Genomic DNA, 54419 nt, shown 5'->3' with positions numbered 1-54419 from the left:
ATGGTCAAAACCTACTGATCCGAAAGCCGAAATTTGGTTCTACTCCAACTCTGATTCAGAGGTTGTAGTACAAATAGAAAACCCAAACAAGGAAGTGTTGCTTTCGCAAAAAGTTGCTGCCAAAAAAGGTTTGAATAAGTACATTTATGACTTAGCAGTACCCAAAGCAATTGCCGAAAAAGCGTTGGCTAAAGACAAAAAACTAAAATGGGAACCTGCCAAAACAGGAAAATACTATTTACAACCTTCAGTTAATAAAGTGAGCATCCAAAAAGGAAAAGACAAAGAAGTTGTAAATCTTGAGGTTTATGAGTCCAAATAAATCACTTTAGCACTAATACAAAAAGCACGATTCTATTAGAAATCGTGCTTTTTTTTGCTTGTTATTTTTAAGGATTTCAGTTTTAATTTAACTTGAATTTTGTCAACTTTTCTTTTATTCAAAGTCACGAAAAGTAAACACTGAAGCCGTCGTTTTGAAAAGCATGATGAACTGTAGTTCACCTTTTTCTTGCTCTATTATTATTTTATTGTTAATTTATTTCGAAAGGTAATTCTGAACATTAATTTGTATATCTTCGTAAGAATTAACCTTGTAAACCAAAACTAAATGAATAAAACAATTCAGTTCAATTTTATTGCGCTAGTACTTAGTTCCTTTTTTATCGTTAGTTGTTCTGACAATATCAAGAACAGATATGATAACCCAACTGAAATTTACTTAGATGAATTATTTAACAACTGGCAAGACTAAGATTATGAAAAAACTACTCATGTTAATTTTTGCAATTATAATTATTTCAAGTTGCGAACCAGGAAGTGTAATAGATTATGATTATACGATTGTAAATGATTCAGGAAAAACAGTAATTTTAATTCCTTTTTTAAATGGAGAGAAAGATTTGAAAAATGCTATTACACTTAATCAAGGTGCTAAAATAAATAAAAAATACAGATATACTCCCCCTGGCGGTGCGGGTTATTCAATGGGTAATCTACTTAAATCTGATTATATAGCTTTCGTGTACGATAGTGCAAAAATCAATATTTTTAGTATCTATTCTGAGCAATGTACAACTTGTCCGTCTATTTCAAATATTGGTATTAATATTAAATATGCAGAAAATAATCGAAATCCATTTAATTCAAAGTTTAATGACGAGGAAACCGAAGTGTATACCATAACTCCTGAGGATTATCAAAATGCACAAGATTGCGGTGGGAATTGTAATTAATAATACTCAAACCCTTTCAGAGTAATTAATTCTGAAAGGGTTGTTTTAATTTAAGAAAAGAATAAGTTGCTTTAGTTGGTGCAAAATCTTGTTTGCGATGGCGTGACAATATTAAAAACAGATACGACAACCCAACTGAAATTTCATTAGATGAATTGTTTAACAACTGGCAAGACTAAAGATTATGAAAAAAATTGTATCAATAATCATTGTTGTTTTATTGGCAACAAGTTGTACGGATCAAGGAGGAGATAGAAATTATAATTATCGTATCAGTAATAATTCTGGAGTTGTTGTAGAAATGATACCTTTTTACAATGGAGTAAAGGATATAAGTAACAAAGTAATTGTAAAGAATCTGGCTGATATTAAATATCAATTCACGGATACACCGCCTTATGGCGGTGGGCCTAGAATGGAATATATAGCTTTTACAAGCTCTAAAATTCAAAATAATTTAACGCATATTGAGGTTGTTTTTGATAACAAAAAGAAGGTGGTTTATCAAGAATGTACAGCAACAAATCAATGTTTTAATCAAGCTAGAAACATTTTTAATCCAGTTTTTAGTGCAGAGCAAAACGAAGTTTACACCATAACCCCCGAGGATTTTCAAAATGCACAAGATTGCGGTGGGAATTGTAATTAATAACACTCAAACCCTTTCAGAGTAACTAATTCTGAAAGGGTTGTTTTAATTTAAGAAAAGAATAAGTTACTTTAGTTGGTGCAAAATCTTGTTTGCGATGGCGTGACAATATCAAGAACAGATATAACAATCCAACAGAAATTTACTTAGACGAATTATTTAATAACTGGCAAGACTAAAGATTATGAAAAAAATTGTAGCAATAATCATTGTTGTTTTATTGGCGACAAGTTGTACGGATCAAGGAGATTTTAAAGACTATGACTACACGATTATTAATAATTCTGGTGTAGTAGTTGAGATTGTTCCGTACAACGAAAATGGTGTCATTGAAGTAAATAAAAGAGTTACTATCGGTATTGGTGAGAAAATTAATAAGATAAAAAGAGTGCATCCAATTGGCGGCGATGGTCCATTAAACTTTAAAGAGTTACTTTTTACAAAGGCAGGTTTTTCTTTTAGGAAAATAGATTTAATTTTTAACAATATAAAGAAATCTTCTTATTCAGATAATTGTTTATATGTAAATGGAGTCTCATCAAATTGCAGTATCAGAAATATTTTTTTACTAGATTACAACAACGATTTTACAGAAGTTTACACCATAACCCCCGAGGATTTTCAAAATGCACAAGATTGCAGTGGGAATTGTAATTAAAAATATAAAATACAAGATTTAGGTTGTAAAAAAAGGCTGTCTTCAAAAATTGGAGACAGCCTTTTTTATAATAAACTGGTATTGAAAATTCAATATCTTATAACCCGTTGGGTGTAATTATTAAAAAAGTCAGTTCGAGTTTTTTTTTGTGTAATGAAATGGAGCAAAAAAAGTATCTAGAATGGTTTTTAATGAAATTTTACTTGTTCTCGATACGATTTTCTTTCGAAAATCACTCGAACTGACGTAAAATTATCATCAAAAATTAATTACACCCAACGGGTTATCTTATAGCTTTTATTAATCCACCCATTTGTAATAACGAGCTCCCAATAAGTTGGGATTTTCGTTCTCAATACGATCTAAAACCCATTCGTTTTTTGGTGTTTGTACGCTTTGGTGTTGTTCTTTTTTATGTAGTTTTTCGTAGGTTTCAAAATCAATTTCAAAACTCTTTTCGAGTGTTTCAAACAAGGCAACAGCTTGTAATGCTTCTTTCCATTGATCTTCAATTGTTCCTTCAAAAACTTTTGATTTTGAGCCGCTTCCATAGGCCAAAAAGCCCATTTTTTCATTAGCAATTTCTTCATTCGTGTCTAAAAAATGAGCTAAGGTTGATAGTAGTCCCATGAATATAGAGCCAGTATACAGGTTTCCAATTAATGAGGAAGCAATTTCAGCAGGCTGTAATTTCTCGATCACAAAGGTTTTGTAGGTTTCTGATTTACTAACTTCCTTGAGTTTGTTCTGGTATTCTGTTGCATCTTCGGAACCAGAAAGATAAGTAGTTCCCGCATCTAGAGCGTAAATTTCAGATAACATTCTTCGGCCTTGAAAAGCATACGGTAAATGCATCACAATACTTTTCCAAGAGTTGTAAATAGTTTCGGAGCTGTTTTTTAATTTTTTGAAAGCAAAATAAGCACTGCGAGTGCGATCCATGTAGCATTGATTGGAATATTGCCCGTCAAATACGGGTTGATCTTTGTGAATTTCAATTTCGCTTTCTAAGTTATCAAACCAAACCTCATTATTGGTATTGTTCGTTATGGCTTCTTTAGTTATTGTTCTGTAGGGTTTAAAAAAATCAAAAACACCTTTGGTGCTCACGCCCCAATTATTTTCGATAGTCATAATTCTTGGGTTGGCAGTAATCAAAATAGCTACTGCTCCTGCGCCTTGAGTGTATTCGCCAGTCGAGTTGAGGTCGTATTTTGCAAAATCTGTTGTCACGACAATGGCTTTTTTAGTAGGGTTTAATGTTACAAAATCAATACAATTTTGCATAGCATCTACGCCGCCAATACAAGCAAAAGTAAAGTCCACTGCATCACAATACTCAAGAATGTTTGCTCTAAATTTTTGCTCCATCAAGGCAACTAAAAACGAAGCAATAGGTTTTGAACTGTCAATACTGCTTTCTGTGCCTACGTAAATGCGGGCAATTTCGCTTAAGTCGAGTTGTTGTTCCTCGATTAATTTTGTCAAAGCGTTGGCGCCAAAAACCACGGGATCTTGATGGGTGTCAGGCAAGGTCATTTTAAGAAGTCCCAAACCTTTTTCTAGTTTTTCAGGTTCAATATTTCTGGCTTTTGCAAGTACCGCAATGGGTAAATGAATTTTTGCTACGTCAAAAGCGAGTGCGTCTATTCCTATTTTCATTGTGTTTTTTTTGGATATAAAATTAAAAATTAGCTTGGTAGCAACTTCTTTTTACAAAAACAAAAACGTTAATATGCCAAATTTTTACGGATTTAAATTCGATTCTAAAGTAAAATTATAGATATCATAATTAATGTGATTTTTAATGAGGATAGCGTTAATTTGAAAAAAGTCAGCCTTTAGTATTTTTTGACTTTTGTTCAACTAATAAACATGATATTAGGGTCTTAAGTATTGGTTTATAGGAAATTAAATGAGAATCTGGCTTAACACTTTAAAATCATTATAAATTATAGCGAAAAGGTTGTAGTTCTTTTTCAATTGCCCTATTTTTGTATGATTTTTTAAATTAATTCACACTAAATCTTATGGCAAAATCTGCATTATTAAAGTCATCGATAGCAAAAAAAGTCGCTATGGCGCTTTCTGGACTTTTCTTAATTTTATTTTTAGCACAACATTTTTTTATAAACAGTACCTCGGTTTTTAGTCCTGATACTTTTAACTCTATTTCTCATTTTATGGGAAATAATCCATTGGTACAGTTTGTAATTCAGCCAATTCTTATTGTTGGTGTTATTTTTCACTTTGCAATGGGTATTGCTTTGGATTTTCAAAACAAAAGCGCAAGACCTATTAAGTATGTACAAAACAATGGTGCTGCAAACTCTTCATGGGCATCAAGAAACATGATCGTTTCAGGATTGGTAGTTTTAGCGTTCATTTTATTGCATTTTTACGATTTTTGGATTCCAGAAATGGTATACAAGTATGTTGATGTTCAGCCGCTTGACGAAACTCGTTATTTTGGTGAATTGCAACATAAATTTGTAGATCCTATTCGTACAGCTATTTACTGTGTTTCTTTTGTGTTGTTGTCGTTGCACTTATGGCACGGTTTCAATTCTTCGTTCCAATCAGTTGGATTTAACAACAAATACTCAAGAGCATTACACAAATTGGGATATGCGTTTGCAATTGTAGTTCCTTTCGGCTTTATTTTCATTGCATTATTTCATCATTTTAATCATTAATATTAAATTATAAATGGCTTTAGATTCAAAAATACCAAATGGTCCAATAGCGGACAAATGGACAAATTATAAAAATCACATTAATTTAGTAAACCCAGCAAACAAACGTAATATTGATATTATTGTTGTTGGAACGGGACTTGCAGGAGGATCTGCTGCTGCAACTTTAGCTGAATTAGGATATAACGTAAAAACTTTTTGCTTTCAAGATTCACCACGTCGTGCGCACTCTATTGCTGCACAAGGAGGTATCAACGCAGCAAAAAACTATCAAGGTGATGGTGACTCAACTTTCCGTTTGTTTTACGACACGGTAAAAGGAGGAGATTACCGCTCTAGAGAGGCAAACGTTCACAGACTTGCAGAAGTTTCTGTAAACATCATTGACCAATGTGTAATGCAAGGTGTGCCTTTGGCTCGTGAGTACGGTGGTTTGCTAGACAACCGTTCTTTTGGAGGAACATTGGTGGCTAGAACTTTTTACGCAAAAGGACAAACAGGACAGCAGTTATTATTAGGAGCATATTCTGCAATGAACCGTCAAATTGGTCGTGGTAAGATTAAATCATACACACGTCACGAAATGCAAGATTTAGTTCTTGTTGACGGAAAAGCAAGAGGGATTATTGCTCGTAACTTGGTAACTGGTGAATTAGAGCGTCACTCTGCACACGCAGTTGTAATTGCTTCTGGAGGATACGGAAACGTATTTTTCTTGTCAACTTACGCTATGGGAAGTAACGCTACGGCAGCTTGGAAAGTGCACAAAAAAGGAGCTTTCTTCGCTAACCCTTGCTACACGCAAATTCACCCAACTTGTATTCCAGTTTCAGGAGATCACCAGTCTAAATTGACTTTGATGTCTGAGTCATTACGTAATGACGGACGTATTTGGGTACCTGCAAAATTAGAAGACGCACAAGCTATTCGTGAAGGGAAATTGAAACCAACACAAATCGCCGAAGAAGATAGAGATTATTACTTAGAGCGTCGTTACCCTGCATTTGGTAACTTAGTTCCTAGAGATATTGCTTCGCGTGCTGCAAAAGAAAGATGTGATGCTGGTTTTGGTGTGAACAAAACTGGTGAAGCAGTTTACTTAGATTTTGCCGCAGCAATCGAGCGTTACGGAAAAGAACAAGCTTATGTTAAAGGTCTTGATGCTAATGACAAAGCGTTAGTAACAAAATTAGGAGCTGCTATCGTAGCTAATAAATACGGAAACTTATTCCAAATGTATGAGAAAATCGTTGATGAGGATCCATACACAACTCCAATGATGATTTACCCAGCAGTACACTATACTATGGGTGGTATTTGGGTTGATTATAACTTACAAACTACAATTCCGGGATGTTTTAGTATTGGAGAAGCTAACTTCTCTGACCACGGAGCGAACCGTCTTGGAGCTTCTGCTTTAATGCAAGGTTTGGCTGATGGATACTTTGTATTGCCATACACAATTGGTGATTACTTAGCGCCGGACATTAAAACTGGTAAAATCCCAACTGATTTGCCAGAGTTTGAAGAAGCTGAGAAAAATGTAAAAGCGCGTATTGATAAATTTATCAATAATAACGGTACTCATTCTGTAGATTATTTCCATAAGAAATTAGGAAAAATTATGTGGAATAAAGTAGGTATGGCGCGTAATGCAAAAGGTTTGACTGAAGCTATTGAAGAAATTGCAGCGTTAAGAGAAGAGTTTTACAGAGATGTAAAAGTTCCTGGAGATGCATACAGTTTTAACCAAGAGCTTGATAAAGCTGGTCGTGTTGCTGATTTCCTTGAATTAGGAGAGCTTTTCGCAAAGGATGCATTGCACCGTAACGAATCTTGTGGAGGTCACTTCCGTGAAGAATACCAATCTGAGGATGGTGAAGCACAACGTGATGATGAAAACTTCGCTTACGTTGCTGCTTGGGAGTATGTTGGAAAGCCTAGCGAAGCTATCTTACACAAAGAGCCGCTAGTGTACGAAAATGTTAAACTAGTAACGCGTAGTTATAAATAGGAATCTGTCCTAGAGTTTAAAATGGTGTGAAATCCACTTTAGCTCTTTGACTTTCAAACGAAAGAAAATATGAAACTTACATTAAAAATATGGCGTCAAGCCAACGCCAAAGCAGAAGGTAAAATTGTTGAGTATCCGTTAGATGGTATCGAAGAGGACATGTCTTTCCTTGAAATGCTTGACGTTTTAAACGAAGGTTTAATCAACAAAGGAGATTTGCCAGTATCTTTTGACCACGATTGTCGCGAAGGTATTTGCGGTTCTTGCTCGTTGTACATCAACGGTGAGGCACATGGTCCAGACAGACGTGTACCAACTTGTCAATTGCACATGAGAATGTTTAAAGATGGGGATACCATTTTTATCGAGCCTTTTAGAGCGAAAGCTTTCCCAGTAATCAAAGATTTAGTTGTTGACAGAAGTGCTTTTGATAGAATTCAACACGCAGGTGGTTTCGTGTCTGTAAATACTTCAGGAAAACCAACAGATGCTAATGCTACTTTGATTCCTAAACACGATGCTGATAGAGCTTTTGATGCTGCAACTTGTATTGGTTGTGGAGCTTGTGTTGCAAGTTGTAAAAACTCATCTGCAATGTTATTCGTGTCTGCTAAAGTATCTCAATATGCTTTGTTACCACAAGGTAAAGTTGAGGCTGCTGATCGCGTATTGAACATGGTGGCACAAATGGACGCAGAAGGTTTTGGTAACTGTACCAATACTGGTGCGTGTGAAGTAGAGTGTCCAAAAGGAATTTCTCTAGAGAACATCGCTCGTATGAACAGAGAATACTTATCTGCTAGTTTAAAAGGATAATTAGTCAGTCTTAAAAAATCAAATTCTTAAGACGAAACATTCATAATTATAAAAAACGCATTCAATTTCAAAGTTGAATGCGTTTTTTTATGGAGTAAATGTTAGATTCAAAAATGGATTATTCTTTCCATCCCCATGGAGCAGCAGGTGTTGCTACTGTTTTTGTTAAATCAAATTTTACGGTAAACAATCTATCAGAGCCTATGCGTCTTAAATTATAGGTAAACGAGGTCTCATCAATTGTAATCCACCAAACATTTGTAGCGGCGTTCGGAATTAAATTGAATGTTTCTTGGTCTGCTGGAAAAAATTGAATTCCTGCACTCCCTGAGTTTGGACTCGTACCGCCGTATTGTGTGACTTTATCTTCAGTCCCATCTTCGTGTCTGTGATCGTGTTTCAATTTAATTCTGTCTTTATCGAATGATAAAACCCAGGTTCTTGATTTGTCATCACCAACAAAAAATGGAATTTTGATGGTGTTTTTGTCGCAGCTTCTTACATGCATTACTAGTTTTTTATCCCTAAAAGTGTCATTCGCAGCGCCTTCTTTAATTTCTCCTTCAAACGATTGTCCACAATGTTTCTGCAAATTTTCCCAAAATTGTTGAGCGCCAGTTTTTTCTTGTGCCTGAATGGCTAAGTGACCTAAAAGTACTAGAGCAAATAATATTTTTTTCATGTCTTAGTTTTTTGCTAAAGTAAGGAAGTTATTATAGGTTAGAATTATTATTTTTATAGAAAATTTGAAAGAAATGCAAGTAAGCTTTATTCAATCGCCCCTAGTTTGGGAAAATCCACCAGCCAATCGTGATTATTTTACAAGTGCTATAGCGTCTGTACCGGTAGAGACCAACTTAATTGTACTGCCAGAAATGTTTACCTCTGGATTTACTATGAATCCGCAAGCCGTTGCCGAAAGCATGCAGGGAGAAACTATGCAATGGTTGCAACTTTTAGCGCAAAGCCGAAATTGTGCCATCACAGGAAGCTTGGTTATTACAGAGGGTGATCAATATTACAACCGTTTGGTGTTTGTTTATCCATCAGGTGCAATTCAATCGTATGATAAAAAGCATTTATTTACTTTGTCTGGAGAGCACGAGGTTTATACGGCTGGAACCGAAAAAGTAGTTGTAGAGTACATGGGTTGGAGGATATGTCCTTTTATTTGCTACGATCTCAGGTTTCCTGTTTTCTCCCGAAACAATGTCAATTATGATTTGCTGTTGTATGTGGCAAGTTGGCCCAAAACAAGAACCAATGCTTGGGATATTTTACTCCAAGCACGTGCTGTTGAAAACATGTGCTACGCTATTGGAGTAAACCGTATTGGTGCCGATGCAAATGGTTATGAATACATCGGGCACTCACAAGCGATAGATTATCTTGGTAAGGCACTAGTTTCTCCTAAAGAAGATGAGGGTGTTTTTACAACGATTTTGGATAAAGATGCCTTATTGGAAACACGACAAAAACTTAACTTCCTGAATGATCAAGACGCTTTTCATTTGCTGTAAAGCAAATTTATTTCTTTTTCTTTATTTCTTTTTTTGGTTCGGGAACGTAGGGTAAGCTTAAATCAAAGGTTTGGTTAACATCCCAATTTGTTCTGATTTCAATTATTTTTGATAGGTAAATCACCTCTTCCGCTTGTCGTTTTTCTAAAAAGGAACCTGAATCCCATTCTTTATTTGCGTTAGTATCGTATATGGCGCGTAAAGAGTATAGTGCTGGTTCTAGAAGGTTGAAGTTAATAGTATTGGCCTCAGTAGTGTATTCTGTGGCTAGCACTTCTCCTTTTTCGTTTGTAAGTTCGATTAGTACCGGATATGATTTTACATTTTGTAATTGCACAAAAAGATTTCCGTAATCAGCTGCAGAACGGGTTGTTATTTTAAAACTTAAAGAGTCATTTTTTTGGTCAAAATAATCAGTTACCGCATCCGGAAGTACGGATATGGTATAGTTTTCTTGTTCTTCCTTTTTGAAATCTAGAAATAATTTTTGCTCAAATTCATCGTAATAACTTGTAAAGGGAACTGTTGTACGGGATTTGTTAATGATGCTAATTTTACTGTCGTTCACTTTGGTTAAAGGCGTGTTGCTTTCAAATCCAAAGCGTTCTCTAAACTTTAAATCGTTTGTTTGTAATGGGGATAGTCGCAGTGTGTCCTTCTTTTGATCTTTTATTTTAAAACTGAAATTGGCTTTATACGTGTCTTTGGTCACAGCTAGTTGCAAGGAATCTGCTTTTAATGGTTTGTACCAAATTTGTAGCGAATCTTTTTTAGGGAATTTAGTCACCGTGCTTTCAAGAGCTACGCTGTTGTTCCCTAAAGTAAGCATCGGTAAATCTTTTTTCGATTTAATCTTCCCTTCATGTCCTAACAATAAACGATTTCCAGAGGCTTGAACAGGTTTAAAACTTTTAAACGGAAGTGCTTCTTTGAATATTTCTAATTCATACAAGGTGTCGTTAGGCACAGTTACAAATTCCTTTATGAAACCAATTTTGTCTGTTTTTGGATTGTATTTATTATTGCTATTTACGTCTTTAACAGCAACCAAAAGGTATTTTCCTGCTTTTAAGTTTTCGAATTTAAAACTTTTTAAACTGTCAAGAGTATTGGTTACGTAGCGTGGGGTTTCCTTATACACGATGGAGTCTGTATATTTTTCATTTGCATCATAAAGCATTACGGATACAAATGATTCCACCTCTTTGTCAATGGCGCTTTTGACCACTCCACTTAGTTGCAAGGAATCTATATATGAGCCAGTAGAAAAAACGTATTTGAATTGATTCAACGGATTTCCTTCGTTATTATCGGCTATGCTTTGCCCGAAATTAAAGCTATAAGTTGTATTGGGTTGTAACGTATCTTTGATTTTAATTGTAATGGTTTTACTAGCGGTTGTGGGTAAAATTAGCGGTTCGTTTTTCATTGGAGGCGAAACGATTAACTGCTTTGAAAGGTTTTTCAATTTGATATTTTCGTCAAACACCAATTTTATTTCATTTCCTTTGAAATTAGTTTTGAAATTTTCAGGAAAACTTACTTTCAGTACGGGAGCGATAGTGTCTTTTAGGCCACCAGTTATGGAGCCGCGTTTGGCACATCCAATGATTATAAATAGTGATAAAAGACTAATATACCTCCAATTGATTTTAAACATGTTTGATCGAATTTTTAAAATACAAAATAACAATTATAATTCTTGCAACCGAAATTTTTATACAATTATTGTGAGCTTATAGTTTACAATTGAGATTTAGAAAAATCAATAAAAAAATGGGTACACTTTCCTTAAATTTGTAACCAGTAGCACAAGTCGTATAGGTAAGTGTTTCTTTCATTCTAATTTATAAAAAATCATCATGAGAAAAATTGAACATATAGGTATTGCAGTTAAGGATTTAGAAGTTTCCAATTTGGTTTTTGAAAAATTATTTGGGGCCGCAGCCTACAAATTTGAAGAGGTCTTAAGTGAAGGCGTTACAACTTCATTTTTTCAAAGCGGACCAAACAAAATAGAATTATTAGCAGCTACGCATGCGGATAGTCCCATTGCAAAATTTATTGAGAAAAAAGGTGAAGGTATTCATCACATTGCCTTTGATGTGGAAGATATTGTTGCCGAGATTGCCCGATTGAAAAATGAAGGTTTTATGGTGTTGAATGAAACTCCTAAAAAGGGAGCTGATAATAAATGGGTAGCTTTTTTACATCCCAAAAGCACCAACGGCGTTCTAATTGAATTGTGTCAAGAAATAAAATAATTCAAATTTAGGAATACTAGCTAGCTAATAGTCAAGTAGTTTTAAATAGTAGTGTTTGTGTTGTTGTTTATTATTAAAAACAAGCACAAAAATATTTGGAGCAAATGAAAAATAATGGTAATATTGCAAACTCTAAACCGGTCCTATAGCTCAGCTGGTTAGAGCACCTGACTCATAATCAGGTGGTCCCTGGTTCGAGCCCAGGTGGGACCACTGTAAAAACCTCCAAATTTAATTTGGAGGTTTTTTTTTAAACCATAAGGTGTTATTCTTCGTAAATGAGGGGGAACGATTAAAAAAAGAGTATTAAAAACTTAATAGATTTTTTTTTATGGTAAAAATTGTTATTTTTGGGCATTATGGAAGGTAAGGTAAATAAATTTTATTTTTTAATTTTAATAGTTGCTAGTTTTAGTGCTGCTGTTGCGCAGCCTTTGATTCCTCCTCCGCCACCTGGTGAGCCCGAGCCAATTTTATCTGTGAGTCAGTATTTGGATTATGTAGCTTTAATTGCCGTGTTTTTTGGAATGTATATTTTATATCATCATAGAAAAAACAAAACCCTTTAGTCTCCTAAAGGGTTTTGTTTTTTTAATTTGCCTGGTGTAAGCGAGCAACATATTTGCCAATTACATCAAACTCCAGATTTACTTTAGTGCCAATTCCAAAACTTTTAAAATTGGTGTGCTCATAGGTATACGGAATAATGGCAACGCTAAACTGATTTCTTTTCGAGTTTACAACGGTTAAACTCACTCCGTTTACAGTAATTGATCCTTTTTCAATGGTTAGATTATTCAATTCAGGGTCGTATTCAAAGCTGTATTTCCAGCTACCATTCGTTTCTTCTGCCTCGATACAAGTTCCAACTTGATCAACGTGTCCTTGTACAATATGGCCATCAAGACGATCTCCTAATTTCATGGCGCGTTCCAGATTAACCAAGTCGCCTGTGGTCCAAGTGGATAAATTTGTTTTCTGTAATGTTTCATCAATTGCAGTAACCGTGTAACGATTGTCGTTTATCGCAACTACAGTTAAACAAACGCCATTATGAGCAACACTTTGGTCGATTTTTAGTTCGTTCGTTATAGCGGCCTCGATAGTGATATGTACGTTTGAGTTTTCTTTTTCTATTTCTTGGATGGTTCCAAGTGTTTCTATGATTCCTGTAAACATTTCTTATTTTAATTTACTAAATTTGTCCTTCAAAATTAGCAATAAATAACGGTAAGTCATGGTGAAAAAAGCAGAAAATATATTGGTAGGAATTTCTATTGGAGATTTAAACGGTATTGGAAGCGAGGTGGTGTTAAAAACATTCGAAGATGCTCGTATGTTAGAGTTGTGCACGCCAATTATTTTTGCCAATGTCAAACTATTATCATTTGTTAAAAAATCATTTCAATCAACTACTACTTTGCACGGTATTGATAAGTTAGACCAAGCAATTCCTGGAAAAATTAATGTGTTAAACGTTTGGAAGGAAGGGGTAGATGTTCGTTTGGGTCAGTCTGATGAGAAAGCAGGTGAATATGCCATAAAATCCTTCATAGCGGCTACTGAAGCTTTAAAAGAGGGTGCTGTTGATGTTTTGGTAACTGCGCCAATCAATAAATACAACATACAATCTGAAGCTTTTCAATTTCCGGGTCATACCGATTATTTGAATCAAGAGTTAGAAGGTAATGCGTTAATGTTAATGGTGCAAGATAATTTACGAGTGGGTTTGCTAACCGATCATATACCTTTGAGTGAAGTTGCGGCGCATTTGACAGAGGAATTGATTGTTAAAAAAATCGAAACTATCAAACAAACATTGATTCAGGATTTTAGTATCAATAAACCAAAAATAGCAGTTTTAGGTTTGAATCCGCATTGTGGAGATGGAGGAGTAATAGGTAACGAAGACGATGCTATTTTAAAACCTGCGCTACGCAAATTGTTTGACAAAGGAACTTTAGTTTTTGGGCCATTCCCAGCAGATGGTTTTTTTGGGAGTAATCAATATGAAAAGTACGATGCGATCATTGCAACTTATCACGATCAAGGCCTAATTCCATTTAAAACTTTATCGTTTGGTAAAGGAGTTAATTTTACTGCAGGTTTACATAAAATTAGAACTTCACCTGATCACGGAACGGCTTATGATATTGCAGGTAAAGGCATTGCTGACTTTAACTCTTTTAAGGAGGCTGTATATTTGGCTATCGATATTTTTCATTCTAGAAATCAGTATGCAGAAATTAGCGCAAAACCACTTAGAATAAAAGAAAAGTAGTTGTCAACAAAAAAAAGTGAATAACATTATTAGATTTGCAATAAATTTATATCTTTGCACTCCCGTACTGAAAGCTCAGTTAAGGCTCAAATTGCTGTTGAAATGAAGAACACAAAAGAATTTTTAATACCTTTTATAGGATTAAAGCTAGGGAAACATCATTTTGAATATCAAATCAGTAATGCGTTCTTTGAAATCTTTGATTATGATGAATATCAAAATTCAGATATCAAAGTAAATGTGGTTTTAGATAAGAAAAGCACGCTTTTAGAGTTGAATTTTAAACACAAAGGAACCGTTAACGTTCCTTGCGATTTGACAGGAGAAGATTTTGATTTGCCAATTAAAGGTAAAATGAAATTGATTGTTCGTTTTGGAGAAGAATTCAATAACGACAATGAAGAATTATTGATTTTGCCACACGGAGAATTTGAGGTAAATATTGCACAATACATATATGAAATGATTGTATTGTCAGTTCCCTTTAAACGTGTGCACCCAGGAATAAAAGATGGAAGTTTAAATACTGAAGCCTTGACCAAGCTCAATGAGCTAAGCATAAACGAAGAAAAAGAAGAATACAACGAAGAAGAAAATATTGACCCACGTTGGGACAAATTAAAGAAACTATTAACGGATAAATAATATAGTAAAATGGCACATCCAAAGAGAAAAATCTCGAAAACAAGAAGAGATAAGAGAAGAACACATTACAAAGCTACTGCAGCACAAATAGCTACTTGTCCTATTACAGGTGAGGCGCACTTATACCACAGAGCATACTGGCACGAAGGTAAAATGTACTACAGAGGGCAAGTTGTTATAGATAAATCTGTAGCTGTTGCTTAATACATTTTAGCAAATGATATTCGAACTCTCACATCGTGAGAGTTTTTTTGTTGGTTAAAATTTTCATTAATTATCAGGTTCTATATCAAGTAGATGGAAATTTTTTCGTAATTTTCGAGTCTTTTAAAAAAAATCAAATGGCAACATTTGGCCAGTAATAAATGCATAAAATGAATACAATCACAGCCGCAATAACCGCTGTTGGAGCCTATGTTCCTGACTTTGTTTTGAGTAACAAAGTTTTAGAAACCATGGTTGACACCAATGATGAATGGATTACTTCTCGAACTGGAATTAAGGAAAGAAGAATCTTAAAAGATGCTGATAAAGGAACCTCTTTTTTGGCTATTAAAGCAGCTCAAGATTTATTAGCCAAAGCTAATTTGGATCCTTTAGAAATTGACATGGTAATCATGGCAACAGCTACCCCGGATATGCCTGTGGCTTCGACAGGAGTATTTGTAGCAACTCAAATCGGCGCAACAAATGCTTTTGCCTATGATTTGCAAGCCGCATGTTCAAGCTTTTTGTACGGGATGTCAACAGCTGCAGCGTACATACAATCAGGTAGGTATAAAAAAGTACTTTTAATTGGGGCTGATAAAATGTCTTCAATCGTAGATTATACGGATAGAGCAACTTGTATTATTTTTGGTGATGGTGCAGGAGCAGTTTTATTTGAACCTAATCATGATGGACTTGGATTACAAGACGAGTACCTGCGTAGTGATGGAGTAGGAAGAGATTTCTTAAAAATCGATGCAGGTGGATCAATCACTCCAACTTCTCTTGAAACTGTAAGAGATAACAAGCACAGTATTTTTCAAGACGGTAAAACAGTTTTCAAGTATGCAGTGACAAATATGGCTGATGCTAGTGAATTAATTTTACAAAGAAATAATTTGACTAATCAGGATGTATCTTGGTTAGTACCACATCAAGCCAATAAACGTATCATTGATGCAACGGCTAATAGAATGAATCTCGAGGAGTCTAAAGTATTAATGAATATTGAAAAATACGGTAATACAACTTCTGCCACTTTGCCATTGGTGTTGCATGATTTTGAACATTTACTTAAAAAAGGAGATAATATAATATTTGCTGCTTTTGGTGGTGGATTCACTTGGGGATCTATTTATCTAAAATGGGCTTACGACAAAAAATAAATTTAAACTAAAAACAAATAATCATGGATTTAAAAGAAATTCAAAATCTAATCAAATTTGTAGCAAATTCTGGTGTTGCAGAAGTTAAATTAGAAATGGATGATGTAAAAATCACTATTAGAACTACTCTAGAAGGTAATGTAACTGAGACTACTTATGTACAGCAAATGCCAGCTCAAGCTGCACTTCCGCAAGCTGTAGCTCCAGTACAAGTAGCCCCTGCAGCAGTTCCTGCAGAAGCTCCAGCAGCTGAGAATGCAAACTATGTGACAATTAAGTCGCCAATTATTGGGACTTTTTACAGGAAACCATCTCCAGATAAACCAATGTTTGTTGAAGTAGGAAAATCAATTGCCAAAGGTGACGTATTGTGCGTAATCGAAGCAATGAAATTATTTAACGAAATCGAGTCTGAGGTTTCTGGTAAAATTGTAAAAGTATTGGTTGACGATATGTCACCAGTAGAATTTGATCAACCATTATTCTTAGTAGATCCGTCATAATTTTTAAAAATTCCAATATACAAATTATAAAATCCTACGAGATTGAATTTGGAGATTGGAATTTGTAATTTTAAAAAAAAGAAGATGTTTAAAAAAATATTAATCGCAAATAGAGGCGAAATTGCATTACGTGTTATCAGAACATGTAAAGAAATGGGAATTAAAACAGTTGCTGTTTACTCTACTGCTGATGCGGAAAGTCTTCACGTAAAATTTGCTGACGAAGCAGTTTGTATCGGGCCAGCGCCAAGCAACTTGTCCTATTTGAAGATGTCTAATATTATCGCTGCCGCAGAAATTACGAATGCTGATGCGATTCATCCAGGATACGGTTTCTTATCTGAAAATGCTAAATTTTCTAAAATTTGCCAAGAGCACGGTATTAAATTTATTGGAGCTTCTCCTGAAATGATTGATAGAATGGGTGATAAAGCTTCGGCAAAAGCAACCATGATTGAAGCAGGAGTTCCATGCGTACCAGGTTCGGTAGGTATTTTGGAGTCATACGAACAAGCCTTAGGCTTAGCGAGAGAGTTCGGATTTCCAGTAATGCTAAAAGCTACTGCTGGAGGTGGAGGAAAAGGAATGCGTGCCGTATGGAAAGAAGAAGATTTATTGAAAGCATGGGAAAGTGCTCGTCAAGAATCAGCTGCTGCGTTTGGAAATGACGGAATGTATCTTGAAAAATTAATCGAGGAGCCACGTCATATCGAAATTCAAGTAGTAGGTGATGCTTACGGTAAAGCTTGTCACCTTTCTGAAAGAGATTGTTCTGTACAAAGACGTCACCAAAAATTGACCGAAGAAACTCCTTCGCCATTCATGACTGACGAATTGCGTACAAAAATGGGAGAGGCAGCTGTAAAAGCAGCCGAATTTATTAAGTACGAAGGTGCTGGAACGGTTGAATTCTTAGTAGATAAGCACCGTAATTTCTACTTCATGGAAATGAATACACGTATTCAAGTGGAGCACCCAATTACAGAGCAAGTTATCGATTATGATTTAATTAGAGAGCAAATTTTAGTTGCAGCTGGTGTGCCAATTTCTGGTAAAAACTACTTGCCTCAATTACATGCTATCGAGTGTCGTATCAATGCTGAGGATCCGTACAATGATTTCCGTCCTTCTCCAGGAAAAATTACTACATTACACATGCCAGGAGGCCACGGTGTACGTTTAGATACACACGTGTATTCAGGATATACAATTCCGTCAAATTACGATTCGATGATTGCTAAGTTAATTACAACTGCGCAAACTCGTGAAGAGGCTATCAGTAAAATGAGAAGAGCTTTAGATGAATTCGTAATCGAGGGAATTAAAACAACAATTCCGTTCCACAGACAACTGATGGATGAGCCAGCATACATTGCGGGTGATTATACCACAGCGTTTATGGACACATTCAAAATGAATGCTCCAGAATAATTTTGAACATAATTATATTCTAAACCTTGCAGCAATGCAAGGTTTTTTTTTTGCATTCACTTTATAAAAACATTCTATTTTGGGTAATTTTTACTCAGCTCTCTACAGGTTTTACCCATATATTTATTTGGTTAGTAGTTCGGTATTTGTTTTAAATGGCTTAAAATGTGGTATTTATGGATATGGCAGGTTGCTTTTTAGAATTGGTATAATTTTTCCATTATACTAAACATCAAACGTTATTCACTAACTTAAATATAACTATTATGAAAAAGTACATTTTATCAGCAGCAATTGTTTTAGGTAGTTTTGCAACTCAAGCAGCAAACACAGTAGAAGTAAACCCAGTTAGTAAAGAAGTTGTTTTACAAGAAGAATATACTGAGGTGAAATTAGAAGTTGTGCCAACTGCCGTAAAAGAAGCACTTAAAAAGGCATATCCAGAAGCAGTTTTAGACAAAGCATTTGTGAATGCTAATAAAGAGTATAAATTGGAAATCACTTTGGGTGACAAAAGAGGTAATCTTTTTGCAGATGCAAATGGCAAATGGATTCAAAAATAAGATCACAAAGATCGTAATGAAATAGTTAATGTCAGAGACCGGAAAGCTGCTGTTCACACGGATGCTCATGGCGACTAGATAGATACATAATTGGGTGGTTTTTTTATTATTAAAAAGGGAGATTGTACATGTATAATCTCTCTTTTTTTATTTAAAAACAGACTGATAACAGCAAAAATAGCTGTATTTTAGCAGTAAAGTAAAAAATGTAATGGCTAAAATATTATTAATCGAGGACGATGTACCTTTTTGCAAACTTCTTGAGAAATTTTTGACAAAAAAATCATTTGAAGTAGTGACGGCTTTCTCAGCAGCCGAGGGCAAAAATTGCCTAAAGTCTGCTGATTTTGATTTAGTTATCTCTGATTTGCGATTACCCGATTACGACGGTCTTTTGCTTTTGTCTGAAATAAAATCAGACTTTCCTAATCTGCCCGTTTTGCTCATGACCGGTTATGCCGATGTAAATACTGCTGTGAAAGCAATTAAAAATGGCGCTACAGATTATATTTCAAAACCTTTTAATCCTGAAGAGGTTTTAATAGTAATTGCTAATGCGTTAGCTCAAGAGCCTTCTGAAGAAACAGCGTTGTCCAGCGTTCCGACTAAACCTAAAAAACAAGTTCAAAGTACGCCTTCAACAACTTTCGTAAAAGGAATTTCAAAAGCTTCTCAAAAATTAGCAGAGTATATTCAGCTCGTTAGTCCAACTAATATGTCAGTGCTTATCATTGGCGAAAGCGGAACGGGTAAAGAAGTTATCGCTAAAAGTATCCATCAAAATAGTACGCGAAAAGATACTCCGTTTATTGCTGTCGACTGCGGTTCAATACCAAAAGAATTGGCTGCGAGTGAATTTTTTGGACATGTAAAAGGTTCTTTTACCGGCGCCATTCAAGATAAGGTTGGTTTTTTTGAAGCTGCTAATAACGGAACTGTTTTTCTAGATGAAATTGGGAATTTATCATACGAAAATCAAATACAATTGTTACGTGCTTTACAAGAACGCAAGATAAAGCCAGTTGGCAGCAACAAAGAAATTGCAGTTGATATTCGCATCATTACCGCTACAAACGAGGATTTAAGAGAGGCCGTAAAAAAAGGGGATTTCCGTGAAGATTTGTACCATAGAATTAATGAATTCTCAATTCATTCGCCTTCTTTGGTAGAACGAAATGAAGATTTGATGCTTTTTGCTGATTTTTTTCTGGAAAAAGCCAATCAAGAATTACAAAAAGACGTTTTAGGATTTTCTCCTGAAGTTATTTCTATTTTTCAAAAATACAATTGGCCAGGAAATTTAAGAGAATTGCAAAACTGTATTAAGCGTGCGACTTTGTTAACGCAGGGCGAGTTGGTACAAAAGGAAGCTTTGCCTGCTGAGTTTTTTCAAGAGGATGCTACGATTAACTCTGATTTTTCTCTATCGGAAAACGAAAAAGAAACTATTCTTGAAGCGCTTGCTAGAACCAATCAAAATAAAACGGAGGCTGCTAAATTGCTTCAAATCAACAGGAAAACATTATACAATAAGTTGAAGTTGTACAATATCAATTAATTTCTTTTTGGAGTAAAACAAACAGAGCGTTCATCTTTATGCTCAATTCATTTGCCAAGGCAACTGCATCTATTGAATGATAGGATTCTCTTTCTAATCGATCTAAAATTGTGCTGATGTGGTTGGCTTTTATCTGCTTGAACATTGGACTCATTTTATGCGCGATGTTTTGCACTTCAGCTGCATTTTTGTTTTCTATCGCGTTATTCAAAAGAGCTACATTTTCTATTGAACTAGTCATGAAATTTTCAAGAATTTCTCGTAATTCATCTTCCTGATCCGGTAAAAAAGCTCTTAACTCTTTTAACGAAAACAGTTTTGTAACCGTTTTTTCTCTCGCTTTTTTAGTCGATGCTGTAGGTATTTCACGCTGATTTAAAATAGCGCTTATGGTTTTAAGCAAAATTTTAGGTGTGTATGGCTTGTAAATTACAGTACTAAAACCAGCATCAAGATAGTAGCTTTTATCAAGGTCATTGCGTCCTGTTACGGCAATAATAGGTTGTTTTTTGGTGATATATTCGGCACTTTTTTGAACACTTTGGAGTAGCTCAAATCCATCTATAACGGGCATTTGTATGTCGGTAATTATAAAGTCGTAGTCGTGCTGCTCCATCCACAGTAGGGCTTCGTTGGCTTCTTGAAAAGGATAGACAATATAGTTGTTGTTTCTTAAAACTTCGGTTGTTAGTTGTAATAAATTGCGGTCATCGTCTATTAAAACACCTACTTTCTTTTCACCTGAAATTTCTATTTTGTCTTCAGGATTTTCAGTTGACACCGGAGCAAATAGTAGCGGCAACGTAATTGTAAATGTACTACCTTGGCCAAGTGTGCTGTTTAGTTGTAAATCGCCGCCGAGAATGGATGCCATTTTTTTAGAAATGGTTAGTCCAAGACCTGTTCCTCCGTATTTTTTTTCGATTTGGTCATTGGCTTGTGTGAATTCTTCAAAAATGATTTCCTGATTTTCTGTCGCAATTCCTATTCCGCTATCGGCAACTGAAATGCGAATGTTTTCATGCGTTGCATCTATTTGTGCCGAAATTTTGATGGTTCCTTTTTCAGTAAACTTGTATGCGTTTCCTATCAGATTGGTTAAAATTTGACGCAAGCGAAATGGATCACTTAAAATAGGTTGTTGCAATTTTGGGTCAATATCGAGTTTCAATTCGATATCTTTTTGTGCGTAAATGGCTTGAACACTTACTGCTACTTCTTGAATATTTTTAGAAAGTGAAAACGGAATTTTTTCGATGGCAATTTTTCCCGCCTCGATTTGAGTAAAATCAAGTAAATCTTGTACCAATTGCGCAATATAATCGGAGGAACCTTTGATGTTTTTGGCAAAATGAATTTGTTTGTTGCTGAGTTCAGAATTACTTAATAATTCAGAATAACCCATGATGGTACTCAAAGGTGTTTTTAAATCATGGCTCACGGTAGCGATCAGTTGTTCTCTGCTTCGAAGTAATTTTTTGGCCTTCAGGTTGGCTGCTTCGAGCTGCTTTTTATACAATTGAGATTTAGAGAAATCATTCAAAATTGCAATTAAAAACGCCATGGTTAAGATCAAACCAATAATAGCGGCGCTGGTTACAATTCGGTTTGTTTTTTGTAAAGAGGCTTCTCTTTTTAAATAATTGCTTGCTGTGCTGCGAATAATTTCTTTTTCAATACTGCCCAAAACTTGACGCAATTGATCTGAGATGGACAATTCATTTTGCAGTAATTTTTTTTCCTCGGCACTTACTAGTTTTTTCTTGGTACTCGTTTTAGTTTGTACTTGATTTAAAAGTTTTTTGGATACACTTACAATCGAATCGGATTCTTTCTTGCTTAATGTATTTGTACTATCGTCGGGAATGTTTTGATTGAGATACGTCACATATTTTTTCAATACATTTCGCTCGTAGTCTCCCATTTTATTGGGATTTTGTACAAAATCTTCTAATTGCAACTTACGCAATGACGATTGCATTTTGGTTAAATCGGTTATCGCAGTACTTACAGCTTGTTCGTCTTCTGATTTGCTTTTAATCGCTTTTAACTTCAGTATATTTTTGGTTTTTTTACCAAGTAGTACCTGAACACTGTCTAGTAATTTTATTTGATTGGGTGTATTTACAGCTTTTTTTAGCGAATCAATTGCGATTGTTAGTGCGTTGGTTTGTTTCAAATAGTTGTTGTAATCGCCATTTTTACCGGATTGTACCGCAGCACGACCCATACTTTCTGTTTTGTATAAATCAGCAAGTACATTACTAACTTGTAAAACGGCACTGTTATTTGACGAAGGATTGTTATTTGTTGTTGAAAAACGCTGGTTTTCTTCGTACAAAAACCAGGCTACGCTGCCAAATAATAGTATTAAAAGGAGATAGCCCAAGAGCACTTTAACAGGGATGTAGTTTAATTTGAAATCCATTCTTCAAAGTTAAAAATTAGTACACACTTTTAAGTTAAGATATTCCAAATAGTGACTCTTATATAAAAAATAACCCCACAAAAAGTGAGGTTATAGTCATCCAATTTATAAAGTTTCTTTCAGCCATTTAAAAAATTCGTACTGCCAAACTTGTGCATTTTGTGGTTTCAGTACCCAGTGGTTTTCTTCGGGAAAGTATAAAAATCTACTCTTAATACCACGTAGTTGTGCAGCCTGAAACGCTTCTTGACCTTGGCCAGTTGGCACTCTAAAATCTTTACCACCTTGAATAATCAAAATAGGGGCATTCCATTTGTCAACAAAATTGATAGGATTAAAAGTCGTGTAGGCTTTTTGCGCCACAGTATTATTTTTATCCCAATACGGTCCTCCAAAATCCCAATTCGTAAAAAACACTTCCTCAGTAGTGCCGTACATACTTTGAGTGTTGAAGATACCGTCGTGAGCAATAAAAGTTTTAAAACGGTTGTTGTGAATTCCCGCCAAATAAAAAGCCGAATAACCACCATAACTAGCACCCACGCAGCCCAAACGCGTTTTGTCTACATAACTTTCTTTGGCCACATCATCGATTGCTGCTAGGTAATCATCCATTACTTGACCACCCCAATCGGTACTAATTTTTTCATTCCACTCCACGCCATGACCTTGCATTCCGCGACGGTTTGGTGCTACAACAATGTAGCCGTTTGCAGCCATTAATTGCAAATTCCATCGGTAGGAATAAAATTGTGTCAAGGCAGATTGTGGCCCACCTTGGCAATACAATAAGGTTGGGTATTTTTTTGAGGCATCAAAATTAGGTGGCAATACAACCCAAACAAGCATTTTTTTGCCATCTGTTGTGGTCACATATCTTTTTTCGACAGTACTTAATTGTAATGATTTGTATGTAGCACTGTTAACTTCTGTAAGTTGCTGCCAAGTTTTTTTCTTGAAATGATACGAGAAGAGTTCTGCTGCATGATTCATATCCGTTCTTGAAACTACAATTGTCTCTCCAACTACTCCTACCAAATCATTTACATCAAAAGCGCCGCTAGTAATTTGACGTACTGTGATGGCAATCCTTGTAACGCCCGGAAAGTTGACTTCGAAAAGTTGTTTGGTTCCGTCAACTGCAGCTGTAAAATATACTTTGCTACCATCCGGACTCCACATAAAACTATCTACGCTACCGTCCCAGTTGGCAGTTAAGTTCATTTTGGCACCATTAAAAAGAACGATAATGTCATTTTTATCCGCCTCATAACCATCGCGTTTCATTTGTAAATAAGTCAAATATCCTTTTGGTGAAAATTGTGGTGCGGTATCATAACCTTTGTTTTCTGCAGTTAAATTGGTGGTTACGCCTGTTTCTAAATTGTATTCAAACAAATTAGTATCGGTTGAAATAGCGTAATTAGTACCTGCTTTTTTCTTGCTTACGTACACAATGCGCTTGCTATCTGGTGACCAAATATAATCTTCGTCGCCACCAAAAGGTTTTTGAGGGCTATCAAAATTTTCGCCTTTCATGATATCAATTCCCGTTGCGCCTTCTTTGTTTTCTTTGTAAAAAACATGGTTGTAGCTGCCTTCGTTCCAACTGTCCCAATGACGGTAGTTCAAACCATCATAAATTTGTACATCAGAATTTTGCAAAGCGGGATAAAAATCTTTTCCATGAACATTTTCAATCTTTACGGCTTCGTCATAAACGATGTATTGGCCGTTTGGTGAAATGTTTTTGTTGGGTAAAATTGCTGTTGTTGACTCTAATTCTTCAGCAACGCCACCACCTACTGGAATTGCGAATCGCTTGCTAACTGATTTGTTAGCAGCAACATCAGGAGTACTCACTTGGTAAATTATGTTTGTACCATCTTTTGATAGGCCTAATGGAGTTACGCGGCCCAATTTCCAGAGCAATTCAGGTGTCATTACATTTTGTGCCATAGTATTTAAACTCAACATTAATAAAGGAAGAAGCAGTATTTTTTTCATTCGAACAATTATTTTTGGATGCTAAAATTAGCCATTTTTTTTCGATTGAAGATGCTTCATCAACTGTTTCTGGTGGGTATTCATACAGTCAAGGCTGAATAAATTGGTGTTCAATGTGTTACTTTTTTGTAAATAAGCTCCAGTTAAAGATTAATTTCTTTCCTGTAATTAGCCTCAAAAAAGTATTATTTTTATAAAAAATTTCGAAAATGGATTTGAGTTATTGGGAGTTGAAAAATTGGTTTACAAAAGTAGATTATACCATCGTAGGCAGCGGAATCGTTGGTTTGCATGCTGCGTTGCGCTTGCGCGAAAGATTTCCAGAGAGTAAAATTCTAGTTTTAGAAAAAGGAATGTTGCCACAAGGTGCGAGTACTAAAAACGCTGGTTTTGCCTGCTTTGGAAGTATTTCGGAGATTATAGATGATTTGAATTCGCATTCCGAAGAAGAAGTGATGCAACTCATCCAAAAACGTTGGCAAGGTTTGCAACTACTTCGTAAAAATTTGGGAGATGCTGCAATCGACTTTAAGCCTTTTGGAGGTTATGAATTGTTTTTACAAGATGATGAAAGTACCTATCAAGAATGTATTTCGAAGCTACCTTTTATAAACGAAATTTTAAGACCGCTCTTTAAGGCAGATGTTTTTGCGAAACAAATAGATCGTTTTGGGTTTCAAGGCGTGCAAGATTATGTGGTGTATAATCCGTTCGAAGCACAAATAGATACGGGTAACATGATGCAAGCACTACTAAAAAAAGCTATTGCAAATGATATTTTGATTCTAAACCAACAAACAGTTACGGCCTATGCAGATTTAGAAAGTGGAGTAGAAGTAGCACTGGGCGATTTTAGTTTTTTCACTCAAAAACTTTTATTTGCTACCAATGGTTTTGCCAATTCGCTAACGCAAGGAGCCGTACAGCCCGCGCGTGCTCAAGTGTTAATTACGCAACCTATTCCTAATTTAGATATTAAAGGAACTTTTCATTTAGATAAAGGCTATTATTATTTCCGAAACATTGGTGACAGAATATTGTTAGGCGGCGGTAGAAACTTAGATTTTGAAACCGAAAACACTACGCAATTGGGGCAAACAGAAATTGTACAAAAAAAATTGGAACAATTGCTAAAAGAAGTAATTTTGCCGCGATATGACTTTGAAATTGCTCATCGTTGGAGCGGCATTATGGGAATGGGAAATAGCAAAAAACCAATTGTGTCGCAACTATCAAATCATGTGTATTGTGGCGTGCGTTTGGGCGGAATGGGAGTAGCAATAGGCAGTTTAATAGGAACAGAATTAGCAGATTTAGTATAATGGGAACCAAAATAGCACCAAAAAAATCAAGACAAACTAGCAAGAAGCAAACGATAACTTGGCAATCAAAACTCAGAAATTTTTTGGTGAAGGCTTTGCTTTGGTTTTTTGGGATATCTATTTTCTTTGTTGTGTTGTACAAATTTGTTCCGGTTTATTTTACGCCGTTAATGGTCATTCGTGCTATCGAAAATAAGTTCTCAGACAAAGAAGTGTATTTCAGTCACGACTGGGAGCCTATTGAAAATTTGTCAATGAATTTGCAAAAAGCAGTGATTGCCAGCGAGGATGGTACTTTTTTAAAACACAACGGTTTTGATTTTGTAGCCATGCAAAAAGCCTATAAAAGCAATGAACGGGGCCGAAGAATAAAAGGTGGTAGTACCATTTCACAACAAACGGCCAAAAACGTTTTTTTATGGCAGGGCCGTAGCTATTTGCGCAAAGGTCTCGAAGCTTATTTTACTGTTTTAATTGAACTAATTTGGGGCAAAGAACGCATCATGGAAGTGTACTTAAACAGTATCGAAATGGGGAATGGAGTATATGGTGCTCAAGCCGCCGCCGAACATTGGTACCGCAAAAGCGCTTCAAGCTTGACCCCGAAACAAGCCGCAGGAATAGCTGCAATTTTACCTAATCCTCGAAAGTATTCCGCAATAAGTTCGTCGTCGTACATTAACAATCGCAAAACTAAAATCGTAAGAATCATGCGCTCTGTTGGCAAGATCGATTATGGTAAATAATTTTTTGAAATTTAATACAGACAAACAAAAACCGCAATAACTTTGAGTTATTGCGGTTTTTATGTTTTGCTAGTAGTAGTGTGCAATTTGTGTAAAACATGTATAAAAAAAAGCACTTACAGATTTTACTATAAGTGCTTTATTGTAATTGTGGAGAATATCGGATTCGAACCGATCACTTTCCCGAATGCTTTCGGGACGCTCTATTCAAATGAAGTATTCACGTAACAACAATAAAACAAAAAAGCCTCACATTGCTATAAGGCTTAATTGTAATTGTGGAGAATATCGGATTCGAACCGATCACCTTCCCGAATGCTTTCGGGACGCTCTATTCAAATGATTTATTTTCAATTAAATACTCAATATATTTTCTACTTTTTTTCTTTTTGATTTCCATCTCTCTTTTTACAGCAAATGAACGAGAATCAAAAATTTCAAAATAAACTAATATCCAATCTTTAGCCACTTTTGTATAAGCACTTCTACTATTTAAATGATCATTAAGTCTATTTTGAATATTTTCACAGGATCCAGTGTAATATTTATCCAAAGTCTTAGAAAAAATAATATAAGTATAAAACATAGGCCTTAAATTAAAAAAGCCTCACATTTCTGTGAGGCTTGATTTTCAATTAGTGGAGAATACCGGATTCGAACCGGTCACCTCTTGCCTGCCAGTAAAAATAAATAATCTTCGAAGCAGCTATTAATAAACGTGTTACGGATTACTGTCTATTTTTATTGCAGAAAAATTGCAGAAAAGCGTTGTTTTTTCTGTTCTCTTTTAATGATTTTTTCTAGCTTTTCCACTAGTTCCGAGCTTGTTTCTGAAATCTCTAAACTCAATTCTAAATCTTCATTTTCATTTACAGCCATTACCAATCTGATTTTTTACTAGGAATTGATTCGCTCAAAATAAATTCTTTAAGTTTAGTATTTGTTACGTTGAAATATAAAGGAATTGTTTCAGGGTAATATTTATACCTTCCTTTGATCTCTCCCTTTTTATTGTAATACTCATCAATTTTTTCAAAATTTTCAGGGAACCAACCTCCTCTAGTATATTGCCCTGGGGCAACATAATATTGAAGTTCAATTACATCAAATTTATATTTGCCTTCTTTGAATGATATTTCTATTTGATATTTAGTATCAAAGCAGTTTTTCATTCCTAATATGTTCAAACAAATTAAACTACTTGAAGCTCCTTCGATTCTGACATAGTCATTTTCAATTTGTGCTTTTATTACCTCTTTTGGGTTTTTGTAAGTTACAGAAATCCAGTCTAATGTTTTTTTATACATTTCTGCAGCTGTCTTGTCTTTACATTCTGTAACTATGTAATCTGTGAAGCCATCTTTTGTAAGTTTAAATTCAGTTTCCTGTCCGAAAGTTATTCCGGTAACCATAACGAATAAACAAAGTAATTTTCTCATATATAAACTGTCTTATTTTGATTTCTGAAATGATTTTAATTTTACGTAATCATTAAAACGTACTATTATGAAAATTAAAAATCTATTTCGGTTTTGTTTTGATTACGAAGCGCGAAAGCTTCGAAAAAAAGCCGTACAGTTAGCCTTAAAATCTAACGTTGATAGCGCTTGTATTACTCAAGTTGCAATAAAAATCGAAAATTATATCAAAACTGGAACTTTATAGTTCTAGTTTTGATTTTACTTCCTCATATGTTTCGGTTGTGTATATTGCTTTCGGATAGAGGTCGGAGCTTCGAGCGATCAATAGTGTAATTTTTGCTCCTTCGTCTGATGGTTCTATCGTTGCAATGCCTGCAATTCCGATAATTATTGGTCCGTTGTGAGTTGTTAGTTCAATAAGTTGTTTGCTCATAAATTTAGTTTTTAAATATTAACCACGGGACATCACCTGTCCATATTACTTTTTACTGGACTTACATCCTGTGTTTTTATGTCTTTTAATTCCTGCAGCAATGCTATTTGATTTTCTAGGCTGCTTATGGTTTTGTCTTTGTCTCTTAGTGCGCTATTAAGTAAATAATTCACTTGCTCTAGCTGCTCTACTTCTTTCGGGTTTTGGTTGTTTACGGGCTGCGTGTTTAAGTCCATTGCTCCATTGCCAAACAGTACCCACTCAGTGTTTAGTTCCGGGAAAGCTTTTTTTATTTTTTGCAATACTCCCATGCCTAGTGGTAGGCTGCCTTTGAGCAAACTTGCAGTGTTGTTATAGTTGATATCGCATTTTAATGCAAAGTCTTTAATGCTAATTTTTTGCTTTTCTGTAAATTCTGTTAGTCGTTTCGCTACTGGTTCTGTCTCTTGGTATTCATCTTTGATATCTTCATTAAAATTTGATTTCAGCATTTCGCCTTCTCCAAATCTTAACCAGCCCAAATTTAATTGAGGATACTTTTCTGCTATGAAGTCTAATTTATCGGCTCCGATGCTTTTGTTCAGATTATTAACATAGCCTGTAGATACCGAAATAGACTTTTCGAAAGCCGAAATCGACAAATTACTATGCTTTATAAAAATCCTAAGCCTTTCTTTTATATTCATTATCAGTGAGTTATGAAAAAGTTTAAACAAAATCAGAATATATTCTGAAAAATTGCTTGTTTATCAGAGTTCACTCTGTATATTTGTAAACATATAACGGTTATGTAACTAAAATAAAGGTACAATTATTATTACATCCACAAATAGCAGATAACTATGATAACGCCAAAACAAAGAAAAGAATTCACAAAAGCAGTGGGAACTCGCTATGTTAAAAGGATTAGAGCGTTTTTGGAAGAAAAAAATATTGTAAATAGTGAAGGAAATCCTTACTCAGACTCGACAATTAAGCATGTTTTTAATGGAAGTTTTAGCAATGACGCTATAGAAAATGCATTTTATGAAGTATGTAAAGAAGCAAAAAAATCACACGTAAAAGAACGTGTTTTTTAAAATATAATATTTAATTCTATCTGACGGCAAATACCACAAGCCTCCAATACAGGGTTTTTCATTGTAAAATTTGAAAAAAGTCACCCCAGGGTGCAAGGTTCGATTCCTTGGTTGGAACAATTAAAAAAACAAAAATGGGAAATTCGGATTCTTTAAAGCAAAAATTGGAGGGCTTTATTATGACTCCCAATGAATTGGCTGAAAAAATGCAAAGCGGAAAATTTACTTTTTACCAACCGGTTGACATAAAAACTCTGGAGCAAGAAGCGATTGATGACGGCATGACATCCGAGGTTTTTAGAATGGTAATATTTCATCATTTAAGGGAGCGATTTGTCAAGAACAGGCGCAATACTAAAGATAATTTAGCACAAGAAATTTATAGTTTATGACAACAGTAGATATAAGAACAACGGAAATACCTCCAGGATTTAGGGCTGTGATCATACCAGAAAAGGTGTTTAATTTCTTGATCAATCGTCAAGATTGGTCAGAGGTTGAAGAACCAACCATTAACCAGGTTGCTGAACATTGCAATTTATCAATTAGAACAATCAAAGAAGACATGAAAAAACAGGATTGTCCTTTAAAAATTTCTACAAAGGGAGCAAGAGGCCGCGGGAGTCAAACTAAGTTTCACAAGTTTACGGTTGAACTCTATAAAAAATACAAAGACAAATAGTCAAAAAAAAACCCAAAGTCGGGAAACTTTGGGCAAATAGCATATTAACGTTCAAATACATATAACTATGGAAAACAAAGGTACAATAAAAGATTTCAATAATCCAAATTTAATTCATCGATTGCCAGCAGGCATGTTAAAGGGAGATTTTTCTACGGAGCTCTTTAGTGATCGAAGCACCAAAAAAGTGTATGCGGTTACTAATGGCACGACTGTTTCATTTGACGAAATCGACCCTGTATTAAGAGCGCAAGTTTTTGAGCGATTGCTGAAAGATGAAAAAGCCTTAGAATCCTTGAAACATTTAAACCAAAAAGAAGCTACAGAGCACTATGCGTTTTGTGTTTTTGGTGCTGCTGATAGCACTGCAGATTTTTGTGCGGATGGGATACTTCAAGAGGCTGATAATTTCATTTGCTCAGACAATTGTATTTGCCTGCACTGGAATAGTAAAAAAATGAAAATTGACGGTGAGGTACTTACCCCGCGACAACTGGAAGTTGCAAGATTGTTAGCCACTGATTTATGTGACAAACAAATTGCAGATCAATTAAATATAAGTTTATCAACACTTGATACACATAAGAAAAACCTTTTTGAGAAATGCAATGTTTCTTCAAAAACAGGTTTGGCAATAAAATTAATTGATAACAAAATAATTCAGTAGTCATGGAGGTAGTAATCATTAACGGAAAATGGACGCTTAATAACAAAACCTATGCGGAGTTATACGGCAGAGAAAGAAGAATCTTTGAGGTGCTAATTGCTATCAAGCAAGTAAACACAATACTAGCTTCAAAGAGAATTATTCATTTACAACAATAGTAGCATATGAAATTAGTAGAGTTAGAAAAATTTTTAGAGGAATGTATTAAATGTGAAGTTCCATTCCCTAAAAACACAATGACTTTTGTTGTTGATGATTTTCATTCAATTGTTCCAGAGGAGCATCACAATACTAAAAATCTTGAATTTAGATTTAAAGTAGAGCAGGAATTTAGGATGGTTCATATCATACCACCAGTAATATAACAGCTATGGCATTGATAAATTCTAAAAACAACTTGATTGAATATATCAAACGAACGCAACGGCAAAAAGAAGTTTTGCAATTGTCTGTGATGTTTGATGAAGTCGAGAAAGAGCAAATAAGTCAATGCTTTGATGATTTAAGACAGATTTGCGAAAGGCGTTTAGCAAAACAAGAAAGTGAAGATAAACAAACCCTGGATTCGAAAACTTAGATAGAGGAGTTTCAAAAGGACGTCATTTTAGAATCTATCGCACAGCAAGGAAAAGGATGAGAGAGATTAATGTTGAGTGTGCGGGTTCGATTCCCGCCCTTGTTACAAAGGCATAAAACTTAATGAGTTTTGTGCTTAAAGGAACCCGTCTGCACTGAAAAAGCAGTAACTCCCTAGAAGCGCTGGCACAAATAGTGCCAGGCTGAAAGGTTAAATTCAACTAAAAAAATAATAAAAATGCTAAAAACAATTCAAAAATGCAATGCCTATAAAGCGCTGGATACAGTGGCTCAAAAAGTAGTAAGCAAAAGGCAAATGATAACTCAAATAGCAGATGCCGTTCAGCAAGCGCGCTGTATGGGACTAGAGAATTGGAGAAAAATAACTCCAATTATGTCAAAATATCAAAAAATTGTAGAGGAAATAGTAACGTAACATGAAAAAAATAAACCTAGAAAATCAGTTTGCATTTTTCTTAGAATCAGTAGGACTGAATGCGGATGTAATGCCCGCTGATTAATTACAGGAAAGAAAGATAGCCTTTTATGCAGGAATGTCGCAAATGTGGAGATTATTGCAGGAACTAAGCGAATTACCCGAAGCGGACTGTGTTACTTTTTTTGAAGATATAGAATCACAATTATCATCTTTTTGGCAATGTAAAGCTACGGGCTTGTAAAATTTAAATTCCAGATAGTGAAAACAGTACAACAAATCAAGCACTTGATAGAAGACAATAGGCATCGCCTAAAGTATTATCATGAAGAAATGACTAAATCAGAACGCAATCGAATGATAAGGCGTAACGAGATTATGCTGGATTTACAACGCTATCTGGAGACAAACCCCAAAAAGGAAGTAATTGAGAGAGAAACGCAGCGACTTAAGAAAATTATCACCGCTAAAAAGGCCCAGTATTATTATTGGCGAACTTGTGTAATAACAGAAATTATGTTGCCAGCCATGCAAAGCCGTCTTTACTGTAAAGAATCCGGTCTAACGATGCTTAGAAAGCAATTAAAAAATTTAAACTTCATCTTGAATGAGAACCAGGAACAATCAACCCTTAGATAACAAAGTTTTCAACATTGCATCAACACTATTTGGCTTTGGAACCACCGAGGCAACAAAACAAATAAAGCTGGATGTTGCAGTAGAAAAGGTTGTTAACCAGGCGCCAATAAAGGCAATTTATCCCGCAATTATTGACGAAGCCTTTAGCCAAACAATGGATAATTACAGGCAATACATTGCGCACAAAAACTTTAGAGCTGATGCAGAAAACGAATTAATTGCAGATCATAACAGGATGGTTAGGCAGTATCGAAAAAAAGATAAAAACGGCTCCTACATTAACAACCTTACGGATATTCAGCAAGAATACTCGAGGCTTTTTCTTGAAAACAAAAGCTACAAGGTTCTGAACCCAACAGAGTATAACGAAAAGGTAGACGAGTTTTGTAAAACCTACGGGATGCTGATTCAAAAGCGAAAATTAATTACTGTAAAGTATCCTACTGAACTAATTTTTCAGAATTTACTATGCTTGTACAATCAACAGTTGATGGTAAAAAACAAGCGTTACATGATGCATGGCATTCTTGATAAGACTCCGCTTGAGGCTTTCAAAGTAAATTCATGGAAAGCTACCAAAATCAAAAGAAACGGGGTAATTAGCCTTCCTGTATGCAAAAAAACGATTTTAAACCATAGACTACGCCTTGAGGAATTTGGTGTGTTTACAGAGTATCATTTTGCAGGCTCAAATAGAGCCGTTGAATTACATATTAATCCTACAATTTTAGTTTTGAAGGACCTCCAAACTGGTAAAATTGTCAACGCTGAAAATCAACACGTTACCTCTGAGGATGGGAAAATAGTTCCTAATGATAATGAAAGTACAAGAACATTTATAAATGAAAATCAAATTAAGGAAGTTGAAAACTCAACTACCATTTTAAAAGGTCTCCCTTCGGTCGGTTCTTTTATTTTCTTTACAAGAACACCCGTCGGCAATGAGGGAAATCCAGCTGAGGGGGCCGCGGCCGAAAGTGTTAAAGTTTCACCAAAAAGCGAAAATATTCCCAACAGTCTCTCGGATAAGTTACAGCAACTGATCGTTCACCCCCAGGAACTGGCAGTAGATTTGGCTGAGGGTAAATTTAATACTTACAAGCCTATACGTTTGGAATACCTTGAGCGCGAAGCATACAGTGGGACCCTGCTCAATGAGGAATACCGCGAGCTTTGTATTCAGGATATTTTTAAAATGAGCGCCAAAATTTGGAAGGGCCGCACTCCCTACGCTGGTAGCTGGAAAAAAGCGATTAACCAATACTACTTAAGCAAGTTCATGGCCTTTACAGGAAATTCATTCAACAAATCAAACGTTTTTAGTGAAATGAAAGCCATGCGCTGGCGCTTGCACTGGGCCATGGCATGGTACCGAAAAAACAATACAGTAAATCCATTATTCCCTTCTGATTATTTTGATTTTACAAGAAAATCAAGCAAAGAAGTTGGTTTTGAGTACACAAAGCAAAAATATTCCGAACACCTGAAATACAAGGAAAAATCGGAAGTTTTGAGACAAAAACAAGAAGCTGCGGCCAAAAAGAGAGCTGCAACAATCAATTATTCGAAAAAATTTGAAAAAGTGGTTAATAATTTCTTTAAGGACAAACTGACTTTAACCGAATTGTACAACTACGTCGAGAAAAATTTACCTGAGGATTTCACACAAAAATTGCATGAAAAAATTGAGCAAAAAGCATTAAAGGCAAGCGAGAAATATGATTTTGTACGCTACGATCTAAGTGATTTTTAAAAACTGTCCTTAAATAATCTACTTTTTAAAGTTAAGACATGAGAAATTTAAGATTAACATTAAAATCGCACTGGTTCTATTTGACCAAAGCAGAAAAGACAGAGGACTATCGGGAAATCAATCAATATTGGTTCAAACGTCTGGTATATGATTATAAAAAAGTATTCAATTACTGCACAGGATACAATTGGGACGATGATTATATGAGAGATGAAGGTATAGATCATATCTGTAAATCAAAACTTAAAATGTTTGATTTTGTGCCTTTTTACAAAAACATAATGACTTTAGGTTATCCAAAAGTGGGCGAAACTAGCAAAATAATAGAGCTGCAGCATCTTGGAATTGAAATCAGTACAGGCAAACCAGAATGGGGAGCAGAACCAGACAAATTATATTTTGTCATTAAACACGGTCCCGAAACTGTTTAAATGTTCTTAAATAATCTACTTTTTAACTATGAGCGGACACAAAAATAAAATAATAGCTTTTAATTATTTCGGCGGAAAATTTTCTTGGTTGGAATATTTGTATTCCAATTTCCCTGAAAACTTCACTCATTTAGTAGAAGTTTTTGGAGGCTCACTTTCGGTTTCGCTAAATTATCCAAGGCCGTGTATTAAAACCGCAAAAGAAATCAACTCAGATATTACTAATTTTTTTGAAGTGCTACGAGATCATGAACCGGAACTAATTCGATTGTTATTATTAACTCCATGCAGTAACCAGGAGTATGACAATTGCTGGATAAAAACCGATGATAAAATAGAAAATGCCAGGAGATTCTATGTTAGAGTTAGGCAAAGTTTTTTTGGATTGGGTTGCAGCAGAAAAAACAAGGGTTGGCATTTTGCCAAACAGAATGGCGACACGCGGGGCGGCGAAACAGTTTCAAAATGGTTCAATGCACTTGAAAAACTGCATGAAGTTGCTGAAATTATCAGAAATAATTTTCAGATAACAAATTTTGATGCATTGGTAATTATTGAAAAAGCTGATTTTCCTAAAGCGTTTTTCTACTTGGATCCCCCATATTCTAAAAGAAGCCGAAAATCGTATAACGATTATGCTTTTGAATATACCGATGAAGATCATTTTGAGCTGGCCAGTAAATTACATAATATACAAGGTAAAGCGATGCTAAGTGGTTATGATTGCTCCTTAATGAATGACTTGTACAAAGATTGGAGAAAGGTAAAACTACCAGTTAAAAAAAACAACATTCGCTCTGGTGAAGTTCAAGAAGTAATTTGGATGAATTATGATGAACCCGATTTTAAGCTATTGCTTACGTAAAAAAATAATAATCTATTATTCAATTACTATGATTAAAAACAGCACTTACATCCGAAGTTTTACACCAAGGCAAAAGCAGCAGATGGAAACTATATCAGCTTCAGAAAAAATAAAAACTGCCGATAAAGTTTTGCTTTTTACTCTTGAAAATCACCAGGAACAAAAGCAAGAAATTGAAAGGCTAAAAAGGCTTCTGGAGTACAAGCAAAATAAAATAGAGAATTTAAAATTACAATTAGATGCCAGTATTTGAAAAGGAAAAATCAAAAATAAAAATGGTGATTTTAACCAAGGGTAAAGAAAGTAATCCCGTTTGGTATTCACCAGTGAAGCAGAACCGCAAACCCGAAAAAACTATTATGGAGGGAATGATAAGACGTTTTCAAAAAAGTAAGCTTTTTGCAATAACTAATGTGGTGCAGTTTTATGATACTTCATCAAATGAATTGATCGCCAAATTTACCAAATGACTTTCAAATTAAAGGCAGATACCATATTTGTAATAAGGTACGCCCTGGAGGAAATTTATTATTTAGAGAACAACAATACAGCCGGAAAAATAATAAGCCGATTTACTCTGTTTTCGTTAACCAAAAAGTTCACTAATAAGCAATTAGTGCTTTACAAGGAATTGCCCATTAATGACAACAAAAGACACTCAATGAGTTTCGAAATTCATGAGGCTGTTTTGTTAAAAAGCATTTTATTAAGTAAAAAAATTACTGATAATCAGTATTCAATAGTATTACTGAATCAGTTTATATCTGAATTGAATTTTTGAAAATTTCATACAATACAAATGCCAGAATCAACCAAAAGAAAGCCTTTGCAGCTAATGAATAGAAAAACAGAAAAACTTCCTTTTTATGAGGTAAAAATCGTTTCTAATCGCCTTGGAATGTCTGGTGCAAATATTAATTTTTTGAATGAGGAATTTTTTGGATTAAAACCAGGTGAATTAATAAATCAAATCGGAAACGGAAAGGAAAATGGAACAATCAGAACTGATAAATTTAAATACACTCTCAAGTTTGTTGGAGCTATTATGTGTGAATTTAAAAAGCCTGAAAAAATGTATGCTTTTGAACTTCCTGAAAAACTCAATAATGAATGCATCTATTTTTTATACGGAACGACAGGCAGTGAGATTTTTACAGAAGAAGTATACTCCAAAAAGCAAAAAAAATCATTTATGAGGTTTTATGCTCCAGTTTTTATAAAAGCTTAATTTTTATGAGCCATAAATAAAGTAGCGACAACAGAGTAAGTGATGAAAGCTTGCTAATAAGATTCAGATTGCTGTTACAATTATTGTTCTTTTTTAAAAAATAAACTCGAGACTGATAAATAAATCGACATTACTATAATAGTGTAGCTTCCTCTCAAAAAGTCAAATATATATAAAAAAGGAATAGAGAAAAGAGTTAAAATAAAAAAAGCATTCATGATATCTTTAAAGTACTTTTTCGGTTCGATTCTCAATGTTTTTATATTAAAAACTGTCACAATTATCAGTAAAAGTATAGCGAAATTTATTGGAGAAACAATGCAGAAAAGAAGCCTCTTAAAATAACTTCCGAATGTAAATAATTGAAAATCCCAGATTGCATAAGAAACCGAAAATATACCAGCAAGTAATAATAAAATTGAAGATAAAACTTTTAAAAAGTTTTGAATTTTTTTTTGAAAATTCAAAATCTTAATATATGATATGGAAATATTTTCTAAGTCATTATTAAGTATGGTAAATAAATCTCCCTTGATACGTTTTCTGAAAATAAATAAATCAGCAGTTTCAGAATGAAAAATTACATTTGGATCATTGTTATCAATCTGTTCATTGATGGCTGCAATTTTTATAGCATCATCAATTAAATTTAGTCGATAAAACTTATATGCTTCTTTAATCGTTATCGCTTCTACTTTACCTTCCTTGTCATGAAGTATTTCGTGAAGATTTCCAGTAAATAATTCGTCTTTAGATTTAACATCTACACGAGTATAATAAAGATCTCCGATTGAATGATTCAGGTTGTTTTGTTTAGTTGAATGAGTTAAATAATGCCAGTGATTTTGGAATTGAAAGATGCTGAATCTTCTTTCTAAACCTAAAAAGAAAACAAGTCGATTAATAAAAAAACCCAGAATTAAGGAAAACGCATAAATAGAAAATAGTAGATTTCCTGTCTGAATTATTTGTGCTTCAGATGAGAAAATTGTGGGAAGTTTATTTTCATAAATACATAAAAAGGTGTCAGTTAGTTCAGGAACACCTAGTTCAAATTGAACCTTTAATGGAGAATAAGTATTGAATAAATGAATGAATATACAGAAACTAGCCAACATCATGACGCTTGCTAATATATTCCAAAGTACTCTCTCAAAACTATTTCCGGATTCAAAATGTTTATTAAATCTTCCAGAGAAAAAGGCTCTCCTAAATAAAACTCCTGGAAATAAAAATACCATTATATAAATAATGGTATTAAATGCGATATTAATATTCAAAATTAAACAGAGATTGTAATATTCCTACCATTAAGGGTGATATCTTTTGTTGATGATTCCTTTATTACTTCATCAACAGCCTTTTGAAATTTCAATTTATCTTCTGGTTTTTGTAGTAATGACTCTAAGTTTTCGTCATTGGATTTAACAATTAAATCGTTTATTGAGCGAAATTCGTTAATCATAACGTTGAAAACAGAAGATAATACTCCTAAAAAACTAAGCAAATTTCTCATAGTTTCAATTATTTATAGTTCAAAGATAATATTTAGTTATATAAATTCTCATATTACAACGTTAAATTTTACAGTCTGGTCTGTTACTGGTGCAAGTTATCGCTAATTAGAGAACAAATAAAAAAAAATAATATCGAAAATCCGAAGCAGGATTACCAATTTTAGAGTCAAATAAATAATAAAGAGCCCCACAATCGAGGGGTTTTTTATTCAGTTTAATTTTCAAGAAGAGCTAAAGAAAAGCTAATGTTTTAGAACATACTTGCACCTCGGAACAAAGAGTGTTTAATTTGAATAAAAAAAAGATAATGAGCACTTACACAGCATCAAACGACAGCGAAGAGAACAATCCGGAATATATTTTTTCATTAACCTCGAACGAATTGCTAGGTGCAATTGTTCGCGGAGAGATTAACCCAGTAGATTTAGCGAAAATGACTCTAGCTAATCGCGGTTATGATAAAAATGGTAATTGGGTTGGATTTAAAAAATAAGAACATGAAAAATTTAAGAGGTAAAAAAGTAATGATTGATAGATTTTTAACCACAGACCCATTCAATAAAAGAGGCGAGGTTGGAACTGTAAACAATATCAAAGTAATTGATGAAGACAACGCAGATTTTACAATAAAATTTTCAGATGGTATTTTAGGAGTTTATCAATATGGTACTTTTGAATTGGTTTGATTTTTATTTCAAGCAATAAAAAACCCCTCAATTGAGGGGTTTTTGCTGCACTATAAATAAAAATCGTCAAATAATAACCTATAGTTCTACAGCTAGTAATTCTTTGCCTAAATTGTGAAGCGCTTTTTCTATTTTTTCTCTTTGTTCTGGTCTTGGTTTCCTATGGCCCGTGGCGTAGTGTTGAATTTGTTTTTGATTGATTCCTGTAATTTTCTCAAATGCTGAGTTTGAAAAAATTCCTTTGTAATAATTTAAAAGACTGATTGTATCAAATTTATAGGTAATTGTATAATTACTTTTTAACTCCGCGGGGCAATTGTCTAACTCTTTTAATGTTTCAATTGCATCTAAAATAGACTGTTTGCAATCATCGGCAGTGTCTCCAGCTCCAAAAATACCTGATACGTTTTCGGAATATGCTCCGAATGAATCAGAACTTTTTTCTATTATAATTTTAATCTCGTTGCTCATAATTTCTATATTTTTAAAGAAATGGGTTATAAACCCATTTCTTTTTTTAAACTTTTTTCTAATCCTGTTGGCATTTCTTTTGAACCGTGGTTAGGAATTACGACTGTTTGACTGTCTTTTTCCCAAATTTCGTGGCTTCCTTTTCCTTGCCTTAAAAGTTGCCAACCATTCCGTTTGACTAACTTAAAAAATTCGCTGTATTTCATAGACCTTGTTATTATTTGACTTTTCAAAGATAGTAAATTTACTATCATTAACAAGCGAAAAAGAAAGTTTTTTTACTAAAAAAGAAATTTTTTTTTCAGGAAATTTACAGCGAAGTAATGCTTGAGTTAGAATCTTTAAACAGCATGATATCGGTATAACTAGTTTGAAAATTTACGGGGTTTTTAGTCTCCATTCTATTTGCTCCAGTAAAAGGATTGCTCATTGGCGTTTTAGTTTCTATCCATTCGCAAAGCTCAATAATTGAAGATTTGTTGGATGTAAAATAAAAAAAACTAGTGCCATCCAGAACCTGAAGCACATCTAAATAATCGTTTAGTTTCCAGTAGCTCTTGTAGGTTCCTGTTTCAGTTGATAAATAGGGCGGGTCTACCAGAAAAACTACGTTTGGCTTATTTTTGTACTGATTGAAAAGTTTTTTATAATCTAAGCTAACTACTTCCAATCCTTCCAAATAACCTTCAGCTGTATAATTCGATTGGCGAACGGTATTGTAAAGTGTTTCTTTTTTTAATTGCTCCAGGGACAAAACATATTTCATCGAGAACAGGATGGAGCTGCTCAAAGTAATATAGTCTACGTATCCGTTTTGTTCTTCCAGTTCTACTCTAGCGATCACTTTTTGTTTTATGGAATCACTTATTTTTTTATCAGATGGGCTATCGTTTAAAATTAGCCTTATATCTGCAATAAGTAGATTGGTTTTGTCAATGTTAGCCAAACGCTCTGAAAAGCCGTCAAAATCGTTGTAAATGACTTTAGCATCGGGGTAAAACTGTTTAGTTGTGTGCGATAATAAACCACTACCTCCAAATAGGTCAATATAAATAGCATCAGGAGGGAATGCGGTTAATGCGTTTTTAAAATCTTTTAAAAATCTTCTCTTTTGGCCCATAAATGGCAACGGCGCTGCCGTGTAATTTTTCTTTTTTTGTAATTTCATTTTTTGATTGATGATTGATAATGTATATTTGTAACCTCACGGATTATTAGAAATAGCGAAGCCAAGCATTAGAAGACTTTTTGTCCTCCAACGCTTGGCTTTGTGCTAAAAATTAAAATCCGTGAGAAGTTTTTAATGTTGGAGGACTTTTTTTATCCTGTACTCCAAAGGATTTTTTTTGATTATTTACGGATTAAAATTCCATTTATTGACATCAAAAACCATTGATTCGTGATTTTTTAAGGCATAAATGACATTCCAGCCGTACATGTTGTCAAACAAAGGGCCTATTTTTTCAATTCGTACTGAATTAATATCAAACATACCAAACAACCAGGAACCATTTGTTTTATTTTCTTTTACTAAATAGGAAACGATATCCAGGGCAATATTTTCTAATCGATCCAAGACCTCGTTCTGTTTTTCAAAGTCGCCTACCTTACCTGCAAAATCTAATAACAAAAAGGATATTTTGATACTATTAAAATTAGAAACCATTTTGGTTGCACTTTCTAACTCGCTTGAGTGACTTTCTAAAAGCAATGCAGGTGTAGGAACTCCTGAACGAAACTGACCTATAATTTCATTCATATCGAACCTATAAAACCCATTAATGCCAACGTGAGCTGCGGCAATATTTTTGTGAAAATTTATTATTTCACTATGTGTTTTTCTAACCATTTTTTGCGCTATTTAGGTTTTCAGTAAACTCTTCAAGAAAAGTATAAATATTCGTGCTTTTGGTTTGTTCATGATTTCCAAATTTGCCACCAGCCATTTGCAGAATAACTTTACCAAATCCGTACTTACTATTAGAAACTTTTTTTGTGCCTTTCGGGAAAGCTTTCGGGAATCGCTTAACCAGATGATTTTTGCAACCAAAATAAGCCAGCTCGATACATAGCAAAACTGCAATAGGCAACTTTTTAAAATGCTTTATTTTATCCGGCAGATTGTTCTTGTCAAATGGCTCCCGTGGTTGTTTTTTTTTACTATACAGTACTGCTGCAAGGTAAATAAGGTATTCTTTGTCCTGGGTAGTTCTCCATTTAATATGCAGATCATCTGCAACAGAAAACTCTTCTGCAGTTAGGTTTGTAATTTTGTCGAGTGGTGGAAAATAGCCGTTGCTGATTTTCGGAAAAATAGTTCTGTCATTTGCTTTGTAAACAAAATCAAATGTTTTCTTGAGTGTCTTAATCGAAATTTGCGACAAAACGAATTTAACATGCATTCGTCTAGAGAATTGATACCAGCGGATGTTAAGTAAAATTTTAAAACACTGTAAATCAAAATAATTTCCTGTTTTTCCTGAATAAGAGAGTTTAGCCAGTTCTTTAAACTGGCTATCGGATAACTCATTCCATGATGCAGGGATTACGATATTAATTTTCATTATTGAAAAAAGTAATCAGCAATTGTTTCAATAGTAAATTGATCTTGTCCCATAAAAGATGTGACCACCTGGTTCAAGATGTTTTCTCCTTCTGAATTGGTAAATTTTATTTGAAAACTATCTTTGTTTTGGTAATTTTCAAATTTTAAGATTCCTCTTTTTAATTCTTTAAAATCTAAAACAGTAGGTTGTTTTGGTGCAAAAAACACGACGCGAACTAATTCTTCAGTAATATTTAATTCAGGTTTTACCTTGTAATACTGATTAATTATTTGTGAAGTTCGAGCATCTTTAATAAAGATCACACCGCCTTTTTCCTCGATGGTGTATTTAAAATCGATAAGACTTACAATTTCTGGCATTATAATGTTTGTTAGATGGATACTATTTTATTGTTTTTTTTCAATGCGCAAAAATTGGGTTTTGCCACACTCATCAAATACTTTAGCAGTAAATTGTTTTTTACCTAAAAATCTTGATTTTAAACCTAGAAACGTCCAGGGCTTTCGCTCCCAGTATGCAACTGCATGGGTATTGTTTTTAAGGTCCCGTTCTTGTACTGTAACTTTGAGTTTTTGGCCATCAAAAACAACTAATCCTTTCACAGTTAGGCATCCATTTGTATCGCTCCAGGATTGTTGTTTGGGAATGGTTTTTTTAACAGCATCAATTAATCCGGATACATCTGTTTCTTGTTTTATCGTGTCTTTGTAGATGTAGTTGGTTCTAATGATTTCAGTGATTCTATTTTCTTTGATTCCTGATTTTGCTAGCTTATTTTTTAAATCTGAATTTTGGTACTGCAGATATTCTTTGAGTTCAGTAACGTTCAAGATTTGTGTTGCATAATTTAAACTATCCGCTTTTCGAAGTGAAACCAAGTTTGCGGTTTGCCGTGTTTTTTCGGCTTTTTCGAACTGCCAATTTTTATAGAATAAACTAACCGTTACCAGGAGGATAACGATTGCAGCTATTTTAATTTTTTCTAACATTTTTTTGTTTTTAATTCCACTTTGTTTCTTTGGGTGCGAAGGATTTTCCTCCGTACAATAGGTTACTTATGATTTTGAATAATTTTTTCATGTGGCAAAATTATTTTCAGCATTTTTTAATTTTTTGTCGTAACCTTTAATCCAGTAATTTTTACCATTATAGTAATAGGCGATCATTTTGTGATTTCCGTTAATAACGGCTTGATGTAATCGAGCATTTGTTGCAATGAATTTTAAGCCTAGCCATAATTGATTACGCTCTGATACTTTGGCAAAATCCCACATTGCATTGACGCTTTTAAAGCCTAGGCGTTTCCAATTCTCACCCATCACTTGCATGCGGCCAATGGAGGTAGACTCCATAGCAGCTTTGGGGTTTTTCTTGAAAGCATCGTTAAAAGCTGCCCATTCCTTTGATTGTACATCAACTTTGTTTAATGACCAAAGTCCTGTAACATATCTGGAAATACGTTTGAAATAGTGAGGCTCAAATTGTATTTTTATTTTACCGGTTTTACGATCAAAACCTTCGCCATTAGATTCGACTAGATCGATAGATTTGACGCGGGCCAGCGGGTAGCCAAATTCAATGGCTAAATCGCGATACTCTTTTTCGGTAATCATTTTTTAAAATAGTTAAAAATTAATCCAAGCAACCCAACTACGATTATGGAAGCTAACCAGATAATGACTTTATTCAAATTATGGTTTTGGCTTTTTTCAAGTTCTAGTATTTTTAATCGATTTTCTAAATCTTTTATTCTGCCTGTAAGTCCTTTGTCTCCAGATAATGAACTGCCGAGTAGTGCTGTTTTAATTTCGGCAATATCTTTTTCAATTTGACTCATTATCTGTCTATCTTCCACATTCATAATACTATTGATTTGTATAAATTATTTTCTTGCCTTTAATCCGAATTTGACGAATAGCAAAGACAATTCATTATTGGTGGCACCAACTAGTAGTGCGACCCAGGCGCTAGGTTCTAGCTTTAAAGTTTCTTGAGAAAACCGCAAAAAAATGAAGGTGATAAAAAATCCTAGCAGCAAATTGATCGCGTTGTCCTGGAGAAGAAACCCCCAGCTCCATTTGCGTGGTGTATCATCAGAGGTTTTGTATTTTGCTTTTGCTCTTATTAAAATAGCAGTAAAGGCCCCAATAAAAGCTAGTAGGAACCAGGCTAAATAAGTTGGCACATCATTGGTGCCTAAAATTTGTTCTAAAAATTTGTTCATGTTTTCTTATTTTTTAGCGGCCACAAGTTTGTAGATAAGCTATACCTGAAACGACTGTCATATATTCAGAATATTGGTTTAAGCTATAAGCGCCATCCGGCAAAGGAATAGTTCCTTGCGAGTTCTGAAAAACGGCATCTCCACTATTTATACCTAAGCCATTACCCACAAAATAAGCAGTATTTGATGGCTCTAAACTACATGCGTCGTATCCGCTTGAATTGGGTCCTACAGCGACCTCCCGAGGGCCAGCTAAATAAACTTTTACTTCTAAGCTTGATTTATTCAAAGCAGAATCAACTAGAGTTCCTGAAGCGTCAAAAGTTTTTAAAACAATTATATTAATGTCTAAATGCTCTATTTTGTTTGTGAAAGCTGTTGTATTATTCAAAAAAACAGTTGTCTTATCCAAAATAAATGCAGAGTTGCTCATTAACCAGTAGGTACCAACTCCTGCTCTAATTATACTAACATTTTGTATTTCTCCGGGCAACAATGTTAGTATTGGATTGTCAGTGTCATACTGCGTAATTAGAGCATTGAAAGTTGTATATTTTGGTGCTGGAATATCATCAGTTAAAGCTATAGTTCCTGATCTATCTGGAACTTGGAGTGTACGCTCATCACCTTGTAAATTATCAGTTTTAAAATAAAATCCATTGCCATAATTGGATGTTCTAATACCAACACCTTTGACTGGATCAACTTTTAAATCTGTTCTATTTAAGATATTACCGAACAAATCTCTATGCTCGGATTTGATAGAAGATCCATCAAAATCAGCGCTAAATAATACACTTGTTTTGCTCAAACTATCATTTTGGTTCAAATAACTTCCTCCAATTTGAAATTTATCGTTGTCAATTAAAATCGCACTGTAAAGGGAATAATCATTTTTGAAAATCCTATAATTTAGCATTTCTGGTGCTAAAGTATAAACCGATGTTCGATTGTCATCTAGTACATTGCTATTAGTATATCCAGTTGATAACACACTTGCTAAATCGATGGGTAATGAATTACTAAACAAATCGCTAAGTTTTCTATGTTTTACAACTTTGTTAGCGCCCCAAACTAAAACAGAATCGTTTGCGGTACCAATAGGCACGTTTTGGAGTTGTAGTTTTTTTGAAATTACGTTGTTGGTCTGCGCATCCGCCATCATCCCGATAGCTAAAATGCATAATGTTAAAACTTTTTTCATTTTATCTAATATTTCCTTCTTGTGGGATTTCTTCGTTCTCGTTGTAGCTAGACAATAACAATGGATCGCCACCGTAATAGGTACCAGCATTTAAAAACTGTCCCTCTACAAAGCCAATAACTGTGTCTCCAGCTTCAATGTTTTCATTGCCTTGATTGTTACGGCCTTTGAAGATTAGTAGTGCTCCAAATGGAATACAAGAAACGTTTACAACCCCAACGCCGTTGCCCCCACCTTTTTTAAAAACTATTTCGTTCAAGAGTGAAATGCATTCACTTTGGGATTCAGGCACCACGCCATCAATTTCATATTCATCAAAAAGAATAGTGTCCTGAACTGTGGTTTTTTGCCTTTGTACGGGAATGAGTTTTACCCCTTTTTTACCGGCCAATAAATCAACCCCAATAGCCTCGTAAGAGCGAGGCCTTCTGATTCCGTTTAGTAAAAAATAATCTGCCCCTGGTACTGATTCAATTTCTGCTTTTGTCATTTTACATTTTTTTTGTTTTTATTGAGATTGTAAAATTCATTCTAATCGAAAAAATAAAATAGGACACTAAAGTGCAACGATGCCCTTGGTATTGTATACCTTGAATTTTGCAGGGGTTTTTAGTTTTAAAGGATTTTCAAATTCTGAAAAGCTTTCGGGATTAGCAATTATTAAATCTTTGCCAAGCCCGATGTAGTTCGAACCGTTATCAATATTTTTTTTGATTGCTCGATTAAGTTGTTCAACTGCTTTACCATAATCCACCGCTTTGGCCGTTTCATTTGGTAGGGTGTCGAATTTTAATTTTATACCTGAAGAATCCAAATTAAATATGCCTTCGTCATAAACTTTGGCAATAGTAAAATGCACGATTGCTTTTTGTAGATATTCTTTTAGTTTTACAATAGTCTTCTCTGTTGGATTGGATTTTAGGTACTGAATTAATTGATCAGACAAAAAGCAATTGATGTATTGGTCTTCTACCTGACGAATTGCGGGTGTTAAGGCTAAAAATGTTTGTCTGCTATCAAAAATGTTGTAGACTTTTTGAAATTCAGTTGTATTATGAACTAGTAGTTCTTTGTTTTTAGAGGCAAATTTTTCGGTCCAAACTGTAAATACTAGCGGGTTTTCTTCAAGAATAGTTAATAGCAGGTCCATGCTTTCGTGTCCGGAGCGTAAAAGCTCGCGGCGTATGTCGTTTAATTGCCACCATTCTATATTTTTTCTGTTTTCACTTATTGTATTAGACATCCCTGAACTATCCATATTAACAGAATTAAATGGGGTAAAAAGGAAATAACCAAAGTTAGCCAGCGCCGAACGTAAATGTTCGCGTGCCTGGTTTAGAATTTCAGCGTTTTCGTTTGTAGCTTCATCTTTTAGTAATGCATGTAAGTCGCCTACGTATTTGTTTGTGTAGGAGTTGATCGCTTTATTTATATAGGGTTCAAAATCTTTGAATTCAAAGTTTTGAGCAACAGAAATATATTTTTTTAAGTCTTCAGTTGTGGTAAGAATCATATTGTAGCGTTTTGAGTTCCGGTTGGATTTTTATCCAAAGTTGTTAATACTGTATTTTCAAAATTGGCTGAAATGGTTTCATCCCATTGATTGTAACCTGCAACAAAATCGTAGATTTCTAGAACCGTTTCGCGATCCGTTTTTTTCAAGGCTTGTAAGATGTTGAAAGCGGCATTTTTATCAGAACCAGAACCTGCTCCAAGTTTACCGCCTGGTATTCCGGCACCGATTAGTGATGGATCCACACCCATTGCAAAAAGAATTTCGGAGTTAGCGGCTTCGGCTTCTGGAAGGTAAACACCATCTTTTAGTTTGTCATCTGGAGATGAAATTTTCAAAGCAGATGTTTGTACGCCTTTTTCATCCGCGAACATCATAGATTGAATGGATTTACCAGCATTTTTGGTTGTAACCAATCCTTCGTTTATTCCGTCAATTAGATCTTGACGGATTTTTTGCCTTTCTTCAACGGTATAATCTTTCCAGCTATTGCCGTATATTTGTTCAAAATAGCGCTCGTCAACTTCGACCATGTATTTTATGGCTGCCTGATTTTCGAACATTGCTTTTTTATATTCGGGAATAGAATTAGCAACGTCTAACCAGCCATTATTTACAACACTATGCCACTCTGCTTGTGGATAGTATGCTTCATCAATTAAAGGGTAAAATACAGGCCTAATGAATTTGTAAATTTTGTTAGCCTGGCAGTAAGCTCGCACTTCCTCTGGGGACCAATAACTATCAATTAATGGTACTTTTGAAACAAAAGGCGAATCCTCAGAAACAGATTCTTTTCCGAATTTTTCGGATATGTAGACATTTTCAACAAGTCCGTTTTCCTCATTCATTATTTCAAAGCGACACCAAGCGGCTTGATGTCGTTTTACTCTATTGATTGTTTTGAAATTGTTGGATAGAATATATTCAGGAAATCCAATAGAAAACCATTCCATATCAGCAATGATCTCTTTAAAAAACCTAGGTACTTGAGAGGTTTTAAAGAAAGTATTTATTTCAGGATACTTTAAAATATCAACAAGTTTTGGCGCTTTCTTTCCATTTTCATCAGGAGTGTTATTTACCAAGATAATACCACTACCATAATGCGCTTTTCTTAGAAAGCGTAATGCAGATGAACCAGAACCTGAGGATTTAATGGCTTTTAATATTTTTTGAGGATAATCATTATTGGGACCCCAGGAAGCAATTCTTCCTTTTTTGTCTTTAACTTGAATATTTAAAGTAGTTGGAGCTTCAAGACTAGAACCTGAAGTATTTTTGAACGTATATGCGATGCCTATTCCTTTATGCTCAGAAACTGCAATATTGCCAAAGAATTTAGTTGAACTCATTAGTAAATTACTTTTCGGTTGTTGATTGATATGATAAAATCTATCCTTATTTTTTTTAAATCTCCATTTTGCAACTCAATATTTCTAGTGCGGTTTTCGAAGTGGATTGGTTTTCTTTTTGATTTTTCGATAGCGAAAATTGCTTGAATAGATTTGCTTTGCGCACCATTTAAATTGGCCTCAGGTAGATATTTGACTTTCTCATAAACTTTCAATTTTCCACCTTTCTTGGTTTGAGAATTAAAAGTTCGGTAGGTTAAGTCGAAAGGGAAAGGCTTTCCTTCTTTGTCTTTCAGTTGCATAATCTGCAAGGCTTCTTTTAGATGTATAGTTGTGCTTTCCATTTTACAAAGCACTTAAAAGTGAAAAACATAAAATAGGACAGGTTTTTTTGTACAGAAGTTATGTTTTTAGTTCGTTTATTCTATTTTTTAAAAAGTTAAATTATTGTTTGTCAATTATTTAACTACTTTTAAATTATTTAAAAATCTATTTTCTAACGATTGTGCACGCCTGTCCCTTAAATTTTTTACACTTTCCATATTGAAAAATTCAGGATATATGAAAAGCTATGTAGTTTTAATTTTGAATTCGCCTGCGAAAGATTTCTTTCCCTTGAAGATATCATTGTACATGGTAACAATAGGAATGTCGAATGCATCACTGAGGTGGGTGGCATGCTGTTGTAGTATGGATTTGTTCCGTTCGCTGCCTTTCCATTTCTCTACTGCTTCAGTAAGTCCTTCTCGCGCCTCTGCACGTTCCAATGATATGATCAGGTCAGCGTTGTTGTGTTCGTTGATTCGAATAGTAGGCAGCCCACTATAGCCTTTTAACATAGCGTTAATCAGTAGGTATTTATCGAAGTGTGAAGCAGCTGAAGCTTTACTCATTACGTATACTTTCCAACCATGTTTTTGCAAAATGTCTTCTACTTGTTGAAATAACGTTCTGTTGCTATTTGCTGATCTATTGTGTCCATCATGGCCACCATATAAATAAATAATTTTTTCTTGATGCGGTTGGTAGTATGGAAGGAACTGTTCAATGAATAAGTCATCTAATAACTTCGGTGATTTGACAAAAAAAGATTTTAATATTCTTAGTTCATTCTCATGTTTCTGCATAACAACCGCGCAATTGAATACACCCCAGTCCAGGGATAAAATAAGCGGTTCGTGTCTTTGAATATCATTATCTTGGTGGCAATTGAAGTGCTCCTTTTTTGCAACTACTCCAATAGTCTCAAGATAACTATTGTTGTAGTCGGTATAATAGTGTTTATCCGGATTAATGTTAGCGTAAAAACCGTCCGTTATTTCTTTTGGCCTAATGTTTAAGATTTCGGCATTGTAGATTAATTCGCTGGTTGCTTCTTCTCTCATTTCTTTGAACCAACCTGCTCTCAGATAAGGATTGCTCAAAGCGCTACATTTTAAAAAGAAGTATGTTGTTGGGTCTTCGAGCGCTTTTTTTTCCATCTCAACATACCATTTTCCTTTCTTTGTGATTGGAGTTGAAGAATAGTAAGCTTCGGATCCAACGTAAGGGTTGTTTCCGTAAACTGCCTTTTTCGCAACCCTGTTCGTTGCTTTGACGTTGACGTATAATTTTTCAGGATCAAGAAGAGCCGCCTCATCTCCAGTAATTGAACTTGAATTTAATCCACGTCCAGAATTAGGATTGTCAAGCGATACTAATTGGTAAATTGTGCCATTACTAAAATGGATAATATTGTTCCATCCCGATGGACCAGTAGGAGGCTGGAATGGCATTTCAAAACCGTTTTTTTTGCCACATTTTCCAACAACATAATCAACATCTTGATAAAGGTTGTACATTTCCAATCCTTCAATAGCACTGGGTAATGTTCTAGATAGCATTTGCGAATATGTACAGCCGACCAGGGCATTAGATGATCTCGGTAGATTAGCTGCAATATCTCGGAGTCTTTTTCCTAAAATTGTAGTTTTTCCGGCGCCACGACCGCCTTCCAAATATTTTTTTGGTTGTTTAGCTAATTCAAACGTTAACTGCGGTATTGTTAGTTCAATATTTTTAATCATTCGTCAATTCTTCAAAATTAACATCGGTGACATTTAGGTTGTTAAAATCCGCGGTACCTTTACCAACCATGTTCTCTAATACGGTAAGCATTTGTTTTGGTAGGACAATTCTAATCTCTTTGTTTTCTAATTTTTCAGGATTGAATTCCAATTTGTCTTCATCTAAATTGCCATATTGCGCCAATAACGCTAGAGCTTTGGCCTCGTTTACACGGTCGTTTTTTTGGCGGCATCTTTTCAAGTAATCTCTGGTCCACTCCAGCCACATCGCTCTTGAAGCTTCATTGCTAGTTTGGGTAATTGAACCAAAAATATTTTCAGCGTTACGAATATCAATGTACGCTTGTGCCTGTTTAATACCGAAATCTTTAACTAACATATTGGCTATTTCAATTTTTCCATAGCCTTTTGCAGTAAAAGAAGTAATTACAACCCATCTGCATCGAATTTCCTCTAACTTATCAGATAGAGGAAATTCTTCAGGATTGATATAGAAAGCTTTGATTTTATCAAAGGTGCTGTCGCCTATTTTTGTGAGCATCGGCCTCTTTTTATCGCCCATCTATCAGTTTGGTTATAATTTGTAATTCTTCATTTTTTTTAATTAAATCAGCATCTTGTTTAGTTGCTAATTTTTGTAAGCGTGCTTTTCCTGAAATACTCTCCATTGTGGAAATCAGGTTTAAATTTTCATCAAATCGCTTTTTCATTTTGGAGATGTTTTGAAATAGATACTGTTGCTTTTTGACTAATTGCGCTGCAGTTAATTTTTCAAAACCAGAGGTAAGTTCTTTGGGCAATTGACGATGTTCTAACCAAAAATCAATTTTTTTCCAGCAAATGCGATTTATTTTAAAATTGTCCGAAATCTGCATCTGCATCCGCAAAGCTTCCTCTTCAGCATCCGGTTCTAGGTCGTTGAGTGTGACTTTTAAAAAACAATTCTTTCGAAAAAGTTCGTTTGCCTTTAATAATTCTGGACGTAGTTCAGGAGGCAAATCGTGAAACATTAATTGTTGCTTTTTTTCAGCAGCAATTGCAGTTGCTTCAATGTTTAATTTCGGTTTTTCTGGAATTTTAGCAATTACTGGAGCAGCTGAATTTCTTAATTTTCCTAATTCATACTTCAATTTTTCAAAATTGGCAGATGATTGTTTTTTGAATAATCGCAATAAATTAGCATTGGGAGATTTCGACTCGCTATAAATTGCTACGCCTTCAGCATAAGGGCAGTTATCTGAAAACCATTTTTCAACTCGTTCCATTTTAATAGTAAGCCGAAAGAATTATAAGTATAATCCATATAAACACAATAAGCACTGTTGCAACCGAGCGAATTTTGTTTTTTTCTAGTATAGCATCTTTGGTTAAAGAAAATCCTGCTAAAAATAACCATGTTATTAAAATGTAGTGAAAGATGTTCATTTGTATAAAGTTTTAATTTTATACAAATATGGAAAGTGTAAAAATCAAAAAATAGGACATAAAAAAACCACTCAATAGAGTGGTTTGTGTATTTCGGAATAAATTTTTATTTCTTTGAAATTTTATTCGTAAACATGCACCATCCAGTTACTAGTTGGTGTTTGATGATAGGTACTTTTTCGTTGTCTTCATCCTTTTCAAATTCAATTCGGTCAATTGTATAAACAAAGCGTTCGAATTCCAAAGATAACAAAATATCATTTAACTCATAATCATTGATGCAATCGTTAGGGAAGCTCAAAAATAAAAATTGTAAAAATTCCTCAGTTGTAAACTTTGCATTGGCAAGATCTGGATAAGTTGGTTCAAAATTTAATTCAATGAACTTTTTAATTTCAGCAACGTAATCAAACATAGTTTTATGATTTAAAAAAAACCGCCCTAATAGTAGAGCGGTTTTTTATTTATAAATATCTAAACAAATTATGGAGCAGGTACTACTTGGATTTCACCTTTGTAAATACTTGCAGGACCAAGATTTTTATCCTTAAAAGTTATTTTAGCTGAGTTTTTACCCTCAAGAGCCGCAGCTATTTCGTGTTCTAAATTTTCAGCTGATGCACCATATTTAGACCAGCCTAACTGTCTGATGTTCCCGGTTCCTACTTCTTCAACTAGTACAATTAAATCGTCATTTTTTATGGCGCGCATAAAACCTAGATTTTGACTTTTTGAACCAGCAACTTCAATAGTTACTTCATTTTCAAATAATTTGTTGCGTTTTGTGCCAATTGACTTTGTTTTTACTTCTCCAGTTTCCTGAACAAAGTCAATTGTTTTAAAGCATTTCGTTGTTTTGAATTCATGATTCGCTTCGATTTCCATCAATTGCTCAAAACTCGCAGCAACATTATCCGGATCCTCATCTTCCATTTTTTTAGTGTCCACAATAACTGCGAAATCACTTTTTTTGGCATACCATACTTTTGTTGCTAAACCTCCAATTGGTTCAGCGCTTTCTCCTCCTAAATCTTCTAAATTCATGGTTATACTTTTTTAATGATAAATGAATTTACAGAAATTAGAGTTTCCAAAACATCTGCATTTTCATCAATTGCTTTTTGAGAATCATACTCCTGTCCTTTAAATCTAAATTTCGGAACAGTTATTTGATATTCTTGCTCGTTTAAACCAATAAAAGATAATGGTGCAAGAATCACAGCCTCCTGCACTTCTTCTTGCCCTTCATCTTCATCGGTAATTATTTTAACACCAATTATTCTAGATTGATCGTTATTATCATCGCTAGCATCTGTTTCTGTTGTCTCTTTGATTGCGGCTTTGTTATCAATATTCTCAGTCTCTACTGGTTTAGTAACTTCGTTAACTGCGGCATTGTTTTCAATAACCGCAGTTTCTGCTTTTTTGGCAACCTCAGGAGTTTCCTTTTGGCTGTTGTTCTTTTTATCTGACATAATTAAAAATTAAGCTGGTTTATAAACGTAAACTAATTGATCGTAACCAAATCCAAGGCCTTCCCACCAGTCCAGCATTAAGAATATTTGGCGCAATGCTTCCTCTACTCTTGGATTAGACATTCCGTTTACTCTTCTGATGTATAAATAATTATCATCTGGAGTTGCCCAGATGTAAGGTGATCCTGCCATTGAAGGCAATCCTTTAATCTTCACGTTGTCAGCAAAGTCAATTGTGATTTTTCCAGCATCATAATTAACATCGTTACCATGCGTGTTTCTTTTGTCGCGTAGATAAGCTTTCACTCTTGCTGTCGACATGTAGATTGTAGTCGGAACTCCTGCCAATGTATCATCCAGATTGTCTGCAAATTCCTCGACCATCTCAAAGATGTTAGCATTTGTAGGCTCAGAAGAGAGTGCTACGGCATTCATTGTTCCAGCTGCTAAACCGTCGTCTAATTTCTTTTTGATACCGTCCATGGTATCTTTAGCATTACCAGCAACACCAGGAGTAGGGGCTACATATACACCTTTGAAATATGCTTTTGACTCCATATCGTTTTTCAACTGTGGGACAATTTCATTTTCAAGCATGTATTTTACGATAGGCCAATTTTTTCGCTCGTCTTCAGTAAGACTTCCTAAAAATCCTAACCAGGATCCTTTCACGTCATCTGGATACAATGCCAAATCAATCTTCATATTTCGAAGCGTGATTGTATTTGGTTTAAAGGTGATGTCTCCTTTTTCAGTAAATTTCTTTTGAAATTGCTGAACAATTTCTTGAAAAATTACATTGGAAAATCGGTATAATTCTCCATCGTAAATAATTGGTTTTGCACAATCTGCTGTGATTGAAGGTAAGCGAAGTGCAGATTTTAATCTTGCCATATCCTGACCTTCAGGAATGTAATAGGCTCCAAATGCTGCTACAATATCAGTTTTTTCTACTGCCATGGGTTTGTATTTTTTTTTATGTTAATTGTTCAAAGCA

General features: G+C 34.6%; 75 protein-coding genes and 1 tRNA gene (2 of these 76 running past the window's edge). 40 read left to right on the top strand and 36 right to left on the bottom strand.

All coding sequences use genetic code 11. From position 1 onward, the window contains the following. The 5 genes from KBJ98_RS02395 to KBJ98_RS02375 all read left to right on the top strand — a co-directional run. A protein-coding gene (locus tag KBJ98_RS02395) for a WD40/YVTN/BNR-like repeat-containing protein (RefSeq protein WP_210788088.1) crosses the window boundary here: on the top strand, positions 1–322 show its end. It extends 2516 nt beyond the left edge of the window; the window shows 322 of its 2838 coding nt (coding positions 2517–2838); its start codon lies off the left edge, out of view; the stop codon is at positions 320–322. 288 nt (positions 323–610) lie between these two features. Continuing rightward, the gene (locus KBJ98_RS02390; protein WP_210788087.1) at positions 611–754 is read left to right on the top strand and encodes a hypothetical protein; all 144 of its coding nucleotides are present in this window, start codon (positions 611–613) and stop codon (positions 752–754) included. A 4-nt stretch (positions 755–758) separates the two neighbouring features. Further along, a complete protein-coding gene (locus KBJ98_RS02385; RefSeq protein WP_210788086.1) occupies positions 759–1235 on the top strand; it encodes a hypothetical protein in 477 nt (158 codons plus the stop codon). Between the two features lie 184 nt (positions 1236–1419). Next, complete coding sequence (locus KBJ98_RS02380) at positions 1420–1884, top strand: hypothetical protein (RefSeq protein WP_210788085.1); 465 nt, start codon at positions 1420–1422, stop codon at positions 1882–1884. A gap of 184 nt (positions 1885–2068) precedes the next feature. Further along, complete coding sequence (locus tag KBJ98_RS02375; protein ID WP_210788084.1) at positions 2069–2542, top strand: hypothetical protein; 474 nt, start codon at positions 2069–2071, stop codon at positions 2540–2542. Positions 2543–2842: 300 nt separating this feature from the next. Here KBJ98_RS02375 and KBJ98_RS02370 read toward each other — a convergent pair whose 3' ends face one another. Next, a complete protein-coding gene (locus tag KBJ98_RS02370) occupies positions 2843–4204 on the bottom strand; it encodes a hydroxymethylglutaryl-CoA synthase family protein (protein ID WP_210788083.1) in 1362 nt (453 codons plus the stop codon). Positions 4205–4572: 368 nt separating this feature from the next. Here KBJ98_RS02370 and KBJ98_RS02365 point away from each other — a divergent pair, with 368 nt between their 5' ends. From KBJ98_RS02365 to KBJ98_RS02355, 3 genes are all read left to right on the top strand, one after another. Beyond that, positions 4573–5238: a succinate dehydrogenase cytochrome b subunit gene (locus KBJ98_RS02365; RefSeq protein ID WP_166132831.1), complete on the top strand. Its 666-nt coding sequence runs from the start codon at positions 4573–4575 to the stop codon at positions 5236–5238. A 13-nt stretch (positions 5239–5251) separates the two neighbouring features. Then, positions 5252–7252: a fumarate reductase/succinate dehydrogenase flavoprotein subunit gene (locus tag KBJ98_RS02360; RefSeq protein WP_210788082.1), complete on the top strand. Its 2001-nt coding sequence runs from the start codon at positions 5252–5254 to the stop codon at positions 7250–7252. Positions 7253–7321: 69 nt separating this feature from the next. Beyond that, positions 7322–8068, top strand: coding sequence for a succinate dehydrogenase/fumarate reductase iron-sulfur subunit (locus KBJ98_RS02355; protein WP_166132833.1), 747 nt, complete (start codon positions 7322–7324; stop codon positions 8066–8068). Between the two features lie 118 nt (positions 8069–8186). Here KBJ98_RS02355 and KBJ98_RS02350 read toward each other — a convergent pair whose 3' ends face one another. Further along, positions 8187–8750 carry a hypothetical protein gene (locus KBJ98_RS02350; protein WP_210788081.1) on the bottom strand — a complete coding sequence of 188 codons (564 nt, stop codon included), beginning with the start codon at positions 8748–8750 and terminating at the stop codon, positions 8187–8189. A 73-nt stretch (positions 8751–8823) separates the two neighbouring features. Here KBJ98_RS02350 and KBJ98_RS02345 point away from each other — a divergent pair, with 73 nt between their 5' ends. Beyond that, positions 8824–9588: an amidohydrolase gene (locus tag KBJ98_RS02345; protein WP_210788080.1), complete on the top strand. Its 765-nt coding sequence runs from the start codon at positions 8824–8826 to the stop codon at positions 9586–9588. A 7-nt stretch (positions 9589–9595) separates the two neighbouring features. Here the strand turns inward: KBJ98_RS02345 and KBJ98_RS02340 are convergent, their stop codons facing one another. Then, positions 9596–11248 (bottom strand): Ig-like domain-containing protein, encoded by a 1653-nt coding sequence (locus KBJ98_RS02340; protein WP_210788079.1) that lies wholly within the window; start codon positions 11246–11248, stop codon positions 9596–9598. Between the two features lie 202 nt (positions 11249–11450). Here KBJ98_RS02340 and mce point away from each other — a divergent pair, with 202 nt between their 5' ends. The 3 genes from mce to KBJ98_RS02325 all read left to right on the top strand — a co-directional run bounded on the left by mce (position 11451) and on the right by KBJ98_RS02325 (position 12421). Continuing rightward, entirely contained in the window at positions 11451–11852 is a 402-nt protein-coding gene (gene mce, locus KBJ98_RS02335; RefSeq protein WP_210788078.1) for a methylmalonyl-CoA epimerase, read from the top strand. Between the two features lie 139 nt (positions 11853–11991). Beyond that, positions 11992–12065: transfer RNA gene (locus KBJ98_RS02330), tRNA-Ile, on the top strand. Positions 12066–12202: 137 nt separating this feature from the next. Continuing rightward, positions 12203–12421: a hypothetical protein gene (locus KBJ98_RS02325; protein WP_210788077.1), complete on the top strand. Its 219-nt coding sequence runs from the start codon at positions 12203–12205 to the stop codon at positions 12419–12421. 22 nt (positions 12422–12443) lie between these two features. Here the strand turns inward: KBJ98_RS02325 and KBJ98_RS02320 are convergent, their stop codons facing one another. Continuing rightward, positions 12444–13031, bottom strand: a complete 588-nt coding sequence (locus tag KBJ98_RS02320; RefSeq protein WP_210788076.1) for a riboflavin synthase — start codon at positions 13029–13031, stop codon at positions 12444–12446. 58 nt (positions 13032–13089) lie between these two features. Here KBJ98_RS02320 and pdxA point away from each other — a divergent pair, with 58 nt between their 5' ends. The 8 genes from pdxA (at position 13090) to KBJ98_RS02280 (ending at position 20206) form a co-directional block, all read left to right on the top strand. Then, a complete protein-coding gene (pdxA, locus tag KBJ98_RS02315; RefSeq protein ID WP_210788075.1) occupies positions 13090–14133 on the top strand; it encodes a 4-hydroxythreonine-4-phosphate dehydrogenase PdxA in 1044 nt (347 codons plus the stop codon). 102 nt (positions 14134–14235) lie between these two features. Beyond that, complete coding sequence (locus tag KBJ98_RS02310) at positions 14236–14778, top strand: YceD family protein (protein WP_210788074.1); 543 nt, start codon at positions 14236–14238, stop codon at positions 14776–14778. A gap of 9 nt (positions 14779–14787) precedes the next feature. Then, positions 14788–14982 carry a 50S ribosomal protein L32 gene (gene rpmF, locus KBJ98_RS02305; protein WP_133532440.1) on the top strand — a complete coding sequence of 65 codons (195 nt, stop codon included), beginning with the start codon at positions 14788–14790 and terminating at the stop codon, positions 14980–14982. 170 nt (positions 14983–15152) lie between these two features. Continuing rightward, the gene (locus KBJ98_RS02300) at positions 15153–16151 is read left to right on the top strand and encodes a beta-ketoacyl-ACP synthase III (protein WP_166132841.1); all 999 of its coding nucleotides are present in this window, start codon (positions 15153–15155) and stop codon (positions 16149–16151) included. 23 nt (positions 16152–16174) lie between these two features. Beyond that, positions 16175–16654: an acetyl-CoA carboxylase biotin carboxyl carrier protein gene (accB, locus tag KBJ98_RS02295; RefSeq protein ID WP_210788073.1), complete on the top strand. Its 480-nt coding sequence runs from the start codon at positions 16175–16177 to the stop codon at positions 16652–16654. Positions 16655–16738: 84 nt separating this feature from the next. After that, positions 16739–18085, top strand: a complete 1347-nt coding sequence (gene accC / locus KBJ98_RS02290) for an acetyl-CoA carboxylase biotin carboxylase subunit (protein WP_210788072.1) — start codon at positions 16739–16741, stop codon at positions 18083–18085. A 266-nt stretch (positions 18086–18351) separates the two neighbouring features. Next, the gene (locus tag KBJ98_RS02285; protein ID WP_210788071.1) at positions 18352–18648 is read left to right on the top strand and encodes a hypothetical protein; all 297 of its coding nucleotides are present in this window, start codon (positions 18352–18354) and stop codon (positions 18646–18648) included. A 211-nt stretch (positions 18649–18859) separates the two neighbouring features. Then, the gene (locus tag KBJ98_RS02280) at positions 18860–20206 is read left to right on the top strand and encodes a sigma-54-dependent transcriptional regulator (RefSeq protein ID WP_210788070.1); all 1347 of its coding nucleotides are present in this window, start codon (positions 18860–18862) and stop codon (positions 20204–20206) included. Here the strand turns inward: KBJ98_RS02280 and KBJ98_RS02275 are convergent. Beyond that, positions 20199–22634, bottom strand: a complete 2436-nt coding sequence (locus KBJ98_RS02275; protein WP_210788069.1) for an ATP-binding response regulator — start codon at positions 22632–22634, stop codon at positions 20199–20201. The genes KBJ98_RS02280 and KBJ98_RS02275 overlap by 8 nt on opposite strands. Before the next feature lie 105 nt (positions 22635–22739). After that, the gene (locus KBJ98_RS02270; protein WP_210788068.1) at positions 22740–24641 is read right to left on the bottom strand and encodes a S9 family peptidase; all 1902 of its coding nucleotides are present in this window, start codon (positions 24639–24641) and stop codon (positions 22740–22742) included. A gap of 209 nt (positions 24642–24850) precedes the next feature. Between KBJ98_RS02270 and KBJ98_RS02265 the strand changes: the two genes are divergently transcribed. Further along, the gene (locus KBJ98_RS02265; protein WP_210788067.1) at positions 24851–25963 is read left to right on the top strand and encodes an NAD(P)/FAD-dependent oxidoreductase; all 1113 of its coding nucleotides are present in this window, start codon (positions 24851–24853) and stop codon (positions 25961–25963) included. After that, positions 25963–26709 (top strand): monofunctional biosynthetic peptidoglycan transglycosylase, encoded by a 747-nt coding sequence (gene mtgA, locus KBJ98_RS02260; protein WP_210788066.1) that lies wholly within the window; start codon positions 25963–25965, stop codon positions 26707–26709. The genes KBJ98_RS02265 and mtgA overlap by 1 nt, the downstream gene beginning before the upstream one ends. Positions 26710–27040: 331 nt before the next feature. On the opposite strand, the gene KBJ98_RS02255 is transcribed toward mtgA, so the two are convergent. The 3 genes from KBJ98_RS02255 to KBJ98_RS02245 all read right to left on the bottom strand — a co-directional run bounded on the left by KBJ98_RS02255 (position 27041) and on the right by KBJ98_RS02245 (position 28148). Next, the gene (locus KBJ98_RS02255; protein WP_210788065.1) at positions 27041–27295 is read right to left on the bottom strand and encodes a GIY-YIG nuclease family protein; all 255 of its coding nucleotides are present in this window, start codon (positions 27293–27295) and stop codon (positions 27041–27043) included. 155 nt (positions 27296–27450) lie between these two features. Further along, on the bottom strand, positions 27451–27588 hold the full coding sequence (locus KBJ98_RS02250; RefSeq protein WP_210788064.1) for a hypothetical protein: 138 nt from the start codon (positions 27586–27588) through the stop codon (positions 27451–27453). Next, positions 27588–28148, bottom strand: coding sequence for a DUF4468 domain-containing protein (locus tag KBJ98_RS02245; RefSeq protein WP_210788063.1), 561 nt, complete (start codon positions 28146–28148; stop codon positions 27588–27590). The genes KBJ98_RS02250 and KBJ98_RS02245 overlap by 1 nt, the downstream gene beginning before the upstream one ends. Before the next feature lie 67 nt (positions 28149–28215). Here KBJ98_RS02245 and KBJ98_RS02240 point away from each other — a divergent pair, with 67 nt between their 5' ends. Continuing rightward, a complete protein-coding gene (locus KBJ98_RS02240) occupies positions 28216–28374 on the top strand; it encodes a hypothetical protein (protein WP_210788062.1) in 159 nt (52 codons plus the stop codon). Here KBJ98_RS02240 and KBJ98_RS02235 read toward each other — a convergent pair. After that, entirely contained in the window at positions 28369–28563 is a 195-nt protein-coding gene (locus tag KBJ98_RS02235) for a hypothetical protein (protein WP_210788061.1), read from the bottom strand. The genes KBJ98_RS02240 and KBJ98_RS02235 overlap by 6 nt on opposite strands. A gap of 32 nt (positions 28564–28595) precedes the next feature. Continuing rightward, on the bottom strand, positions 28596–29249 hold the full coding sequence (locus KBJ98_RS02230; protein ID WP_210788060.1) for a hypothetical protein: 654 nt from the start codon (positions 29247–29249) through the stop codon (positions 28596–28598). Positions 29250–29405: 156 nt separating this feature from the next. Between KBJ98_RS02230 and KBJ98_RS02225 the strand changes: the two genes are divergently transcribed. The 15 genes from KBJ98_RS02225 to KBJ98_RS02155 all read left to right on the top strand — a co-directional run bounded on the left by KBJ98_RS02225 (position 29406) and on the right by KBJ98_RS02155 (position 36919). Beyond that, positions 29406–29642: a hypothetical protein gene (locus KBJ98_RS02225; protein WP_210788059.1), complete on the top strand. Its 237-nt coding sequence runs from the start codon at positions 29406–29408 to the stop codon at positions 29640–29642. 134 nt (positions 29643–29776) lie between these two features. Continuing rightward, the gene (locus KBJ98_RS02220) at positions 29777–30034 is read left to right on the top strand and encodes a hypothetical protein (protein ID WP_210788058.1); all 258 of its coding nucleotides are present in this window, start codon (positions 29777–29779) and stop codon (positions 30032–30034) included. Next, positions 30031–30324: a hypothetical protein gene (locus tag KBJ98_RS02215; protein WP_210788057.1), complete on the top strand. Its 294-nt coding sequence runs from the start codon at positions 30031–30033 to the stop codon at positions 30322–30324. The genes KBJ98_RS02220 and KBJ98_RS02215 overlap by 4 nt, the downstream gene beginning before the upstream one ends. Positions 30325–30391: 67 nt before the next feature. After that, positions 30392–30991, top strand: coding sequence for a response regulator transcription factor (locus KBJ98_RS02210; RefSeq protein ID WP_210788056.1), 600 nt, complete (start codon positions 30392–30394; stop codon positions 30989–30991). Positions 30992–30993: 2 nt separating this feature from the next. Next, positions 30994–31149 carry a hypothetical protein gene (locus KBJ98_RS02205; RefSeq protein WP_210788055.1) on the top strand — a complete coding sequence of 52 codons (156 nt, stop codon included), beginning with the start codon at positions 30994–30996 and terminating at the stop codon, positions 31147–31149. A gap of 6 nt (positions 31150–31155) precedes the next feature. Then, positions 31156–31356: a hypothetical protein gene (locus KBJ98_RS02200; RefSeq protein WP_210788054.1), complete on the top strand. Its 201-nt coding sequence runs from the start codon at positions 31156–31158 to the stop codon at positions 31354–31356. A gap of 5 nt (positions 31357–31361) precedes the next feature. Next, positions 31362–31568 (top strand): hypothetical protein, encoded by a 207-nt coding sequence (locus KBJ98_RS02195; RefSeq protein ID WP_210788053.1) that lies wholly within the window; start codon positions 31362–31364, stop codon positions 31566–31568. 237 nt (positions 31569–31805) lie between these two features. Next, positions 31806–32003 (top strand): hypothetical protein, encoded by a 198-nt coding sequence (locus tag KBJ98_RS02190; RefSeq protein WP_210788052.1) that lies wholly within the window; start codon positions 31806–31808, stop codon positions 32001–32003. A gap of 261 nt (positions 32004–32264) precedes the next feature. Then, on the top strand, positions 32265–32642 hold the full coding sequence (locus KBJ98_RS02185) for a hypothetical protein (protein WP_210788051.1): 378 nt from the start codon (positions 32265–32267) through the stop codon (positions 32640–32642). Further along, entirely contained in the window at positions 32611–34395 is a 1785-nt protein-coding gene (locus tag KBJ98_RS02180; protein ID WP_210788050.1) for a hypothetical protein, read from the top strand. Before KBJ98_RS02185 ends, KBJ98_RS02180 begins: the two co-directional genes overlap by 32 nt. A 38-nt stretch (positions 34396–34433) precedes the next feature. After that, complete coding sequence (locus tag KBJ98_RS02175; protein ID WP_210788049.1) at positions 34434–34826, top strand: hypothetical protein; 393 nt, start codon at positions 34434–34436, stop codon at positions 34824–34826. A 28-nt stretch (positions 34827–34854) separates the two neighbouring features. Further along, the gene (locus tag KBJ98_RS02170; protein WP_210788048.1) at positions 34855–35691 is read left to right on the top strand and encodes a DNA adenine methylase; all 837 of its coding nucleotides are present in this window, start codon (positions 34855–34857) and stop codon (positions 35689–35691) included. 82 nt (positions 35692–35773) lie between these two features. Beyond that, a complete protein-coding gene (locus tag KBJ98_RS02165; protein ID WP_210788047.1) occupies positions 35774–35944 on the top strand; it encodes a hypothetical protein in 171 nt (56 codons plus the stop codon). Next, the gene (locus KBJ98_RS02160; RefSeq protein WP_210788046.1) at positions 35931–36161 is read left to right on the top strand and encodes a hypothetical protein; all 231 of its coding nucleotides are present in this window, start codon (positions 35931–35933) and stop codon (positions 36159–36161) included. Before KBJ98_RS02165 ends, KBJ98_RS02160 begins: the two co-directional genes overlap by 14 nt. Before the next feature lie 329 nt (positions 36162–36490). Then, positions 36491–36919 (top strand): hypothetical protein, encoded by a 429-nt coding sequence (locus tag KBJ98_RS02155; RefSeq protein ID WP_210788045.1) that lies wholly within the window; start codon positions 36491–36493, stop codon positions 36917–36919. 80 nt (positions 36920–36999) lie between these two features. Here KBJ98_RS02155 and KBJ98_RS02150 read toward each other — a convergent pair whose 3' ends face one another. Both KBJ98_RS02150 and KBJ98_RS02145 read right to left on the bottom strand, forming a co-directional pair. Continuing rightward, complete coding sequence (locus KBJ98_RS02150) at positions 37000–38199, bottom strand: hypothetical protein (RefSeq protein ID WP_210788044.1); 1200 nt, start codon at positions 38197–38199, stop codon at positions 37000–37002. Between the two features lie 2 nt (positions 38200–38201). Further along, positions 38202–38435 (bottom strand): hypothetical protein, encoded by a 234-nt coding sequence (locus tag KBJ98_RS02145; protein WP_210788043.1) that lies wholly within the window; start codon positions 38433–38435, stop codon positions 38202–38204. A gap of 308 nt (positions 38436–38743) precedes the next feature. On the opposite strand from KBJ98_RS02145, the gene KBJ98_RS02140 reads away from it, so the two are divergent. Continuing rightward, positions 38744–38929 carry a hypothetical protein gene (locus KBJ98_RS02140; RefSeq protein WP_210788042.1) on the top strand — a complete coding sequence of 62 codons (186 nt, stop codon included), beginning with the start codon at positions 38744–38746 and terminating at the stop codon, positions 38927–38929. Positions 38930–38933: 4 nt separating this feature from the next. Then, positions 38934–39122, top strand: a complete 189-nt coding sequence (locus tag KBJ98_RS02135; protein WP_210788041.1) for a hypothetical protein — start codon at positions 38934–38936, stop codon at positions 39120–39122. A gap of 78 nt (positions 39123–39200) precedes the next feature. Here the strand turns inward: KBJ98_RS02135 and KBJ98_RS02130 are convergent, their stop codons facing one another. The 23 genes from KBJ98_RS02130 to KBJ98_RS02020 all read right to left on the bottom strand — a co-directional run. Further along, positions 39201–39593, bottom strand: a complete 393-nt coding sequence (locus tag KBJ98_RS02130; protein ID WP_210788040.1) for a type II toxin-antitoxin system HicB family antitoxin — start codon at positions 39591–39593, stop codon at positions 39201–39203. Between the two features lie 26 nt (positions 39594–39619). Beyond that, entirely contained in the window at positions 39620–39799 is a 180-nt protein-coding gene (locus KBJ98_RS02125; protein WP_210788039.1) for a type II toxin-antitoxin system HicA family toxin, read from the bottom strand. Positions 39800–39903: 104 nt separating this feature from the next. After that, on the bottom strand, positions 39904–40761 hold the full coding sequence (locus tag KBJ98_RS02120) for a DNA adenine methylase (protein WP_210788038.1): 858 nt from the start codon (positions 40759–40761) through the stop codon (positions 39904–39906). A 186-nt stretch (positions 40762–40947) separates the two neighbouring features. Beyond that, positions 40948–41442 carry a hypothetical protein gene (locus KBJ98_RS02115; RefSeq protein WP_210788037.1) on the bottom strand — a complete coding sequence of 165 codons (495 nt, stop codon included), beginning with the start codon at positions 41440–41442 and terminating at the stop codon, positions 40948–40950. Next, on the bottom strand, positions 41435–42157 hold the full coding sequence (locus KBJ98_RS02110; protein ID WP_210788036.1) for a hypothetical protein: 723 nt from the start codon (positions 42155–42157) through the stop codon (positions 41435–41437). The genes KBJ98_RS02115 and KBJ98_RS02110 overlap by 8 nt, the downstream gene beginning before the upstream one ends. After that, positions 42157–42519 (bottom strand): hypothetical protein, encoded by a 363-nt coding sequence (locus KBJ98_RS02105; RefSeq protein ID WP_210788035.1) that lies wholly within the window; start codon positions 42517–42519, stop codon positions 42157–42159. Before KBJ98_RS02105 ends, KBJ98_RS02110 begins: the two co-directional genes overlap by 1 nt. 27 nt (positions 42520–42546) lie before the next feature. Beyond that, complete coding sequence (locus KBJ98_RS02100; protein ID WP_210788034.1) at positions 42547–43149, bottom strand: hypothetical protein; 603 nt, start codon at positions 43147–43149, stop codon at positions 42547–42549. A gap of 87 nt (positions 43150–43236) precedes the next feature. After that, entirely contained in the window at positions 43237–43773 is a 537-nt protein-coding gene (locus KBJ98_RS02095) for an N-acetylmuramidase domain-containing protein (protein ID WP_210788033.1), read from the bottom strand. Beyond that, on the bottom strand, positions 43770–44021 hold the full coding sequence (locus KBJ98_RS02090) for a hypothetical protein (protein ID WP_210788032.1): 252 nt from the start codon (positions 44019–44021) through the stop codon (positions 43770–43772). Before KBJ98_RS02090 ends, KBJ98_RS02095 begins: the two co-directional genes overlap by 4 nt. A 21-nt stretch (positions 44022–44042) precedes the next feature. After that, positions 44043–44384, bottom strand: coding sequence for a hypothetical protein (locus KBJ98_RS02085; RefSeq protein WP_210788031.1), 342 nt, complete (start codon positions 44382–44384; stop codon positions 44043–44045). 13 nt (positions 44385–44397) lie between these two features. Next, positions 44398–45588, bottom strand: coding sequence for a hypothetical protein (locus KBJ98_RS02080; protein WP_210788030.1), 1191 nt, complete (start codon positions 45586–45588; stop codon positions 44398–44400). 1 nt (position 45589) lies between these two features. Then, positions 45590–46078: a hypothetical protein gene (locus KBJ98_RS02075; protein ID WP_210788029.1), complete on the bottom strand. Its 489-nt coding sequence runs from the start codon at positions 46076–46078 to the stop codon at positions 45590–45592. Between the two features lie 66 nt (positions 46079–46144). Next, on the bottom strand, positions 46145–47101 hold the full coding sequence (locus KBJ98_RS02070; RefSeq protein ID WP_210788028.1) for a DUF6712 family protein: 957 nt from the start codon (positions 47099–47101) through the stop codon (positions 46145–46147). Next, positions 47098–48456 carry a hypothetical protein gene (locus KBJ98_RS02065; RefSeq protein WP_210788027.1) on the bottom strand — a complete coding sequence of 453 codons (1359 nt, stop codon included), beginning with the start codon at positions 48454–48456 and terminating at the stop codon, positions 47098–47100. The genes KBJ98_RS02070 and KBJ98_RS02065 overlap by 4 nt, the downstream gene beginning before the upstream one ends. After that, positions 48456–48800 carry a hypothetical protein gene (locus tag KBJ98_RS02060; RefSeq protein ID WP_210788026.1) on the bottom strand — a complete coding sequence of 115 codons (345 nt, stop codon included), beginning with the start codon at positions 48798–48800 and terminating at the stop codon, positions 48456–48458. Before KBJ98_RS02060 ends, KBJ98_RS02065 begins: the two co-directional genes overlap by 1 nt. 225 nt (positions 48801–49025) lie before the next feature. After that, positions 49026–50339, bottom strand: coding sequence for a hypothetical protein (locus KBJ98_RS02055; protein ID WP_225899045.1), 1314 nt, complete (start codon positions 50337–50339; stop codon positions 49026–49028). A gap of 175 nt (positions 50340–50514) precedes the next feature. Further along, positions 50515–51063, bottom strand: a complete 549-nt coding sequence (locus tag KBJ98_RS02050; RefSeq protein WP_210788024.1) for a hypothetical protein — start codon at positions 51061–51063, stop codon at positions 50515–50517. A 10-nt stretch (positions 51064–51073) separates the two neighbouring features. Further along, positions 51074–51787: a hypothetical protein gene (locus KBJ98_RS02045; RefSeq protein WP_210788023.1), complete on the bottom strand. Its 714-nt coding sequence runs from the start codon at positions 51785–51787 to the stop codon at positions 51074–51076. 266 nt (positions 51788–52053) lie between these two features. Continuing rightward, positions 52054–52362, bottom strand: a complete 309-nt coding sequence (locus KBJ98_RS02040; protein WP_210788022.1) for a hypothetical protein — start codon at positions 52360–52362, stop codon at positions 52054–52056. Between the two features lie 68 nt (positions 52363–52430). Then, a complete protein-coding gene (locus KBJ98_RS02035; protein ID WP_225899044.1) occupies positions 52431–52991 on the bottom strand; it encodes a hypothetical protein in 561 nt (186 codons plus the stop codon). 2 nt (positions 52992–52993) lie between these two features. After that, a complete protein-coding gene (locus KBJ98_RS02030; RefSeq protein WP_210788021.1) occupies positions 52994–53422 on the bottom strand; it encodes a hypothetical protein in 429 nt (142 codons plus the stop codon). A 9-nt stretch (positions 53423–53431) separates the two neighbouring features. Further along, positions 53432–54382, bottom strand: a complete 951-nt coding sequence (locus tag KBJ98_RS02025) for a hypothetical protein (protein ID WP_210788020.1) — start codon at positions 54380–54382, stop codon at positions 53432–53434. A gap of 21 nt (positions 54383–54403) precedes the next feature. Continuing rightward, positions 54404–54419 carry the end of a S49 family peptidase gene (locus tag KBJ98_RS02020; protein ID WP_210788019.1) on the bottom strand. The gene runs 1286 nt beyond the window's last position, so only the last 16 of its 1302 coding nucleotides appear in the window; its start codon lies beyond the right edge, outside the window; its stop codon occupies positions 54404–54406.

It is taken from the genome of Flavobacterium erciyesense (assembly GCF_018069925.1).
Taxonomy (GTDB): domain Bacteria; phylum Bacteroidota; class Bacteroidia; order Flavobacteriales; family Flavobacteriaceae; genus Flavobacterium; species Flavobacterium erciyesense.
This window is presented reverse-complemented; position numbering and strand designations above follow the sequence as displayed.

Bases quoted from the DNA above. Each gene is read 5' to 3' on its own strand.
- KBJ98_RS02390 (WP_210788087.1), top strand. From the start codon at position 611: ATGAATAAAACAATTCAGTTCAATTTTATTGCGCTAGTACTTAGTTCC.
- KBJ98_RS02385 (WP_210788086.1), top strand. From the start codon at position 759: ATGAAAAAACTACTCATGTTAATTTTTGCAATTATAATTATTTCAAGT.
- KBJ98_RS02380 (WP_210788085.1), top strand. From the start codon at position 1,420: ATGAAAAAAATTGTATCAATAATCATTGTTGTTTTATTGGCAACAAGT.
- KBJ98_RS02375 (WP_210788084.1), top strand. From the start codon at position 2,069: ATGAAAAAAATTGTAGCAATAATCATTGTTGTTTTATTGGCGACAAGT.
- KBJ98_RS02370 (WP_210788083.1), bottom strand. From the start codon at position 4,204: ATGAAAATAGGAATAGACGCACTCGCTTTTGACGTAGCAAAAATTCAT.
- KBJ98_RS02365 (WP_166132831.1), top strand. From the start codon at position 4,573: ATGGCAAAATCTGCATTATTAAAGTCATCGATAGCAAAAAAAGTCGCT.
- KBJ98_RS02360 (WP_210788082.1), top strand. From the start codon at position 5,252: ATGGCTTTAGATTCAAAAATACCAAATGGTCCAATAGCGGACAAATGG.
- KBJ98_RS02355 (WP_166132833.1), top strand. From the start codon at position 7,322: ATGAAACTTACATTAAAAATATGGCGTCAAGCCAACGCCAAAGCAGAA.
- KBJ98_RS02350 (WP_210788081.1), bottom strand. From the start codon at position 8,750: ATGAAAAAAATATTATTTGCTCTAGTACTTTTAGGTCACTTAGCCATT.
- KBJ98_RS02345 (WP_210788080.1), top strand. From the start codon at position 8,824: ATGCAAGTAAGCTTTATTCAATCGCCCCTAGTTTGGGAAAATCCACCA.
- KBJ98_RS02340 (WP_210788079.1), bottom strand. From the start codon at position 11,248: ATGTTTAAAATCAATTGGAGGTATATTAGTCTTTTATCACTATTTATA.
- mce (WP_210788078.1), top strand. From the start codon at position 11,451: ATGAGAAAAATTGAACATATAGGTATTGCAGTTAAGGATTTAGAAGTT.
- KBJ98_RS02320 (WP_210788076.1), bottom strand. From the start codon at position 13,031: ATGTTTACAGGAATCATAGAAACACTTGGAACCATCCAAGAAATAGAA.
- pdxA (WP_210788075.1), top strand. From the start codon at position 13,090: ATGGTGAAAAAAGCAGAAAATATATTGGTAGGAATTTCTATTGGAGAT.
- KBJ98_RS02310 (WP_210788074.1), top strand. From the start codon at position 14,236: ATGAAGAACACAAAAGAATTTTTAATACCTTTTATAGGATTAAAGCTA.
- rpmF (WP_133532440.1), top strand. From the start codon at position 14,788: ATGGCACATCCAAAGAGAAAAATCTCGAAAACAAGAAGAGATAAGAGA.
- KBJ98_RS02300 (WP_166132841.1), top strand. From the start codon at position 15,153: ATGAATACAATCACAGCCGCAATAACCGCTGTTGGAGCCTATGTTCCT.
- accB (WP_210788073.1), top strand. From the start codon at position 16,175: ATGGATTTAAAAGAAATTCAAAATCTAATCAAATTTGTAGCAAATTCT.
- accC (WP_210788072.1), top strand. From the start codon at position 16,739: ATGTTTAAAAAAATATTAATCGCAAATAGAGGCGAAATTGCATTACGT.
- KBJ98_RS02285 (WP_210788071.1), top strand. From the start codon at position 18,352: ATGAAAAAGTACATTTTATCAGCAGCAATTGTTTTAGGTAGTTTTGCA.
- KBJ98_RS02280 (WP_210788070.1), top strand. From the start codon at position 18,860: ATGGCTAAAATATTATTAATCGAGGACGATGTACCTTTTTGCAAACTT.
- KBJ98_RS02275 (WP_210788069.1), bottom strand. From the start codon at position 22,634: ATGGATTTCAAATTAAACTACATCCCTGTTAAAGTGCTCTTGGGCTAT.
- KBJ98_RS02270 (WP_210788068.1), bottom strand. From the start codon at position 24,641: ATGAAAAAAATACTGCTTCTTCCTTTATTAATGTTGAGTTTAAATACT.
- KBJ98_RS02265 (WP_210788067.1), top strand. From the start codon at position 24,851: ATGGATTTGAGTTATTGGGAGTTGAAAAATTGGTTTACAAAAGTAGAT.
- mtgA (WP_210788066.1), top strand. From the start codon at position 25,963: ATGGGAACCAAAATAGCACCAAAAAAATCAAGACAAACTAGCAAGAAG.
- KBJ98_RS02255 (WP_210788065.1), bottom strand. From the start codon at position 27,295: ATGTTTTATACTTATATTATTTTTTCTAAGACTTTGGATAAATATTAC.
- KBJ98_RS02250 (WP_210788064.1), bottom strand. From the start codon at position 27,588: ATGGCTGTAAATGAAAATGAAGATTTAGAATTGAGTTTAGAGATTTCA.
- KBJ98_RS02245 (WP_210788063.1), bottom strand. From the start codon at position 28,148: ATGAGAAAATTACTTTGTTTATTCGTTATGGTTACCGGAATAACTTTC.
- KBJ98_RS02240 (WP_210788062.1), top strand. From the start codon at position 28,216: ATGAAAATTAAAAATCTATTTCGGTTTTGTTTTGATTACGAAGCGCGA.
- KBJ98_RS02235 (WP_210788061.1), bottom strand. From the start codon at position 28,563: ATGAGCAAACAACTTATTGAACTAACAACTCACAACGGACCAATAATT.
- KBJ98_RS02230 (WP_210788060.1), bottom strand. From the start codon at position 29,249: ATGAATATAAAAGAAAGGCTTAGGATTTTTATAAAGCATAGTAATTTG.
- KBJ98_RS02225 (WP_210788059.1), top strand. From the start codon at position 29,406: ATGATAACGCCAAAACAAAGAAAAGAATTCACAAAAGCAGTGGGAACT.
- KBJ98_RS02220 (WP_210788058.1), top strand. From the start codon at position 29,777: ATGGGAAATTCGGATTCTTTAAAGCAAAAATTGGAGGGCTTTATTATG.
- KBJ98_RS02215 (WP_210788057.1), top strand. From the start codon at position 30,031: ATGACAACAGTAGATATAAGAACAACGGAAATACCTCCAGGATTTAGG.
- KBJ98_RS02210 (WP_210788056.1), top strand. From the start codon at position 30,392: ATGGAAAACAAAGGTACAATAAAAGATTTCAATAATCCAAATTTAATT.
- KBJ98_RS02205 (WP_210788055.1), top strand. From the start codon at position 30,994: ATGGAGGTAGTAATCATTAACGGAAAATGGACGCTTAATAACAAAACC.
- KBJ98_RS02200 (WP_210788054.1), top strand. From the start codon at position 31,156: ATGAAATTAGTAGAGTTAGAAAAATTTTTAGAGGAATGTATTAAATGT.
- KBJ98_RS02195 (WP_210788053.1), top strand. From the start codon at position 31,362: ATGGCATTGATAAATTCTAAAAACAACTTGATTGAATATATCAAACGA.
- KBJ98_RS02190 (WP_210788052.1), top strand. From the start codon at position 31,806: ATGCTAAAAACAATTCAAAAATGCAATGCCTATAAAGCGCTGGATACA.
- KBJ98_RS02180 (WP_210788050.1), top strand. From the start codon at position 32,611: ATGAGAACCAGGAACAATCAACCCTTAGATAACAAAGTTTTCAACATT.
- KBJ98_RS02175 (WP_210788049.1), top strand. From the start codon at position 34,434: ATGAGAAATTTAAGATTAACATTAAAATCGCACTGGTTCTATTTGACC.
- KBJ98_RS02170 (WP_210788048.1), top strand. From the start codon at position 34,855: ATGAGCGGACACAAAAATAAAATAATAGCTTTTAATTATTTCGGCGGA.
- KBJ98_RS02165 (WP_210788047.1), top strand. From the start codon at position 35,774: ATGGAAACTATATCAGCTTCAGAAAAAATAAAAACTGCCGATAAAGTT.
- KBJ98_RS02160 (WP_210788046.1), top strand. From the start codon at position 35,931: ATGCCAGTATTTGAAAAGGAAAAATCAAAAATAAAAATGGTGATTTTA.
- KBJ98_RS02155 (WP_210788045.1), top strand. From the start codon at position 36,491: ATGCCAGAATCAACCAAAAGAAAGCCTTTGCAGCTAATGAATAGAAAA.
- KBJ98_RS02145 (WP_210788043.1), bottom strand. From the start codon at position 38,435: ATGAGAAATTTGCTTAGTTTTTTAGGAGTATTATCTTCTGTTTTCAAC.
- KBJ98_RS02140 (WP_210788042.1), top strand. From the start codon at position 38,744: ATGAGCACTTACACAGCATCAAACGACAGCGAAGAGAACAATCCGGAA.
- KBJ98_RS02135 (WP_210788041.1), top strand. From the start codon at position 38,934: ATGAAAAATTTAAGAGGTAAAAAAGTAATGATTGATAGATTTTTAACC.
- KBJ98_RS02130 (WP_210788040.1), bottom strand. From the start codon at position 39,593: ATGAGCAACGAGATTAAAATTATAATAGAAAAAAGTTCTGATTCATTC.
- KBJ98_RS02125 (WP_210788039.1), bottom strand. From the start codon at position 39,799: ATGAAATACAGCGAATTTTTTAAGTTAGTCAAACGGAATGGTTGGCAA.
- KBJ98_RS02120 (WP_210788038.1), bottom strand. From the start codon at position 40,761: ATGAAATTACAAAAAAAGAAAAATTACACGGCAGCGCCGTTGCCATTT.
- KBJ98_RS02115 (WP_210788037.1), bottom strand. From the start codon at position 41,442: ATGGTTAGAAAAACACATAGTGAAATAATAAATTTTCACAAAAATATT.
- KBJ98_RS02110 (WP_210788036.1), bottom strand. From the start codon at position 42,157: ATGAAAATTAATATCGTAATCCCTGCATCATGGAATGAGTTATCCGAT.
- KBJ98_RS02105 (WP_210788035.1), bottom strand. From the start codon at position 42,519: ATGCCAGAAATTGTAAGTCTTATCGATTTTAAATACACCATCGAGGAA.
- KBJ98_RS02100 (WP_210788034.1), bottom strand. From the start codon at position 43,149: ATGTTAGAAAAAATTAAAATAGCTGCAATCGTTATCCTCCTGGTAACG.
- KBJ98_RS02095 (WP_210788033.1), bottom strand. From the start codon at position 43,773: ATGATTACCGAAAAAGAGTATCGCGATTTAGCCATTGAATTTGGCTAC.
- KBJ98_RS02090 (WP_210788032.1), bottom strand. From the start codon at position 44,021: ATGAATGTGGAAGATAGACAGATAATGAGTCAAATTGAAAAAGATATT.
- KBJ98_RS02085 (WP_210788031.1), bottom strand. From the start codon at position 44,384: ATGAACAAATTTTTAGAACAAATTTTAGGCACCAATGATGTGCCAACT.
- KBJ98_RS02080 (WP_210788030.1), bottom strand. From the start codon at position 45,588: ATGAAAAAAGTTTTAACATTATGCATTTTAGCTATCGGGATGATGGCG.
- KBJ98_RS02075 (WP_210788029.1), bottom strand. From the start codon at position 46,078: ATGACAAAAGCAGAAATTGAATCAGTACCAGGGGCAGATTATTTTTTA.
- KBJ98_RS02070 (WP_210788028.1), bottom strand. From the start codon at position 47,101: ATGATTCTTACCACAACTGAAGACTTAAAAAAATATATTTCTGTTGCT.
- KBJ98_RS02065 (WP_210788027.1), bottom strand. From the start codon at position 48,456: ATGAGTTCAACTAAATTCTTTGGCAATATTGCAGTTTCTGAGCATAAA.
- KBJ98_RS02060 (WP_210788026.1), bottom strand. From the start codon at position 48,800: ATGGAAAGCACAACTATACATCTAAAAGAAGCCTTGCAGATTATGCAA.
- KBJ98_RS02055 (WP_225899045.1), bottom strand. From the start codon at position 50,339: ATGCTATCTAGAACATTACCCAGTGCTATTGAAGGATTGGAAATGTAC.
- KBJ98_RS02050 (WP_210788024.1), bottom strand. From the start codon at position 51,063: ATGCTCACAAAAATAGGCGACAGCACCTTTGATAAAATCAAAGCTTTC.
- KBJ98_RS02045 (WP_210788023.1), bottom strand. From the start codon at position 51,787: ATGGAACGAGTTGAAAAATGGTTTTCAGATAACTGCCCTTATGCTGAA.
- KBJ98_RS02040 (WP_210788022.1), bottom strand. From the start codon at position 52,362: ATGTTTGATTACGTTGCTGAAATTAAAAAGTTCATTGAATTAAATTTT.
- KBJ98_RS02035 (WP_225899044.1), bottom strand. From the start codon at position 52,991: ATGAATTTAGAAGATTTAGGAGGAGAAAGCGCTGAACCAATTGGAGGT.
- KBJ98_RS02030 (WP_210788021.1), bottom strand. From the start codon at position 53,422: ATGTCAGATAAAAAGAACAACAGCCAAAAGGAAACTCCTGAGGTTGCC.
- KBJ98_RS02025 (WP_210788020.1), bottom strand. From the start codon at position 54,382: ATGGCAGTAGAAAAAACTGATATTGTAGCAGCATTTGGAGCCTATTAC.